Here is a 55570-nt window from a genome sequence, read left to right as displayed (position 1 = left end):
CACGGCCAGCACCGCCGTGCCGAAGACCATCCGGCCGAGCGTGACCTGGAGGGGCGCGAACGCCTCGTTGCCCACCTTCATGAACAGGAAGCTGAAGCCCCAGACCAGGCCGAGCGCGGCGAAGCGGATCCGCCAGTCGACGGTCCTGCGCGGTATGCGGCGCGAGGTCCGGCCGGAGCGGGGCGAAGAGGAGGCGGGTGTCGGGGAGACGGGAGCGGAAGCGGCTGTCCTGGGCTCGGCGGGTGCGGTCATGCGACTACGATGGCGCGTTCGACCTCGTAGAACAAGCGAGAATTTGTACACGGACGACGTAGGATTACTAACATGTTGAGTCTGGAGCGCCTGCGCGTCCTGCACGCCATCGACACCTACGGCTCGGTGTCCGCCGCGGCGGACGTGCTGAGTGTGACGACCTCGGCCGTGTCGCAGCAGATGGCGAAGCTGGAGCGGGAGACCGGCCAGTCCCTGCTCACGAAGAACGGCCGCGGGGTACGGCTGACCGACGCGGGACGGCTGCTGTCCGGGCACGCCGACCGGATACTGTCCCTGGTCGAGCTGGCGCACGCCGACCTGGAGGCGCACCGGGGCGCCGCCGTCGGCGAACTGCGGGCCGGCGCCTTCCCCACCGCCGTCCGGGGCCTGTTCCCCGACGCCCTCAACGCGCTGCGGCGCGAGCACCCGCAGCTCAGGACCGTCGTGCACGAGCTGGAGCCGCAGGAGTCGCTGGCCCGGCTGGCCCGCGGCGACATCGACCTCGCGGTCGTCCTCGACTGGTACAACAAGCCGCTGTCGCTGCCCGGCGGCCTCGCCAAGGCGCCCCTCGTCGACGACATCGCCGACATCGCGCTGCCCGTGGGGCACCGGCTGGAGGGCTGCGACCAGATCGAGCTGGACGAACTGATCGACGAGGACTGGATCGCCTGGCCCGACGGCGGCTTCTGCAACGAATGGCTGCTGTTCACCCTGCGCGGCAAGGGCATCGAACCGCGGATCGCGCACCACGCCGAGGAACACGCCACCGTGCTCGCGCTCGTCGCCGCCGGTCTCGGCGTCGCCGTCATGCCCCGCCTCGGCCGCGACCCGATGCCGGGGGGCGTCCGCATCGCCCCCGTCCAGCACACCATGCGCCGCCATGTCTACGCCGTCTGGCGCGAGGACGCGGACCGCCGCCCCGCGATTCGCGTGGCGGTCGAGGCCCTGCGCCGCTCGGCGGGACGCGTGGGCGACTGACCCCGGCGAAGCGGTACGGAGCCCGGCCCGCAGCGGCCTCCGGAATCCGGTCCGACGGCGAGGCTCGCGCCGGCCGGCGGATTCAGGGGCGCCCCGGCTCCGGCCTGGCCGCCGCGGCGGCCATCTTCGTGAAGTCCCACGAGACGACCCGCTCCGGTGTCAGCCGCAGCCACGCGTGCCGTCCGTCGTGCGGCATCGCGGGCAGGCCGAAATTCCGCTCGGAGAAAAGGCGTTCCGGTGTGTCGAGTTCGGGGTGCGGCACGCCGGTACGGGGGGCCTCGCCGACGAAGTCGACCGAGCCGGACAGCTCGACGCCGCGCAGCTCGCCGTAGTCCTCGCCGTCGTCCACGACCACGGCGATCCGCGGGTCGCGCCGCAGGTCGGCCCAACGGCGGCTGCGGACCAGGGAGTAGAGCCAGAGCGAGGTGCCGTCCCAGGCGAACCACAGGGCGCCCGCGTGCGGACGGCCGTCCGGCGAGACGGTCGCGACCCGGCAGGTGCGGTGTCCGGCGAGGAAGACGTCGATCTCCGCCGCGCTCATCATGATCCTGCGGCCCCGACGCTGGGTGGCGGTCATGGCACCTCCGTGCGCATCGCCCATGGCTGACGAGGAGCTGATCCCATGTCAGGTCCTCCGCCGGAATCATCCGGCACCGGACCGCGAGGGTCCAGCCCCCGATCCCTTCCGATCTGACGGACCGTCAATTATGGTGCGCGCCATGACCTCCGCCGACCGCCTCGCCGCGCTGCTGCGGCCCGCGACCACCGCGCTGCTGACCGTCGAGTGCCAGCGCGGTGTGGTCGGGAGCGACAGCGCGCTGCCCGAACTGGCCGCCGCGGCACGCGACTCGGGCGTGCTGGACCGCGTCGGCCGCCTGGTCGCGGGCGCGCACGCCGCGGGCGCCGCCGTCCTGCACGCCGTCGCGATCCGCCGCCCGGACGGGCGCGGCGCCAACCGCAACGCCCGGCTGTTCCGCGCCGCCGACCGGCTGCCGGTCAAGCAGCTCGACGGCACCGACGCCGTACGGCTCACCGAGGAGATCCCGGTCGCCGACACCGATCTGACGGTCACCCGGCTGCACGGCCTCTCGCCGATCGCGGGCACCGACGTCGACGCGCTGCTGCGCAACCTCGGCTGCCGGACCCTGATCGTCACCGGGGTCTCGCTCAACATCGCGGTCCCCAACGCGGTCTTCGACGCCGTCAATCTCGGCTACGACGTGGTGCTGCCCGCCGACGCCGTCGCCGGAGTCCCCGCCGACTACGCGGCGGCCGTCGTCCGGCACAGCCTGTCGCTGGTGGCCACGGTGACGACGACCGACGACATCCTGGCCGCCTGGAAGCGGTGACGCGAGCGCCACAACACCGTTGTCCCGAAGCGCTGTTGGCCGTCTCGGATTCCGGTCGCCGCCCGGCGCCGGACGCGGCACCCACCCGCCGCGCCCGGCACCGCCGCCGACGACGTAAGCCCGTAAGCCCGTAGACCCGTGAGCCCGTGAGCCCGTAAGTCATAGGTCCGGACCGATCAGCTACCGAGCATCACCTGGTCACCCGACACCGTCACGTTCTCCGAAGGCAGCGGCCTCGTCGCCGGGCCGCTGGCGACGCTGCCGTCGGCCACGTGGAACTTGCTGCCGTGGCAAGGGCAGTTGATCGTGCCGTCGGACACGCTGCCGACCTGGCAGCCCGAGTGGGTGCAGGTCGAGGAGAACGCCTTGTACTGCCCGGCGGTCGGCTGGGTGACGACCACCTTCTGGTCGGCGTAGATCTTCCCGCCGCCGACCGGGACGTCCGAGGTCTTGCCGAGCGCGGTGCCGCCGCCACCGGAGGCCGCCGACGAGGTGGGCGCCGTGCCCGCGTCCGACGTGGTGGGGTCCGCGCCCGCCGAGGTCGTCGGCGCCCCGGCGTCCGACGGCGACGCGGAGTCGGAGGCGGCGTTCGACGAGTCGTCCGAGCTGCCGCAGGCGGCCAAGGCCGCGGCGAGTCCCACGCCGCCCGCCGCCGCTACGAAGCCGCGACGCGTGGGAGGCACGGAGAATCGGGGGGTCTCTGCCATGAGGTGCGTCCTGTCCGTTCGTGGGGCCGGGCGGCGGAGGGACACCGCCCGGCAGCGTGGTGTCACGCGTGCCGTCTCATACGGGCGTCCGCTCCGGAACGTTCAACGCCGCACGCAAGAAGTTCACCTGGTGCCTCAGGAGTCCCTCCACCACCGTCTCGTCCGTCGGCGAGTGCGTGACGTTCGACAGCGGCAGCACCTGGTGCGGGCGGTGCGCCGCGAGCAGGGCCGCCGACATCCGCAGCGTGTGCGCCACCACCACGTTGTCGTCCGCCATGCCGTGCACCAGCAGCAGCGGGCGCCGCAGGTCCGCGGCCTCGCCGATCGGCGACGAGCGGTCGTACGCGGCGGGCTCCTCGTCCGGGTGGCCGAGGAAACGCTCCCGCCAGTGCGTGTCGTACAGCCGCTGGTCGCTCGGCGCCGCGCCGCTGACCGCCGCGTGGAAGACCTCGGGCCGGCGGATCACCGCCGCGGTGGCCAGCGTGCCGCCGTACGACCAGCCGCGGATCCCGACCCGCCCGAGGTCGAGGTCGGGGCAGTGCTCGGCCGCCGCGCGCAGCGCCGTGACCTGGTCCTCGATCGGCGCGCTGAGCGAGTCACCGCGCACGGTCTTCTCCCAGGCCGGGCCGCGCGCCGGTGTGCCGCGCCCGTCCGCGACGACCACCGCGAAGCCCTCCTCGGCGAACCACTGCGCCTCGTACATCGACCAGCCCCCGCCGCGCGTCACCAGCCGCATCGCGGGCCCGCCGTAGGAGGCGACCAGCACCGGCAGCGGCCCGCCGCCCGGCTCGTACCAGGACGGCAGCAGCAGCGCCGTACGGATCTCCCGCTCACCGGCCCGCAGCCAGGTCACGCGCGGGGTCAGGACGGGCTCCGCTGCCAGGCAGCCGACCGCGGTCTGCTGACCGCCGTCGCGCAGCAGCGTCGTGCGGTGGCCGCGCTCGGTGCGGGAGTCGAGCAGCAGCGTGCCGCCCGCGCGCAGGCCGGTGTGCACGCCGGGACCGGAGCTGAGCCGTACGGGGCCGCGCTCGCGGTCGTACGACCACAGGTGTTCCTCGGTCGGCTCGTCGCAGGCGGTGAAGAGCACCGACTCGCCCGCCGCGCCGAGGACTTCGCGGACGTGCAGACCGTCCGGCGTCACCGGCTCGCCGCCGACCGTCAGCCGCCGGGACCCGCCGGTGTCCGCGGTGTGCACCAGCGCGCCGGACGCGGTCCTGGCGGGCGTGCCGGGGATCAGTTGCACCCACGCCGGGTCGCGCTGTTCGTGCAGCAGCCGTGTCCCGCCGCTGCCGGGGTCGGCGGCGAGCACCCGTACCGTCCGCTGGTCCCGGCTCTGGACCGCCAGCAGCGGGCCGTGCGCGTCCCAGTCCGCGCTCGTCAGATATTCGTACGCCGCGCGGTCCCAGCGGACCTCGGTGCGCCTCCCGTCCAGGCCCAGCACGTGCAGCGAGACGTCGGCGTTGGCCGTGCCCGCCGTCGGGTAGGGCACCGCGCGCGGCGGCTTGGCGGGATCGGCCGGGTCGGAGATCCACCAGCGTCGGACGCGGGCGGTGTCGACGCGGGCGGTCAGGACCGCGCCGCCGTCGGGTGACCACCAGTGGCCGCGGTACCGGTGCATCTCCTCCGCCGCCACGTGCTCGGCGAGCCCGTACGTCACGTCCGCGGTCTCCGGCGCGGCGAGCAGCAGATCGGCGCCGCCGTCGAGGTCCGCCACCCGCAGCGCGCCCTCCGTCACATACGCCACGCGCCGCCCGGCCGGGTCCGGCCGCGGGTCGACCACGGGCCCGGCGGTGGCGACCGGGCGCGCCGCGCCGCCGTCGGTCCGCACCGTCCACAAGGCGCCGTCCAGCGCGAAGACGACGGTGCGCGCGGCGGCGTCGGTGGCGTACGCGACGATGCCGCCGCTGCGTTCCCTGGTCCGCTCGCGCCTGACCAGCTCCGCCTCCGGCACCTCGCCCGGCGCGGCGCCGAGCGCGTCCGGATCGGCCAGCAGCCGCTCCTCGCCGTCCGCGAGCAGCCACAGACAGCTCGTACGGTCCTCGCCGCCGCGGGTGCGCAGGAAGAGCAGCCTCCCGCCGTCGGGGGAGAGGGTGAAGGAGCGGGGCACGCCGAGCGAGAAGCGCTGGGTGCGGGCGAGTTGGCGGGGCAGGCCGCCGGAAGGGGTACGGAGCGGGGGGCGCGCCGGGTCACGCGCGAGGTCAGGTGCCGGGTTATCGGTGTCCATGAGGGGACTCTGGCCCATTAGCCTGGAGCGATGTTGAGAGAAGTGACGGGCATCCGCTATGTGACGCCGCTGCGCGAGGGCGGCTCGGTGCCCGGTGTCGTCGAGGCCGACGATCTCGGTACGTACGTCGTGAAGTTCACCGGCGCGGCCCAGGGCCGCAAGGCGCTGATCGCCGAGGTGATCGCGGGCGAGCTGGCCAGGCGGCTGGGGCTGCGGGTGCCGGAGCTGGTGCGCTTCCACTTCGATCCGGCCATCGCGCCCGGCGAGCCCGACCAGGAGATCCAGGATCTGCTGAAGGCGAGCGGCGGGCTCAATCTCGGAATGGACTTCCTGCCCGGATCCCTCGGCTTCGATCCACTGGTCTTCCCCGTGGACACCGCGGAGGCGAGCCGCATCGTCTGGTTCGACGCGCTCATCGGCAACGTCGACAGATCGTGGCGGAATCCTAACATGCTGGTCTGGCACCGGGACTTGTGGCTCATCGACCACGGCGCCTCACTGATCTGGCACCACAACTGGCGTACGGCGCGCGCCGCTTCCGACAAGCCGTACAACGCCGCCGACCACGCGCTGTCCCGCTTCTCGCCCGATCCGGCCGCCGCGGCGGCCGAGTTGGGGCCACTCGTCACCGACGCGCTGCTCGCCGAGGTGACCGCGCTGGTCCCCGACGAGTGGCTGACCGACGAGCCGGGGTTCGACTCGCCCGACGACGTACGCCGCGCCTACCGCGAGCTGCTGCTGGCCCGCGCCGGGGACGTACACCTGCGGACCACGCTCGCGCCTCGGCAGGAGGAGAAACAGCCGCCGCCGGAGTGGCTGCGGACCTGGGTCGAGGGGAAGAACGCCCAGTGACCGGCCGGGACGTCTTCGAGTACGCGCTGGTGCGCGTGGTGCCGCGGATCGAGCGCGGCGAGATGATCAACGCGGGCGTGCTGGTGTACTGCCGCGCGCAGGGCTTCGTCGGGGCCCGTGTGCACCTGGACGAGGCCAGGCTGCGCTGCCTGGACGCGGAGGTGGACGTGCTCGGCGTGCGGGTGGCGCTGCGCGGCTACGAGGACATCTGCGAGGGCGGCGAGCGGGCGGGACAGGCGGCGGGAGACGACCCCGGACGCCGTTTCCGCTGGCTCACCGCGCCGCGCAGCACCATCGTGCAGCCGGGCCCGATCCACACCGGTCTCACCGCGGACGCGGGCCGGGAGGCGGACCGGCTGCTGGAGCTGTTGGTGCGCTGAGCCATCTCGCACAGCCGTGCCCTGAGCCACATCGGCCGTGGTGGCGTTGACACAGGGTCACGGCGCTCCTACGGTTTCGGCAACGGGACCTACTAAGCGGTCGCTCATGTGCCAGGCGCGGGCCGGGCACGGACGGCGCCGCACCACAGGGCTGAGGAGATCAGATGTCCACCACCGAGCAGCGCGTCGCGATCGTCACCGGTGCCGCGCGCGGAATCGGCGCCGCCACCGCGGTGCGTCTGGCCGCCGAGGGCCGCGCCGTCGCCGTACTCGACCTCGACGAGAGCGCCTGCAAGGACACCGTCGAGACGATCACCGCGGCGGGCGGCAGGGCCATCGCGGTCGGCGCCGACGTGTCCGACGAGGCGCAGGTCGAGGCGGCCGTCGCCAAGGTGGTCCAGGGGCTGGGCGCGCCGACGATCCTGGTGAACAACGCGGGCGTGCTCCGCGACAATCTGCTGTTCAAGATGAGCGCGTCCGACTGGGACACGGTCATGAACGTGCACCTGCGCGGCGCCTTCCTGATGACCCGCGCCGTCCAGAAGCACATGGTGGACGCCGCGTTCGGCCGCGTCGTCAACCTCTCCTCGTCCTCCGCGCTCGGCAACCGCGGCCAGGTCAACTACTCGGCCGCCAAGGCCGGTCTCCAGGGCTTCACCAAGACCCTCGCCTTCGAACTCGGCAAGTTCGGCGTCACCGCCAACGCCGTCGCGCCCGGCTTCATCGCCACCGACATGACCGCCGCCACCGCCGCGCGCGTCGGCATGGGCTTCGACGACTTCAAGGCCGCCGCCGCCACCCAGATCCCGGTCCAGCGGGTCGGCGTCCCCGACGACGTCGCGAACGCCATCGCCTTCTTCACCGGCGAGCAGGCCGGCTTCGTGTCCGGCCAGGTCCTGTACGTGGCCGGTGGCCCGCTCGACTGACGCGCGCCGCGCCGACCGAGTGACACCCCCACAACCGACAGGCCGGAGGCCCCAGACCATGACCCAGCCCCCCGACAGCGGGCGTGTCGCCCTCGTCACCGGCGCCAGCCGGGGCATCGGCTACGGCATCGCCGAAGCCCTCGTCGCCCGCGGCGACCGGGTGTGCATCACCGGGCGCAACGAGGACGCGCTCAAGGAAGCCGTCGAGAAGCTCGGCGCCGACCGCGCCATCGGCGTCGCGGGCAAGGCCCACGACGAGGCGCACCAGGCCGTCGCCGTGGAACGCACCATGGAGGCGTTCGGCCGCGTCGACTACCTCGCCAACAACGCGGGCACCAACCCGGTCTACGGGCTGCTCGCCGACCTCGACCTCGGCGTCGCCCGCAAGGTGTACGAGACCAACGTCATCTCCGCGCTCGGCTTCGCCCAGCAGACGTGGAAGGCGTGGCAGAAGGAGAACGGCGGCGCGATCGTCAACGTCGCCTCCGTCGCGGGCCTCGCCCCCTCGCCGCTCATCGGCGCCTACGGCATCAGCAAGGCCGCGATGATCAACCTCACGGTGCAGCTCGCCGCGGAGATGGCGCCCGGCGTCCGGGTCAACTCGGTCGCGCCCGCCGTGGTGAAGACGAAATTCGCCGCCGCGCTGTACGAGGGCCGGGAGGCGGAGGTCGCGGCCGCGTACCCGCTCAAGCGGCTCGGTCTGCCCGAGGACATCGGCGGCGCCGCCGCCTTCCTGCTCTCCGACCAGGCGAGCTGGATCACCGGGCAGAATCTCGTCCTCGACGGCGGGCTGTTCCTCCAGGCGGGGGTCGCGTAGCGGCGGCCGTCCGAGGGGTCCGCGAGCCGGCCCGTACGAACGCGGCCCGGACGCGCGTGCTTGCCTTCGTCCGTACTCCAACGTGCACAGTCCTCGTGTGGGTGACCGCGACGGTCGCCCGCCGAGGACTTCCCACGTTACGGATTACGGAGACCGCACATGCGTTACCGCACACTCGCAGGAGGCGCGGGGCCCGAGGTCAGCGCCCTGTGCCTGGGCATCCTGCCGTTCGGCACGACCGTGGACGAAGCCACGTCCTTCGCGATCCTGGACCGCTTCGCCGAGGCGGGCGGCACCTACGTCGACACCGCCAACAACTACTCGGTCTGGGCCCCCGGCGGCACCGGCGACGAGAGCGAACTGCTGCTCGGCCGCTGGCTGCACAGCCGCGGCGCCCGGGACCGTACCGTCGTCGCCACCAAGGTCGGGGCCCGGCCGCCCGTCGGATCGACCGCCGTCTGGCCCGACGCCTGGGAAGGGCTGTCGGCCAAGGCGATCGAGGCCGGGATCGAGGGCAGCCTGCGGCGGCTGGGCACCGACCACGTCGACGTGTACTACGCGCACGTCGAGGACCGCGACGTGCCGATGGCCGAGACCGTCCAGGCATTCGCGGACGTCGTGCGCGGCGGCAGCACCCGCGTCCTGGGATGCAGCAACCACGCCGCCTGGCGCGTCGGCGCGGCCCGGCAGTACGCCGCCGACCACGGGCTGCCCGGCTACACGTGCGTGCAGCAGCGCTACACCTACCTGTGGCCCGTGCCGGGCGGCGAGTGGGGCGCGCAGTGGTACGCCCGCGACGACATGCAGGACCTGGTCGCCTCGAACGACGACATGACGCTGATGGCGTACGGGCCGTTGATGAGCGGCGCCTACACCCGCGCCGACAAGGAACTGCTCGCGCAGTACGACCACCCTCTGTCGCACCGCAGGCTCGAAGTACTGCGGGAGGTCGCGGCCGAGGCGGGCGCGACGCCCAACCAGGTCGTCCTGGCCTGGCAGATGGGCGGCGCGCTGCCGGTGGTTCCCGTGGTCGGGGTGAGCAGCCTCGCGCAGCTCGAAGAGGCACTGGGCGCCGTGGAGTTGGACCTCGACCCGGAGCTGCGGGCCCGGCTGGACGCCGTCTGAGCGCGGCGGGCGGGTGAGGCCGCCGACGCCGATCGGCGAGCTGATCGGCGAGCCGGCCGGTGAGTTGGCCGGGGGTGCGGGGATGTCAGTGGGTGGCGGTACGTTCTGGGGCAGTAGCAAACGGATCGATTGCCGGAGGTTCCTGACGTGCCCAGCATGCTGCCCGACTCCTGGGAGACCGTTCTCGGCGAGGAGTTGGACAAGCCGTACTTCCAGCAACTCACCGAATTCGTCGAGGCCGAGCGGGAGGAGCACCGGATCTTCCCGCCGCGCGACGAGGTCTTCGCGGCGCTGGAGGCGACGCCGTTCGACCGCGTCAAGGTGCTGATCCTCGGTCAGGACCCGTACCACGGCGCGGGACAGGGGCACGGGTTGTGCTTCTCGGTGCGGCCCGGCGTGAAGACGCCGCCCTCGCTGCGGAACATCTTCAAGGAGATGAAGGAGGAGCTGGGCCACCCCATTCCGGACAACGGCTATCTGATGCCGTGGGCCGATCAGGGTGTCCTGCTGCTCAACGCGGTGCTGACGGTCCGCGAGGGCGAGGCCAACTCGCACAAGGGCAAGGGCTGGGAGAAGTTCACCGACGCGGTCATCAAGGCCGTGGCGGCCCGCCCCGACCCGGCCGTCTTCGTCCTGTGGGGGAACTACGCGAAGAAGAAGCTGCCGCTGATCGACACCGAGCGGCACGCCGTCGTCCAGGGCGCGCACCCCTCGCCGCTGTCGGCGAAGCTCTTCATGGGCAGCCGCCCCTTCACCCAGATCGACAAGGCCGTCGCCGACCAGGGGCACACCCCGATCGACTGGCGCATCCCCGATCTCGGGGCGTCCGCGAGTTAGCTTCGTGGGTGAGGCGAGGAGGCTCGGGTGGAGCGACGGGACGAGCCGGTTGGACCGGACGCGATCATGACCAGGATCGGACAGGTCGTGATGCTGCTGCACGCCGGGGACCGGGAGGAGGCCAGAACCCGGTTCGGCGCGCTGTGGGACGAGATCGGGGAGCGGGGCGACCCCCTGCACCGCTGCACGCTGGCGCACTACATGGCCGACACGCAGGACGACCCCGAGGACGAACTGGCCTGGGACCTGCGGGCGTTGCGGGCCGCCGACGCCGTCACGGCGCGCGGCGGCACCGAGCCCCGCGGGGGCCCCGACAGCCCCGGCGGCCCTGACAGCCCCGGTCGCTCCACCGGCGCCGCGCAGATCCGCGGCTTCTACCCCTCGCTCCACCTCAATCTCGCCGCCTCCTACGCGAAGGTGGACGAGGACCGGCTGGCCCGCAGCCACCTCGGCCTGGCCCGCAAGGCGTGCGACGCGCTCGCCGACGACGCGTACGGGGACGGGGTGCGGGCCGCCGTGGCCCGGATGGAGTTGCGGCTGCTGGGCTCCGACCAGCTTCCGTAGCCGTGAGCCGTGAGCCGTGAGCCGTGAGCCGTGAGCCGTGAGCCGTGAGCCGTGAGCCGTCAGGGGGCAGGGGTCAGCGGTCCCCCGTCACCCTTCGGCCGTCAGCCGTCAGCCGTCAGCCGACGCGAGCCGTGCCGCCCGTCCGGTCCGGCTCACCGGCCGTAGGACTGACGGCAGATCCGGGCCGCGTCCCCGTCCTTCGCCCAGCCGCCGTAGGTCTCGCCCAGCGCGCAGACGTCGGCGGCGCCGTGCAGCGCCGCTGCCGGTCCGCGCGGGAGGGACGTCGGCGGCGGCACCGAGCGGGAGCGCGGCACCGGCCGGTGCCGCGGCTCAGGGCCAGGCCGCGGCCCTGAACCCGCGGAGTACGGGCCCGCGCCCGGTCGGCCGCCCGGCCCAACGGCACCGCGCTCCGGCTCGGGCGAGGGCGTCCTGGAAGGGGCCGGATCCGGCTCGGCCGTCTCCAGCAGCACATGGTCGGGCCGCGGCACCAGCGGCCCGCCGTCCGGCGCCGCCACCCGCGGCGCGGCCCTGCCGGGCACGGGAGCGGGGACGGGGACGGGGGCCGGGGGAGCGGAGACGGTGGTGCACCCGGCCGCGGCGGAGGCCGCCACCAGGAACACGACCACGGGTAGGCGGCGCATTCCGACAACTGTGCCGAAACATGGCGGAGCCGGGTATGCCCCGCAGGGGTGAGCGGCCGGGCGGGGCGTACCGCGCGCTCACCCGTCCGGGGCCGGTCCGCCGCGGGGCCGCGCCGTACGCCCGCTGCCCGAAGGCCCCGGAAGCGTTCCCGAACCGTCCCCGTATGCTGCGGGGACACCGCGAGAAGGAACGACAGGAGCAGCGCATGGCATCCGGCAGCGCCCCACGGAAGATCGGCGTGATCGGGCTCGGTGACATCGCGCAGAAGGCGTATCTGCCGGTCCTCGCCTCGCAGCCGGACCTCGAACTGCACCTCCAGACCCGCACCCCGGCGACCCTCGACCGGATCGGCGACGCCTACCGGCTGCCGCACCGCCACACCTCACTGGACACGCTGCTCGACCAGGGCCTCGACGCCGCCTTCGTGCACGCGCCCACCGACCTCCACGTCGAGATCGCCGGACGGCTGATCGAAGCGGGCGTCCCCGTCTACGTCGACAAGCCGCTCGCCCGCGATCTGGACGGCGCACGGCAACTGGTGGCCCTCGCCGAGGAGCGCGGCGTCCCGCTCATGGCGGGCTTCAACCGCCGTTACGCGCCCGCCTACGCGCAGTGTCTCGACCACCCGCGCGACCTGATCCTCATGCAGAAGAACCGCGTCGGCCTCCCCGAAGAGGCCCGCGGGATGATCTTCGACGACTTCATCCACGTCGTCGACACCTTGCGCTTCCTGGCCCCCGGCACCGTCCGGGACGTCCACGTCTCCGCCAAGGTCCGTGCCGGCCTCGTCCACCACATCGTGCTGCACCTGTCGGGTGACGGTTTCACCGCGATCGGCTCCATGAACCGGATGAGCGGGTCCACCGAGGAGAGCCTGGACGTCAGCGGTGACGACACCCGCCGTCAGGTGCTGAATCTCGCCGAGGTCATCGACCACAAGGGCCAGCCGACGGTACGCCGCCGGGGCGACTGGGTGCCGGTGGCCCGGCAGCGCGGCATCGAGCAGATCACCCTGGCCTTCCTCGACGCCGTCCGCGCGGGCAAGCACCTCGACGCCCAGGACGCGCTGCGCACCCACGAGCTGTGCGAGCGGGTCGTCACCGAGGTCCGGGAGCTGACCGCCTGACCAGCACCACGCGCCGGATCTCGTAGGCGGCGGCCAGCACGACCAGCAGCAGCGCCAGACGCGGCACCCAGTCGCCGAACCGGTCGTACGGGCTGCGGCCGGTGGCCAGCGGCACCGCGTAGACCCGCGCCGTACTGCTGCTCTCGCTGATCCGCTGCCCGACCGGGTGGCCGTTCGCGTCGTAGACGGCGCTGATCCCGGTCAGGGTCGCGTGCACCATCGGCCGCCAGCTCTCCGCTGCCCGCAGTGCCGCGAGCGAGGCGTGCTGCGCGGGCGCCCACGACCCCTGGAACGACGACGTGGACGACTGCGCCACCAGCACCTGGGCGCCCTTGTCCGCGAGATTGCGGCTCATGTCGGCGAAGGCGGACTCGAAGCAGATCAGCGGCCCGATCCGTACCGTTCCGGTGTCCATCACGACCTGGTGGTCGCCGCGCTGCCGGTCCTCACCCGCGGCCTTGCCGACCGAGGTGGCCCAGCCGAGCAGCGACCGGAAGGGGATGTACTCGCCGAACGGCACCAGCCGCATCTTGTCGTACGTGGGTCCGGTGACGCCGTCCGGGCCGATCAGCACCGACGTCTTGGAGATGCCGGTGCCGTCCGCGCGCTCCGCGTCCACATTGACCAGGATGTCGGCGCCGACCTGCTGGGAGAGGGCCGCCAGCTCCTCCGCCAGCTGGGGCCGGGAGGTGAGGTCGAAGCCGACGCTGCTCTCGCCCCAGACCACGAGATCCGGGTGGCTGCCCACCAGGCCGCGGGTGAGCGCCACCTGCCGGTCGATCCGGGCCTCGGGGCCCACGACGATGCCCGGCTGGACGACCGCGACCCGCACGGCGCCGGACTGCTGCGGGTGCGGCGCCCACAGCCACACCATGCCGGTCAGCACGGCGGCCGTGGCCAGCGCGGTCGCCGCGGGCCTGCGGACGGCGGGCACCGCGACGAGCGCGGTCAGCGCGGTGTTGACGAGCACCACCAGGAGGCTGACCAGCCACACCCCGCCGACGGAGGCCAGCCGCAGCGCGGGCCGCACCTGCCACTGGCTGGCGCCCAGCAGTCCCCAGGGGCCGCCGAGATACTGCCAGGAGCGCACCAGCTCCACCATCAGCCAGCCGCACGGCACCAGCACCATCGCCGCCGCGGCCCGCCGCGACCCGGTGCCCTCGCCGAGCAGCCTGCGCACCAGCCAGCCCCACGGCGCCCACAGCGCGCCCAGCAGCAGGGCGAGCACGACGATGAACACGTTCAGACTCGCGAAGAGCCAGTGGTGCACCGCCAGCATGAAGCCCGCGCCGCCCAGCCAGCCGTCCAGCGCCGCCCGCCGCGCACTGCCCGCGGAGCGCACCAGCAGCATCCACGGCACTAGCGCCACGTACGCCAGCCACCACAGCGACGGCGCGGGGAAGGCGAGCGCCGGGAGCGCCCCGGCGGCGGCGGCGCCCAGCCCGCGCGCCCACGGCGAGGACAGCCGTGACCGCTGCTCCTGGGCCGTCACCGTCATGCGTGCTCCCTCGCCGCCGTTCACTGTCGCTCTGTTCCGCCCTGTTCCGTCCGCACGCCGCCATCCGCGCCGAATCCGCTCCGGCGTTCCTGGCTCCGGCCTACCCTGCGCGGATGGCGGCATGCGGACGACGGCGTGTCGTCCGCATGCCGCCATCCCCGTGCCGCCGTGTCCCTGCCGTCGCCCGCGCGTCGCCGCGCACCCGCCGGTGGCCGCCGCGCGTGCCGCTGCCCCGGTCGGTACGGCGTTCCCCGCACCGGTCCGCGGGCGGCTCAGCCGTCCTGGTCCTCCAGCACGGCGAGATCCTCGGGCGCGGGACCGTTGCCGACGGCGCGGCGGCGTACGACCGTGAAAGCGGCGGCTGCCGAGCCGGTGAAGGCGGCGGCCACCACCCACGGGCGGTTCAGGACATGGCCGGTCAGATGGTCCAGAGAGTAGCGGCCGGGCCCCGTGACACCCAAAGCGGCGGCGCAGAAGCCGAGGAAGGCGGGGTACTCGTAGCCGCCGGACGTGTTGAAGAAACCGGCGGGGGCGTGGACGGAGACCGCGCCCGCCATGGCGCCGGCCGCCGCCGCGCCCGCGGCCGGGGTGGCGATCCCCAGGGCCAGCAGCAGCCCGCCGCCCGCCTCGCCGAGCCCGGCCGCGACGGCGCTCGCCCGCTCCGGCTTGAAGCCCATCTGCTCCATGGCCGCCGAGGTGCCGTCGATCCCGCCGCCGCCGAACCAGCCGAAGAGCTTCTGCGCGCCGTGCGCGAAGAGCACCCCGCCGGTCCCCGCGCGCAACGCCAGCAGTCCGATGTCCTTGCGGTGCGCGAGTGCCATGACCGGGTCCTCTCCTGGTGCCGGGCCCCGGTCCCGGTCCGACTCCGGACCGCCGGGCTGCTCCCAGTCTTCGCGGACCCCACCGGATGCCGCCGCTCCTGGCGGTCCGTCCGGGCTACACGGCTGACACGGGGTACACGGCTGACACCGGCCTCGCGGCTCGTCTGGACACCACCGCTCGTCCGGACGCCATCGCTCGGACGCACACCGGCGCCCGTACAGAGACCACTGCTCGTCCGGAGGCCACCGCCGTCGCAGACGTCACCGCCCGCTCAGGGCAGCCGGTTCCACGCGGTCAGCACATGGCGGCCGTGTTCCAGGCCGAGTCGGCTGACGGTGCCGGTGGCGAGCTGGAACAGGGCGCCGTCGGCCGGGGGCAGCCCCAGTCTGCGGGCGGTCAGCACCCGCAGGAAGTGGGCGTGCGCGACCAGCACCACATCGCCGCCGTCGCTGTTGGTGAACGCCGCGTCGGCGAGGGCCAGCACCCGGTCGGCCCGCTCGCCGACCTGTTCCGCCGTTTCCCCCGGATGGCCCTCGGGGCCCTCGGGGACCCCGTCGGTCCACAGATCCCAGGTGGGACGGGTGCGGTGGATGTCACGGGTGGTGACGCCCTCGTAGCCGCCGTAGTCCCACTCGCACAGGTGGGCGTCGACCCGTGTGCGCTCGAGCCCGGCCAGCTTCGCGGTGTCCCGCGCGCGACGCATCGGGCTGGTGATCACGGTGGAGATGTGCCTGCTGGCCAGCATCGGAGCCAGCGTTCTGGCCTGCTCCTCGCCGTTCGGGGTGAGGGGCAGATCGGTGTAGCTGGTGTGCTGGCCGGTCAGCGTCCACTCGGTCTCGCCGTGACGGATCAGTACCAGTTCGCCCATCGGTACACCTCCCGCGGCGCCCCTCGGCGCCCCGAAGTGATCATACGTCCGCCCGGTCCCGTCAGTAGGATGACGGCCTGGCCACCCCTCTCCGCGCGCGACCCGGATGTGTGAACACCGACATGTGAGTACAGATGTGTGTGCACAGACGTGTGCACACCACCGCGTGATTCAGACAGCAGCCCAGGAGCCGGTATGAACGACGCTGCCCGTACCTACGACGTGATCGTCATCGGAGCCGGACCGGTCGGTGAGAATCTCGCCGACCGCACGCAGGCCGCAGGGCTCAGCACGGTCGTTGTGGAGAGCGAGCTGGTCGGCGGCGAGTGCTCCTACTGGGCGTGCATGCCGAGCAAGGCACTGCTGCGCCCGGTGGTCGCCCGCGCCGACGCGAGCCGGCTGCCGGGGCTGGCCCGCGCGGTCGCGGGACCGCTGGACGCCGCTGACGTCCTCGCCCGCCGCGACGAGTTCACCTCGCACTGGAAGGACGACGGCCAGGTGGGCTGGCTGGAGTCGGTCGGCGTCGATCTCGTACGCGGCCAGGGCCGCCTGGACGGTCCCAAGCAGGTCGCGGTGCTGACGCCGGAGGGCGAGACCGTACGGCTGACCGCGCGGCACGCCGTCGCCGTCTGCACCGGCACCTCCGCCGCGCTGCCCAAGCTGCCGGGCATCGCCGACATCAACCCGTGGACCAGCCGTGAGGCGACCAGCGCCAAGGAGGTCCCCGGCCGCCTGGTCGTGGTCGGCGGCGGTGTGGTGGCCGTCGAGATGGCCACCGCCTGGCAGGCGCTCGGCTCGCGGGTGACCATGCTCGTGCGCGGCGACCGCCTGCTGGAGCGCATGGAGCCCTTCGTCGGCGAACTGGTCACCGAGGGCCTGCGCGAGGCGGGCGTGGAGGTGCACTTCGGTACGAACGTGCCGATTGTCGAGCGCGACGGCGCGGACGGCGAGGTACGGGTCGGCCTGGAGGGCGGCCAGCGGGTCGTCGCCGACGAGATCCTCTTCGCCACCGGCCGCTCGCCGCGCACCGGCGACCTCGGGCTGGAGACGGTCGGCCTGCGCCCCGGGGACTGGCTTGGCGTGGACGTCACCTGCCGGGTCACCGGTGTGCCGGACGGCTGGCTCTACGCGGCGGGCGACGTCAACCACCGCGCGCTCCTCACCCACCAGGGCAAGTACCAGGCCAGGATCGCCGGGGCCGTGATCGCCGCCCGCGCCAAGGGCGAGCCGGTCGACGACGCGCCCTGGGGCCCGCACGCCGCCACCGCCGACGACGCCGCCGTGCCGCAGGTGGTCTTCACCGACCCCGAGGCGGCCTCCGTGGGCCTCACGGCGAGCGAGGCGGAGCGCGCCGGACACCGGACCGAGGTCGTGGACTACGACCTCGGCCAGGTCGCGGGCGCCTCCCTCTACGCCGACGGCTACCGCGGCAAGGCCCGCATGGTCGTGGACCTCGACCGGGGCATCTTGCTCGGCGTCACCTTCGTCGGCCCCGGCGTCGGCGAACTCCTGCACTCCGCGACGGTCGCCGTCGCGGGCGAGGTGCCCATCGAGCGGCTGTGGCACGCGGTCCCGGCGTACCCGACGATCAGTGAGGTGTGGCTGCGCCTGCTGGAGGAGTACCGGGGCTGACCGCGGTCATGGCCGCGGCGCGCCGCGGCGATATTCGCCGGGGCCACCGCGCTGGCGGGCGCGGCCGTCTTCGGTGTGGCGTCGCCCGCGTCCGCCGCGGGCTACTCCTGCTCGCACGACGGTCACGCCATATGGTGTGCCACCGTGACGGCCGTCGACCCCGGCTCGTATCTGGCCTCGCGCTACGGGCCGAGCTACGGTACCGGTCAGACCGGGCGGCGCTACTACAACGGCGAGGAGAGGGAACTCGCCTGCTGGACGACCGGCGACGGCGACGCCGACGGGCACGGCGACCACTACTGGTTCATGCTCGACTTCGACGGCGACAGCGGCTACGTCAACGACTGGTATCTGACGACCGGTTCCGCCGCCCAGTGGCAGCCGCACGTCCCGCACTGCTGACTGACGCATCCTCAGAAGCGTTCAGCGTTCAGCGTTCAGCGCGCGGCGAGTTCGGCGTAGAGAGCCGAAGGGTCGGCGGCGAGGCCGGCCTTGACCTGACGGCTGGTGTCGTCGGCCAGCACCTCGTACAGCCCGGCCTCGACGCCGTCGAGCGCGATGCGGGCGATCTTGGCGGGGTCCGACTTGGGGGCGTCGACGCCCGCGGCCATGTCGGTGTCCATGTAGCCGACGTGCAGGCCGGTGACGAGGGTGCCCTGGCCGTGCAGCGCCAGCCGGGTGGCGTTGGTCAGGGACCACTCGGCGGACTTGGCGGCCGAGTAGACGGCGCTGCCCGGCGTGGTGAACCAGGACAGGGCCGACAGCACGTTGAGCACCGCGCCGCCGCCGTTGCGGGCCAGGATCGGCGCGAAGGCGCGGCTGACGGCGAGCGTGCCGAAGACGTGGGTCTCGAACTCGTTCCGGACGACGTCCATCTCGCTGGTGAGCAGGTCCACCCCGTTCGACGCGCCCGCGTTGTTGATCAGCAGGGTGACGTCACCGGCCGCCTCGGCCACCGCCCGTACCGACTCGGGGTCGGTGATGTCCAGCGCGAGCGGTACGGCGCCCGGCACGGTGACCGATGCCGGATTGCGGGCGGCGGCGTAGACCTTGGCCGCGCCCCCGTCGAGCAGGGCCTGGACGAACTTCTCGCCGAGGCCGCGGTTGCCTCCGGTGACGAGGGCGACAGCGCCGTTGATCTGCATGGGAGTGCCTTTCGGGAGGAGAGCGGTCCGTGGCCGGTACGCGCGCGGCCCGGGGGGTCGCGTGCGGTCCGCACGGATGCGGCCGGCCATGGAAACCGATCGGTTTCCACCACCGTATACCGATCGGTTTCCGATGCCAAGCGGGAGCGGTAACCTCGGGGTATGACCACGACACAGAAGTCCGGCGCTACGGAGAAGTCCGGCACGCGCGACCGCCTGCTCGACGCCGCGGCCGGGCTCTTCTACCGGGAAGGCGTCGGCACCGGCATCGACGCGCTGTGCAAGGCCGCCGGGGTGTCCAAGCGCTCGATGTACCAGCTCTTCGCGAGCAAGGACGAGGTGCTGGCCGCCGCGCTCGACCGGCAGGGGCCGCCCGCCGAGGCCCGGCTGCTGCCGCCGCCCGGCGCGCCCGCGGCGCCGCGCGACCGCGTCCTGTACGTCTTCGAGCGGCTGGAGGAGACCGCCGCCTCGGCCGACTACCGCGGCTGCCCCTTCCTCGCCACGCAGGTCGAGCTGAAGGACCCGGAGCACCCGGCGAGCGTCGTGGCCCGCCGCAACAAGCAGGTGCTCACCGACTTCTTCCGCGCGGAGGCCGCGCGCGGCGGAGCCGCCGACCCCGCACTGCTGGCCCGCCAGCTCACCCTGGTCTTCGACGGCGCCAGCGCCCGCGCCGGAATCAAGGCGGAGGTCCTGGACGGCCTGGCGCTGAGCACAGCCGTCGCCGTCCTGGACGCGGCGGGCCTGACGGCTCCGCGGGCCTGACGGCTCCTCGGGCCTGACGGTGCGGAGGGTCTGACAGCGCGGCGGATCACGAACGGCCCCTTCGGCAGCTGGCACGCACGGCCGCCGCGTTGCCGGGATGCCCGAGTAGCTCTGCTATCAGGGCATCCCGGTGCGTTGCGCTCACCGGGTCCCCCCGGACGGAGTCCGGGGGGCCACCGGGCACCGCCTGGACCGCCCATGATCCGCCGGACAGGCCCTAGTCGGGCAGTGCCACCTCCGCGAGCCTGCCGCTCGCCACGTCGAACACGAAGCCGCGCACCGCGTCGGTGTGCGGGATGAACGGGCTGTTCCTGATCCGGGCCGCGGACTGGCGGACGTCGGTCTCCAGATCGGTGAACGCCTCGGCCGCCCACGGCGGTTTGATGCCCGTCTCCTCGCGGATCGACTCGCGGAAGGCGTCGTCGCCGAAGGTGAGCATGCCGCAGTCGGTGTGGTGGATCAGCACGATCTCCCGTGTGCCCAGCAGCCGCTGACTGATCGCCAGCGAACGGATCGCGTCGTCGGTGGCCACCCCGCCCGCGTTGCGGATCACATGCGAGTCGCCCTCGGCGAGACCGAGCGCCCCGTACACATTGAGCCGGGCGTCCATGCACGCCAGAACCGCCGTGTGCCGGGCGGGCGGCAGCGGCAGCGGACCCTCGAAGGCCGCCGCGTACGCCGTGTTGTTCTCCAGATAGCCGTCGGTGGCGGTGGGGTGGTCGGTCATGGGAGCCTCCTGGTCGCGCTGAGCTGTGACGTCATGCGTGACGTCATACGGGTGAGGTCATGCGGTCCGCCGCCAGGCGTCCGCCAGCAACTCGTGGGAACGGACCCGGTCCCGGTGGTCGTGGGTGATGGTGGTGACCAGCAACTCATCGGCGCCCGTGGCCTGTTGGAGCACCCGCAGCCGGTCCGCGACACTTTCGGGTGTGCCGGTGAACTGGGTGCGCACCCGGTCCTCGACCAGCGCCCGCTCGTCCGCCGTCCACGAGTGGACCGCGGCCTCCTCCGGACTCGGGAAGGGGATCGCGCCCTGACCCGAGCGGATGCTGTGCACCCACAGCGCGTACGGCGACGCCAAGTGCCGCGCGTTGGCGTCGTCCTCGGCGACCACGACATCGGCCGAGACCAGCACATGCGGCTCGTCGAGCGTGGCGGAGGGCACGAACGCCTTGCGGTACGCGTCCACCGCTTCGAGGACGGCGGCCGGACTCACGTGGTAATTCGCCGCGAAGGGCAGGCCGAGCGCGCCCGCCGCCTGCGCGCTCGCCCCGCCGCTGCTGCCCAGCACCCACACCTGGAGATCGGCGCCCTCGCCGGGCACCGCGTGCGCGTCGAGTCCTTCCGGGGTCCGGTAGTCCCCGCGCAGCAGCCCGAGGATCTGGTCGAGCTGGTCGCGGTACTCGGGCAGTTCGGCCCCCGGGTACTGCACGAGCTGCGTGTAGCGCGTCAGCAGCGGAGAGCCGATCAGCCGGCTGAAGTCGTACGGCGCGGGGATCAGCAGCCCCTCCGGTGTGTACCGGGCCTCGGTGCGGCGCGGCGCCGGGGGAGCGGCGGGCGCGCCGCCGGACGCGGACGGCTTACGGAATCCGGTACGGCCGAGGCCCAGGTCGATCCGGCCCGGGTACAGCGCGTCGAGCAGCCCGAACTCCTCGACCACCGACAGCGGTGTGCGGTGCCCGAGCTGCACCGCGCCCGCGCCCACCCGGATTCGTGCGGTCGCCGCCGCCACGAGCTGGATCACCAGCGCGGGCGACACCCCGGCGACCCCGGTCGTCAGATGGTGCTCGGCCAGCCAGTAGCGCGCGTATCCGGCGGCCTCCGCGCGCTGTGCCAGGTCCACGGTGTTGCGCAGCGCCTGCGCGGCGGTGGAGCCCGAACTGATCGGCGACAGGTCGAGAATCGACAGCGGCACCGACGCCGAGTTCGAAGAAGCCGAAGAGGCGGAAGGGTCCGGGGAACTCGAAGGGTCCGACGGACGTGAGGGGTTCGATGAGCCGGAAGCTGCGGGAACGCTCATGCGGCGTCGCCCTCCTTTGCGATGGTGCCTGCGCCGACGGTGTCCTTACGCGGAGAGGCCGTGTTCACCGGCCCCCAGTCCCACGGCGGATCGGGTATCTCCGCGCGGAGCACGGGCGCGACCTCGGACTGGAAACGCTCCAGCGACGTACGGTGCTCGGCCTCGCCGAGCCCGCTCGCGTCCGCGTGCAGATGCAGCACGGTGTGCCCGAACTCCTCGTGATAGCGGTGCACTTTCTCGATCACCTGCTGCGGGCTGCCGATCAGCGCCGAACTGCGCTCCACGAAGTCCTCCAGCGTCCCGAAGACCACCGGCAGGCCCACCTCCTTCTGGAACGCCAGATTGCTCTCGAAGATCGGCCGGTAGACCTCCAGCGCCTCCTGCGAGGTGCGGGCCACGTACAGCCCCGCGGAACCCGCGCCCACCGCGATGTCCGCCGGATCGTGCCCGTAGTGCTCCCAGCGCTCCCGGTAGTAGCGGATCAACTCGGCATACGGCTCGATGGGGTTGGTGACATTCGCCGAGAACAGCGGATCGCCGTAGCGGGCGGCGAGGTCCACGGACTCCTTGCTGGTCGCGCTGCCGTGCCAGACCCGGATCGGCCGCTGGTACGGCCGCGGCCAGACCTCCGCGTCCTTCAGCTCGGGGCGGAAGCGGGTCCGCGCGGTCACCTTGTCCTGCCGCCAGATCTGCCGGAACACCTCGTAGCTCTCGGCGTTGCGGTCCCACTGGTCCTCGGGTGTGACGTGGAACAGCTCGCGCTGCGCCGTGCCGTTGCCCTTGCCGATGATCAGGTCCAGGCGGCCCTCGGAGAGATGGTCGAGCGTCGCGTAGTCCTCGTACGCCCTGACCGGGTCCAGCAGGCTCAGCGTGGTGACCGCGGTGAAGAGCCGGATGCGCCGGGTGATCGCCGCGACATGGCTGAGCACCACCGTCGGCGAGGAGGAGATGAACGGCCGCTCGTGCCGCTCTCCCACCCCGAACCCGTCGAAGCCCAACTCCTCGGCGAGCACCGCGTTGTCGAGGACTTCCCTGAAGCGCTCATGAGTGGACTTCAGGATGCCGGTGACCGGGTCGGGCCGGTGCACGATCAGCGTGATGGCGAGGAACTTCATGCCACCGACTCCCGTACGTCCGCGGCGTCGCCCCCGGCGTCCGGGTGGGCCAGGCCGAGGTGGTCCCGCAGCGTGCCGCCCTCGTACTCGGTACGGAACACACCGCGTTCCTGGAGCAGTGGCACGACGGTGTCGGCGAAGACGTCGAGACCGCCGGGGGTGATGTGCGGGACGAGGATGAAACCGTCGCTCGCGTCGGCCTGCACAAAGGAGTTGATGGTCTCCGCGACCGTCGTGGGGGAGCCGACGAACGACTGGCGGTTGCCGGTCTCGATGACCAGGTCGCGGATGGACCACTTGTTGGCCGCCGCCAGCTCCCGCCACTCGCGGGCGGTCGCCAACGGGTCGCGGTACATCCGGACTTGAGCCCGGCCGCGGGCGATGGTGTGCTCGCCGAGATCCGGGTCGATCTCGGGCAGCGGGCCCTCCGGGTCGTACCCGGACAGGTCGCGGTTCCAGACGAATTCCAGGTGCTTGATCGCGGTGGCACCGCTGACCTGCGCGCGGCGCACCTCGCGGGACAGCTCCTCCGCCTCGGCGTCGGTGTCGCCGAGCACGAAGGTGGCGGCGGGCAGGATCAGCAACTGGTCCGCCCTGCGGCCGTGCCGGGCCAGGCGCCCCTTGACGTCCGTGTAGAACGCCCGCCCCTCCTTGAGAGTGCTGTACCGGCTGAAGATCGCGTCCGCGCTCGACGCGGCGAATTCGCGTCCCTCTTCCGAGTCCCCCGCCTGGAAGATCACCGGGCGGCCCTGCGGGCTGCGCGGGACGTTGAACTGCCCCTGGATGTCGAAGTGCTGGCCCTTGTGGACGAACGCCCCGGCCCGCGCGTCCCGCAGGAACGTCCCGGTTTCGCGGTCGGCGACGATCTCGTCGCCGTGCCAGGAGTCGAACAGCTCATTGGCGGTGGCCAGGAACTCCCGCGCCCTGGAGTACCGCTCGTCCTGCGGAAGGAAGCCGCCGCGCCGGAAGTTCTCCCCCGTGAAGGCGTCCCAGGAGGTGACGACGTTCCACGCGGCGCGGCCCGCGGACAGGTGGTCGAGGCTGGCGAACTGCCGGGCCACCTCGTACGGCTCGTTGAACGTCGAGTTGATCGTGCCGGTCAGGCCGATCCGCTCGGTCACCGCGGCCAGCGCGGCGAGCACGGTGAAGGTGTCCGGGCGGCCGACGACGTCCAAGTCGTAGATATGGCCGCCCTGTTCGCGCAGCCGCAGGCCCTCGGCGAGGAAGAGGAAGTCGAACTTGGCCCGCTCCGCGGTGCGCGCGAAGTGGGCGAAGGAGCTGAACTCGATGTGGCTGCCCGCGGCCGGGTCGCTCCACACGGTGGTGTTGTTGACGCCGGGGAAGTGGGCCGCGAGATGGATCTGCTTCAGGGGCTTGCTCATGACGGTCGGATCCTCCGGCTCAGGCGCTGGTGGTGGCGTAACGGTTCGCGGGGCGCGCGAGCCCCAGCAGGCCGCGGAGTGTGCCGGCCTCGTACGCGCGTCGGAAGGCGCCGCGCGCCTGCAACTCGGGCACCAGGCCGCGGGTGATCGCGGGCAGGTCGTGGCCGAGCGCCGCCGGCCGCAGCCGGTAACCGGTCAGCCCGGCGTCCTGCCACTCCAGCAGCAGGTCGGCCAGTTCGGCGGGCGTCCCGGCGAAGACGGTCGCGTCGCTGGTGTACGGCTGGTCGAGCAGCGCGTCCAGCCGGTCCCTGCGGGCCTCGGCCGCAGCGCGGTCGGTGTCGAGGAAGACCACCAGATCGCCGAAGACATGGACCGGTTCGGCCTCCCGGCCCGCGGCCCGCTGCTCGGCGCGGATCTCCGCGACGATCGCCGCCGCCTGCCCCGCGTCGTGCGGGGTCACATAGCCGATGTCCGCGGCGCGCCCCACCAGCCGGTACGGCACGGTCGCGTGCGCGAGCGCGGTCACCGGCGGCTGGCCCTGCGGGGGGCGCGGTGTGATCGAGGGGCCCTTGACGCCGAAGTGGCGGCCCTGGAAGTCGATGTAATGGAGCTTGTCGCGGTCCACGAAGCGGCCGGTGGCCACGTCCCGGATCTCCGCGTCGTCCTCCCAGCTATCCCACAGCCGCCGCAGCACCTCGACGTAGTCCGCGGCCTCGTCGAAGAGGTCGGTGACCAGGTCCTGGACGTGCGGCTGGTTGTACTCCTCGATGCGGAACGGCGGGAATTCGCGGCGGCCGAAGTGCGCGGCCTCGTGCTGTCGGGCGGAGATCTGGATGCGCAGCCCGGCCCGGCCGCCGCTCACGTAGTCCAGGGTGGCGATGGCCTTGGACAGGTGGAACGGCTCGGTGTGCGTGGCGATCAGGGTCGGCACCAGACCGATGTGGCTGGTCAGCGGGGCGACCCTGGACGCGATGAGCACGGCGTCCAGCCGGCCGCGCACCTGGTCGGTGCGCTCGTCGGGGTCGCCGTACCCGGTCGACTGGAGCCCGAGGGAGTCCTCGATGGTGACGAAGTCCAGCAGGCCGCGCTCGGCCTCGGTCACGGCGTCCGCCCAGTAGGCGGCGTCGAACAGTTCGCCGGGTCGCGCGTCCGGCTCCCGCCACGCGGCCGGGTGCCAGCCCGCGCCGTCCAGGGCGACCGCGAGGTGCAGCGGCGGACGGGCGGCGGACGCCGACGGCGCGGACGAAGGTGATGAAGCGGGCTCGGGGGAGGCGGAGGAGGACAGGGATGACGGGTGTGCGGACACGGCGAAGTGCCTTCCTGATCGACCGGAGGAGGACACGGCCGCCCCATGGCGGTCGCGTCGGCGGGGTCAGATCAGGCGCAACAGAGCGCGCCGGCGACGCGCTGGAGATCGATGTGCTGGCGCCCGTACAGATGCACGACGGGTCCGCGCGGGACGAGGGTGCGCACGTCGGCGCGGTCGAAGTCCGCTCGCACTGTCGTCACCCCCGTCCGGGCGGTACGGCCGGGGGCCGTACCGGAGTCGCGCTTGCGGGTCCGGTCGGGACCCGCCTGGTTGTCACCTGGAGCACCCCGCCGCGAGGGAGGGTTGCCGGTCAGCCAGCCAGGGCTTGTCGCTGACACTCATCACCTGAATTCGACGCTATCTCGCGGATACCGTCCCGCGCAATGGCGTCCGTCACCGGTGTCCGTCACCGGCGTTCATTCGCCCGCGCCGCCGGTGCCTTCCGCGTCGCCGTCGCCGCCCGGCACCCGTACGCCCCGGAAGTGCGTGGTGCGGCGCAGCGCGAAGCCGATCGACTCGTAGAGCCGGATGGCGTTGACGTTGCTGCCCGCCGCGTGCAGGAACGGGCGGTCGCCCCGGCCGCGGATCCCGGCCGCCGTGTGCCGCACCAGCCGGGACGCCAGGCCCTGGCCGCGGAACGCGTCGTCGGTGCACACGGCGCTGATCTCGGTCCAGCCGTCGAGCCGCAGCCGCTCACCGGCCATGGCCACGAGCTTTCCGTCGCGGCGGATGCCGTAGTAGGCGCCCAGTTCGATGGTGCGCTGCCTGAACGGACCCGGCTTGGTCCGCTCGACCAGGTCCAGCATCTCCGGTACGTCCGCAGGGCCGAGCGGGCGCGCCTCCGGATCGGCCTCGTCCAGCAGCGCGTCGGTCCCGACGAGCTGCACGCCCTCGGCTCCCCACTCGCTGCGCCACCCGTCGGGCGTGGCCGGGACGCCGGCCAGCGCGAAGGTCGCGCCGGGACCCATGAGGGCGGCGAGGTCCGCCCACGCGGCCGGATCGGCGGGGTCGGCGAGCGCCACGAAGGGCGAGACGTCCTCCGGGTAGCGCGCGGCGGAGCCGACGATCTGCGCGAGATGGCGGTGCGCCCCGGTCAGCGCGGCCCAGGCGGGGTTGTCCAGAGGGTGCGGCGACGCCGGAAAGACCTGGTCGCCGGTCGGTCCGGGGTTCTGGGGCTGCTGCTGCGGGTGCTGAAGGCTGGTCGACATGGTCGCCGTGACTCTCCGTTCTGCTGTCGTACGGCGCGTCGCCGTCACTGCGCTGTCGCCGGGCGGTACGGACGGCCGATCGCGAACCGTCCTGACCCCGGACGGCCGTCCACGAGGTCGGCGGCGATTTCGCCGACCACTGATGCGAACTTGAATCCGTGCCCGGAAAATCCCGCGAGGACGGTGAAAGGTCCCACACGGTCGATCACGAAGTCATGATCGGGGGTCGTGGTGTACAAGCAGGTCACCGGGGTGGGCCGGGTGTGATCGACACCGGGCAGCCACCGGGCGGCATACTCCTGGAGCCTGCCGAGGACCACGGGATCGGGCGTGCGGTCCCGGTCGTCCGGGTCCACGACCGGGCCGATCCCGTGGAATCCGGCCTTCACCCCGTCGGCGCTGCCGAGGCCGTACACGCCCGCGGCCTCGTCGATACCGGCCCCGCCGTGGTGGATGAAGGCGGGCCAGTCCGGCGCGTCGGGGGCGGGGAAGTGCACCGGCTGCTCCTGGGTGACGCGCAGCGGCGGCGGGCCCTCGGTGACCTGGCCGAGCGTGCGGGCCGCCCAGCCGCCGACGGCCACGACCACGGCGTCCGCGGCGATCACCTCGTCCCGCGCCGTGACCACCTCGGCGCCCGAGCCGCGCCGCCGCAGCGCGCCGACCTTGACGCCGTGCCGTACGGTCGCGCCCTTGGCCCGCGCGGCCTGCTGGAAGGCGGCCACCGCGTCGTCGGCGTGCAGCCGCCCGGCCTCGGGGTGGAACAGCGCGGTGGTGTCCGCGACGAGCCCCGGCCAGCGCTCGGCGGCGGCCCGCGCGGTCAGCTCCTGGCTGGGCCGCCCGGCCCCGCGCAGCGCGTCCCGCAGCGCCGCGACGGCCCGCGCGGGCCCGTGGTCGACGGCCCCGGTCAGGGTCAGTACGGTGCTGCCCGTCTCGTCCTGGAGCCGCCGCCACAGCGGCAGCGCCCGTACGGCGAGGCCGACGTAGAACGGATCGGCGTACGCGAGCCGGAAGATCCGGGAGCTGCCGTGCGAGCTGCCCCGGTCGTGGCCGGGCGCGAACTGTTCGAGCAGCGTGACCTCGGCGCCGCGCGAGGCGAGGTGCCAGGCCGCGGACGAGCCCATGGCCCCGCCTCCGACGACGACGACTTTCCTGCGTGTCATGGCGGTCGACTTCCTTTCGGTCGGTGCGGGGCCGTGCCGCGGCCGGTATGGGGTCAGGAGTTGGTCAGCGGCAGCCCCGGCGGGTTGACCAGCGAGGCGGGCACCGCTTCGTTGGCCAGATTCCACGCGGCGAGCCACTGCGCGTACTGACCATTCTTGATCAGGTGGTTGATCGCGTCGGCCAGGGGCTTGGCCAGGCCGCTGTCCTTCTTCGCCGTGGCGCAGATCAGCCCTTGCAGGGACGCCCCGGCGCCGGAGAACTTGCCCGCGCTGCGGGTGGCGTTCGGCGAGCCCGCGGTCTGCGTGCCGTGGTAGGCGATGCTCGGGTTGGGCGCGAAGTAGGCGTCGATCCGGCCGGAGTTGAGCGCCAGATAGGTGCTGTTGGAGTCCTGGAAGTACTTGATCGTGAGCTTCTTGCCGTCGGCCTTCAGCTCGCTCTGCCACTTCAGCAGGATCTTCTCCTGGTTGGTGCCCGCGCCGACCGCGACGGTCTTGCCCGCCAGGCTGCGGTAGGTGCCGTCGAAGTTCCAGGTGTCGCTCTTCTTCACCTCGAAGCCGAGGTTGTCCTGCCGGTAGCTGGCGAAGTCGTACTTCTCCTTGCGCTGCTCGGTGTCGGTGATGTTGGAGAAGCCGACATCGGTCTTGCCGCTGTCGATGCCGACGAAGAGGTTGTCCCAGGTGGCGTTGGACAGCACGGGCTTGAGGCCGAAGACGGCGGCGATCAGCCGGCCGAGGTCGGGCTCGGAGCCGGTGATGGTCTTCTGGTCCGCGCCGACGTAGCCGATCGGCGGCGAGCCGGCGGGCAGGAAGCCCAGGCCGATGACGAGTTGCTTGCTGTCGAGCACGGACTTGGGCAGCTCGGCGCGGATGGCGGCGACCTCAGGGACGGTGAGCGTGATCTCCTTGGCGGCGCCGTTGGACTGCGCGCCGACCACGACGGTGCCCTTGGCGTCCGCGGCGGCCGGTGCCGCGGCGTCCGAGCCGCTGTCGCTGCCGCAGGCGGCGAGGCCGAAGGTGAGGGCGGCGACGGCGATGCCCGCGGCGACGCGTCTGGTGGCGGTGGTACGGATGTCGGGCATGGTGAACCTCGCTGATGGTGAGCGGATGTGCGGGGGGTGACGTATCGGGCGCCCGCGGGCAGGCGGCCGTCGCTGTGGAAGGCGCCTGTGTCCGCGCCTTGGCCCGCGGCGTACGGGGGTTCGGAGGAGGGTTCAGAGGACCTTGCTGAGGAATTCGCGGGTCCTGGGGTGCCGGGGGTTGTCCAACACCTGGTCGGGCGGGCCCTGTTCGACGATCCGGCCGCCGTCCAGGAAGACGACGGTGTCGGCGACCTCGCGGGCGAAGCCGATCTCGTGCGTGACGACGATCAGCGTCGTACCGCTGGTGGCGAGATCACGGATGACTGCCAGTACCTCGCCGACGAGTTCGGGGTCGAGCGCCGAGGTCGGCTCGTCGAAGAGGATGACGCCGGGTTCGAGGGCCAGCGCGCGGGCGATGGCCACCCGCTGCTGCTGGCCGCCGGAGAGCTGCCGGGGATAGGCGTCGACCTTGTCGGCGAGCCCGACCCGGCCGAGCAGCGCGCGGGCCAGTTCCTCCGCCTCGGCCCTGGTCTTCTGCCGGGCCGCGACCGGCGCTGCGGCCACGTTGTCCAGCACGCTGAGGTGCGGGAAGAGGTTGAAGCCCTGGAAGACGAAGCCGATCCGGCGGCGCTGGGCGAGGATCGCCCGCTCGCTGATCTCCTTGAGCCGGCCGCGGTGGTGCCGTACGCCGATCGGCTCGCCGTTGAGGCTGACGTAGCCGATGTCCAGCTTCTCCAGGTGGTTGATCGCCCGCAGCAGCGTCGACTTGCCGGAGCCCGACGGGCCGAGGATCACCGTCACCTGTCCGGGCTGCACGGTCAGATCGACACCGGAGAGCACCTGGTGCGTGCCGTACCACTTGTGCGCGTCGTGGACGGTCACGGCGGCGGGGCGCCCGGTCACCGCGGTGACCAACGTGTCGGCGGGGACGCGGTCGGCGCTCATGCGATCGATCCGATCTCGGCGCGCGCCCGCAGATCGCGCACTGCCGTACGCAGCCGTTGCAACGGCGTCGGCGGTACGGTCCGCAGCGCGCCGCGTGAGAAGTACCGCTCGACGTAGAACTGGACCACCGAGACGACGCTGGTCAGGATCACGTACCAGACGGTCGCCACCAGCAGCAGCGGGACGACGTCACCCGGATACGTACTGCCCATGCTCTCCACCTTGCCGAAGAGGTCGAGCAGGGAGACGTAGAAGACCAGCGAGGTGCTCTTGATCAGCCCGATCAACTGGTTGACGTACGAGGGCACGATCGCCCGCAGCGCCTGCGGGAAGACGATCCGGGTGAACTGGTAGCCGCGCGGCAGGCCGAGCGCGGCGGCGGCCTCGTGCTGTCCCTGGTCCACCGAGAGCACTCCGGCGCGCACCACTTCGGCGGCGTAGGCGGCCTCGTTGAGGCTGATGCCGACCACGGCCACCACCATGTCGGTGGCCAGCCGCGACTCGTCGAAGTGCACGAAGCCGGGACCGAAGGGCACGCCCAGACTCAATGTGGCGTACAGCGAGGAGAAGTTGAACAGGAACAGGAGGATGACGATCAGCGGCACCGAGCGGAACAGCCAGATGTAGATCCAGCTCACCGAGCGCAGCACCGGGCTCCTGGACAGTCGGCACAGGGCGAGCAGGATGCCGCCGAGCAGCCCGAACAGGGCGCTCCAGGCGGCGACTTGGAGCGTGACCAGCAGCCCGTCCAGGATCACCGGCCGCAGGAACCAGTAGCGGAAGCGGTCCCACTGGAAGAAGGGGTTGGTGACCAGGCCGTGCGTGATCTGCGCGACGAGCACCAGGGCGACGGCGGTCAGCGCCCAGCGCCAGGGGTGCCGCAGCGGGACGACGCGCTGCGCCGACCGGCCGACGCGTCTGTCGTCGGCGGGCGGGGTGCGCGGCGGCGGTGGAGCAGGGGTGGTGACGGTGTCGGTCGTGCCTTCCGGCACGGCGGTGTCGGTCGCGCCCGCGGGCACGGCGGGGCGGGGTGGCTCGCTCATCGGAGAACTCCAGCGCGAAGGGAGACGTCGGCAGCCGCCCCATGAGAAGGGGCGGTGGAGTGCGCGGGGGCCCGATGTGACAACGCGTCAGAAGCGTGCGGCGGGCCCGGGATTCAGCGTCGACACAGAGCGCTGCTGACACGCAGCAGGTCGATGTGCCGGTTGCGGTACGCGTCGTCCCGGAGATGACGGCGCCAGGCGGCGGCCGTCCTCGTAGCTGCGTACACCCTGGTCACCTCCCCTTGTGCCGGCCCGTAGGGGCCTCGCGTCGTGAGTCCGGGCCGGACAGCGGTCCGGCCTGGGCGTAAGTCAGCCAGGTGGCGCGTGCCACGTCAATGAACGCGTTGTGAATTCCGCCAGGTGGGACGCGCGGTCCGGCGACCGCCACGCACAAATCCCCGCGTCCCCCGGCGGTCGGCCGGGACGGGACACGGGGATCGGCGGGGAGGGGGTCTTCCGCGGGATCGGAGGGGGACGCGGTCTTCTACGCGATCAGCGGGGACGGGCCGGGGCTCGTGGGATCAGCGCGCGGGCGCGCCGGTCATTCGGCGGTCAGCCAGACGCAGGTGTCGGAGGGCAGCAGGCCGTCCTCCAGCGGGCCGCTGGCCAGCAGCACCCGGAGCCCGGCGGGGAGCGCGACCGGCTCGGCGGACAGGTTGACCAGGCACTGGAAGCCGCCGTCCCGGCGGAAGGCCACCGTGCCGGGACCCGCGTCCACCCACTCCAGCGTCTCCGGCAGCCACCGGAGGTACTCCCCGCGCAGCGCGAGACCGGCCCGGTACAGGGCGAGCACGGAGTGCGGATCGCCCTGCTGGGCCGCGACGGACCGCCCCGACCATTCGGCGGGCTGCGGCAGCCACGGACCGGCGCTCGCGCCGTCCGGCGAGAAGCCCAGCGAGACCGGCTCCGCCGACCACGGCAGCGGCACCCGGCAGCCGTCCCGGCCACGGTCGCGGCCCCCGGAGCGGGCATACGTCGGGTCCTGGATCAGGTGGTCGGGTATGTCCTCGACCTCGGCGAGGCCCAGTTCGTCGCCCTGGTAGACGTACACACCGCCCGGCAGGGCCAGCGTGAGCAGCGCCGCGGCGCGGGCCCTGCGGCGTCCGAGGACGGTGTCGCTCGGCGAGCCGAGCCGCTTGTCGCCCATGTCGAAGGACGTGTCCTCGCGGCCGTACCGCGTCACGTGCCGGATCGTGTCGTGGTTGGACAGCACCCAGGTGGGCGGCGCGCCCACCAGCCGGTGCGAGGCGAGCGTGGCGTCGACGACCTCGCGCAGCCCGGCCGCGTCCCAAGCGCAGCACAGGAACTCGAAGTTGAAGGCGGAGTGCAGCTCGTCGGGGCGCAGATAGCGGGCGAACTGCTCGGGCGTGGGCAGCCACACCTCGCCGACGAACACCCGCTCGCCGGGCGCCCCGCCGGGCCGGGGGCTGCGCGCGTAACCGTCGGCGATCTTCCGCCAGTCGCGGTAGATCTCGTGCACCGCGTCGCAGTCCTGGTAGGGAAGGTCGGTGACGTCCGGGTCCCGGCCGACGTCGGGCAGCCCCGGCTTCTTGGCCAGGCCGTGCGCCACGTCGATCCGGAAGCCGTCCACGCCGCGCTCCAGCCAGAACCGCAGGATGCTCTCGAACTCCGCCCGCACCTGCGGGTGTTCCCAGTTCAGATCGGGCTGCTCGGGCGCGAACATGTGCAGGTACCAGGGGCCGGGCGTGCCGTCCGCCTCGGTGATCCGGGTCCAGGCGGCGCCGCCGAAGTACGACTGCCAGTCGTTGGGCGGGAGTTCGCCGTCCGCGCCCCGGCCCGGCAGGAACCAGAAGCGCTCCCGCTCGGCCGCGTCCGGACCCGCCGCCAACGCGGCCCGGAACCAGGGGTGCTGGTCGGACGCGTGGTTGGGCACCAGATCCACGATGACCCGCAGGTCCTGCTCGTGCGCCTCGACGATGAGCCGCTCCGCCTCGGCGAGCGTCCCGAACATCGGGTCGATGTCACGGTAGTCGGCGACGTCGTAGCCGCCGTCGGCCATCGGGGAGACGTACCAGGGGTTGAACCAGAGCGCGTCGACGCCGAGATCCCGCAGGTAGGGGAGGCGCTCGCGGACCCCGGCGAGGTCTCCCATGCCGTCACCGTTGCCGTCGGCGAAGCTGCGCAGATAGATCTGGTAGATCGCGGCGTGCCGCCACCAGGCGGGTGCGGTGGGGGAGGCGGGCAGTGTCACGGGAGTCTCCTTGACGGTCGTGGAGAGCCAGGGCCCGGAGGGCCGCAGGGCATGCGCGGGGGCCGGTCCGCCCCGTCAGGGGTGCGGGGCGGACCGGGGTGTGCGGGGGCGTTACCAGCCGGTGTTGCCGGAGCCCCGGTTGATGGTGAAGGTCCCGGTGGTGCTGAGCCCGCCGGAGGCCGCGCCACTGACCGTGACGCCGCCGAAGGTGCCGGAGCCCTTCGAGTCGATCTCCAGGCCGTACGCGCCGGCCGTCTGGATCTTGACGTTGTTCAACGTCAGCCCGGTGACGGTCTTCTGATACGAGATCAGGACCGCGCTGTAGGTGCTGTCGGTGATGTCGAGGTCCTTGACCACGACGGGCGCCGTGATGTCGGAGCCGTCGGCGTAGATCCACAGCGCGCCGAGCTTGCTCTGCCAGTTCGGCTCGTAGCCGCCGGTGCGCAGCAGGGTGTTGCGCGCGACGGTGGTGGTGCCGCTGAACGGGACCGGCGCGGGATTGAAGTTGCGGGTGCTGACCGCGATGCCGGAGGCCCCGGTCACCGTGTCGGCGACGACGCTGTCCACGATCCGGTTGCCGTTGCCGCCGTAGATCGCGGCGGCGTTCGCCAGCAGCGGCATCTGCACGGTGTCGAAGCGGAAGGCGCAGTTGGTGACCGCGCTCGCCTCGGAGTACATCGCGAGACCGTCGTCCCCAGTGTTGCGAACGCTGGTGTTCCACACCTCGGTGTTCGCGGTGCCCTTGTGCAGATTGACGCCGTCGGCGGCGGTGTCGCGGATTCGCAGGCCGCCCACGTACAGGCCGTTGGTCGGCGCGTCGATCCACAGGCCGACCTTGGTGTGCTCGATCCACACGTCCTGGATGGTCGAGCCGTTGCCGAAGTCGCCCTCGATCGCGGCGTCGAAATTCGCGTCGTCGCGGTACGACACGTCACCGGAGATCGTCAGGTCCTGGACGGTGTTGGTGCCGCCCTGCCCGAAGAGCCCGCCCTTGCCGTTGAGGCCCTGGAGCACGGTGGCCCACTCGCCCGCGCCGCGCAGCGCGACCCCGGTCAGATTGACGTGCCCGGAGATGTTGTACGTGCCCGCGGGCAGCCACAGGCCCTTGCCCTGCGACGTGGCCGTCACCACCGCGCTGTTGAGCGCCGAGGTGTCGTCGCTCCCGTCGTTCGGGGTGACGCCGAGCGTCGTCGCGGAGACGAAGCCGGTCGCGGGCATGGCCTGGTCCGCGGCGACCTGCTCGGTCTCCATCAGGTCCAGGGTGTACGAGGCGGCGGTGCTGCCCGCGTCCTTCTGGAGCTTGAGCACCGTCCCGGCCGGGAAGTCCCCGATCTTGAACCGTGACTCGTCGAAGAAGTGGTGCGCCGAGCCCTGCGAGGGGTCGTTGTTGTACGGGTAACCGCCGTACACCCAGGCGTACTTCGACGACAGGTCCAGATCGCGGACCTTGCTGCCGTTGGCGTAGAGGCTGAGCTGCGCCGAGGTGCCGGTGCCCGCCGCGTTGTCCGGGATCGAGTAGCGCAGCGTCATCGCGTTGGCGGGCTTGGTCAGGGTGAACTGCACATACTGGCCGGTGCTGTTGAGCACCACCGCCTTGCGTCCCGACGCCTCGGACGCCACCGTCAGATAGGTGCGGTCGGGGCCGATCGTGCTCGCGTTGGTGGTGCCGCTCTCCGCCTCGTAGGACGTGTACGGCACCGTGGCGCCGCGCGTGGCGTTGGCGACCGAGCCGGTCACCGCGACGCCGTCGATGTCGGGCGCGCCCGAGTCACCGGATTCGGTGCGCAGCGTCAGCGTGTTGAGCCCGGCCCGCAGCGGCGCGCTGACCGTGGCCGTCGACCACGCCCCGCCCGTACCCGGCAGCGCGACCTGCGCCACCTTCAGCCCGTTGGCCGTCAGCGTGATCGACGCGCCGGAACCGCTCCCGGTCCGGTACGCGACCGCCACCGGATAGCTCGCCGCGCCGGGCGCGCTGACGGCGAAGACCACCCGCGCGCCCTGCGCGCCGAAGCCCGTCAGATACCCGCTGCCGCTGAACCCCGAGGCGGTCGTGACCACGCTCGGCCCGCCCGAGAAGTACGCGTCCTCCGCCTGGTGCGTGAGCGAACCGGCCGGGGGTGTGGTGGGCGGCGTCGTGGGAGGTGTGGTCGGCGGCGTCGTACTCGTCGTCGGTGTCGTCACCACGACGTTGTCCAGGTTCACGTTGCCGCTGTCGGCGGTGGTGAAGGTGAGCGCGATGGTGTTGGTGCCCGCTGTGTAGGTGATGGCCTGGTCGGTGGTGGTCCAGGTGTCCCAGTTGGCGGTGGCGGGGAGGCTGATCTGGCGGATCTTGGCGCCGTTGACGTAGAGGCTGAGTGTCATGGTGGCGGTGGTGCCGTTGGCGTAACGGATGGTGACGCTTCCGGCGCCCGCGACGGCCGAGCTGACCGTGAAGCCGGTCGAGGCCGTGCCCTTGTTGGCGTCGGTGTAGCCGCTGACGAATCCGCTGCCCATGTAGCCGGTGTGGTCACTGCTGACGACGGCCCCGCCGCTCAACGACGCCGACTCCGCCTCCAGTTGACCGGTCGCGGCGGGCGGTGTGGTGCTGCCGCTGGGCGTCGTCGCGGTGATGTTGTCGACGTTCACGTTGCCGCTGTCGGCGGTGGTGAAGGTGAGCGCGATCGTGTTGGTGCCCGCCGTGTAGGTGACGGCCTGGTCGGTGGTGGTCCAGGTGTCCCAGTTGGCGGTGGCGGGGAGGCTGATCTGGCGGATCTTGGCGCCGTTGACGTAGAGGCTGAGTGTCATGGTGGCGCTGGTGCCGTTGGCGTAACGGATGGTGACGCTTCCGGCGCCCGCCGAGGTGGCGGTGACCCGGAAGGCGGTGGACGCGGTGCCCTTGTTGGCGTCGGTGTAGCCGCCGACGAAACCGCTGCCCGTATAGCCGGTGTGGTCGGTGGCGACGACCGCGCCGCCGGACAGCGTCGCGGACTCCGCCTCGACGACCGTGGTCGCGGCGTGCGCCGACGGCGACGCCTGCCAGACCAGCAGTGCGATCAGCACCGCGAGCACCGCGGGCAGCACCGCCGCGAGCGTTCTGGCGCGGTGGGTTGGGGCGCTTGGAGACATGGGTGATCCTTCCCTGAGCACCGCACGACGTCGTGCGGCGGGGGTTGCCATGCGTGGGGGGTGAGCGCGGGCCCGCGCCCGGTCAGCCCTTGAGGCTGCCCGCGGTGAGGCCGTTGATGATGCTGCGCTGGAAGATGAGGAAGAGGACGAGCAGCGGAATGCTCGCCATCACCATTCCGGCCAGCAACTGGTTGGCGGGCATGTCGTCCGCCAGCCGGTTCAGGGCGACCGTGATCGGCTGCTTCGCGGGATCGGGCAGCACGAGCATCGGCCAGAGGAAGTCCTTCCAGACACCGACCACCGCGAAGATCGACACGACCGCGAGCACCGGCCGGGACAGCGGCAGCACCAGCGACACGAGGATCCGTACCGTGCCCGCGCCGTCGATCCGGGCGGAGTCCAGCAGTTCGGTGGGGATCTGGTCGAAGAACCGCTTGAGGATGAAGATGTTGAAGGCGTTGGCGCAGGCCGGCAGCCAGACGGCCATCGGCGTGTTGATGAGATTGACGTGGATCAACGGCACGTCCACGACGGTCAGATACGTCGGCACCAGCAGCGCCGACACCGGCAGCATCAGCGTGGCCAGCATCATGGCGAGCACCACATTGCCCAGCACCGGCCGCAGCTTGGACAGCGAGTACGCGGCGGCCACGTCGACCACGAGCTGACAGGCCCACGCCCCGGCCGCCAGCAGCAGCGTGTTGAGGAAGTAGTGGCCGAGCCCGACCGACGACCAGGCTTCGGAGTACGCCTCCGGATGCCAGGAGTGCGGCACCATCGTCGGCCTCGGCTGGGCCAGTTCCGACGACGACTTGAGCGCGCCCGAGGCCATCCAGTACAGCGGGAAGAGAAAGGCGGCGGTGAAGCCGAGCAGCGTCGCGCCCAGCACGAACCGGTAGAGGAACCTTCCCGTGCGGCGGTTCATCTCGGTCGGCGCGATCAGCGTGCGGACAGCGGTCTGTGCGGCCATGGTCGTTCCCCTCTCAGCCCTTGCTGCGGGTCAGCCGCAGGTACACCCCGGCGAAGATCCCCAGCACCACGAAGAGCACCGTGCTCATCGCGCTGGCCAGGCCGAAGTCGTTGTAGACGAACGCGTAGCGGTACAGCAGGAGCAGTACGGTCACGGTCGCGTCGTCGGGTCCGCCGCCGGTCAGCACGAACGGCTCGATGAACACCTGCATGGTGCCGATCACCTGGAGCAGCAGCGTGATCATCAGGATGAACCGCATCTGAGGGATCGTCACATGCCACAGCCGCTGCCGTACCGTCGCGCCGTCCAGCTCGGCGGCCTCGTACAGCTCGCCCGGCACGCCGCCGAGCGCCGCGAGGTAGATCAGCGTGGTGGTGCCCATGTTGGCCCAGGTGGAGACCAGGACCAGCGAGATCATCGACAGATTCTGCGACTCCAGCCACGACTGCGCGGGCAGGTGCGCGATCCGCAGCACGTTATTGAACAGGCCGGGCCCCGGATCGTAGAACCAGCGCCACAGCAGCATCGTGACGATCGGCGGCAGCATCACCGGCAGATAGACCGTCATCCGCAAGTACGCCTTGCCGTGCCGCAGTTCGTTGAGCACGATCGCGGTCACGAACGGCGCCGCGAAGCCGAAGACCAGGGCCAGCAGGCTGAAGTACGCGGTGTTGCGCCACGCGGTGACGAACAGCGGGTCGGCGAACAGGCGGTGGAAGTTGTCCAGGCCCACCCACCGCGCCGGTTCCGCGTAGTTGACCTGCTGGAAGCTGAGCAGCACACCGCGGACGATCGGGTACCAGGAGAACACCGCGAAGGCGGCGACGCCCGCGACCAGGAAGAGATACGCCACCAGGTTGTCGACGACGGCCCGGCGCAGCCGGTCCCGCGAGGGGCGGGACCGGCCGGACCGCCCCGCCCCGGCAGGCGCCTTCGGCGTCCGCGCGGTGGCGGCGCGGGCCGACGTCAGCGGTTCGGCTGTCACTTGACCGTGGCCAGGATGGTGTTGACCTTCTTCTCGGCGTCGCTGAGAAGCTGGTCGATGTTCGCGTCCTTCTTGGTGAGCACCGCCTGCATGACACCGTCGAGCACGGTGTAGATCTGCTGGGCGTTCGGCGGCTCGACCTTCACCGCGACCTCGCCGCTGCGGTCCACGAACGGCTGGTAGTTCTTCTGCGGCACGTTCGCGTACTTCTTGTGCGCCGCGTCGACCTTCGCCTGGCCGGCCCCGCTCCACAGGTTCGGCTGCGGCAGGCCGATCGGTATGTCGGTGCCCGCCGACTTCTTGGTGATCTCCTCCTCGCGGTCCGGGTCGAGGTACTTCCACTGGATCCAGGTGAGACCGGCCTTGATCTTCGCCGGGCTGTCCTTCGGGTTGAACATGAAGCCGTCACCGCCGCCGAGCGTCGCGGTGCCGGGCAGCGCGGCCAGCCCGTAGTCGTCGTACTTCCGCTCGAACTGCTTGACGATCGTGGGGATGTTGTCCGGGCCCGCCATGTACATCCCGAGCTTGCCCGCGCCCATCATCTTCTGCACGTCGGGGATCTCCAGGAGCTGCCTGGTGCCCATCGACCGGTCGGTCCAGCGCATGTCGTGCAGCGTCTGGAGCGCCTTGCGGCCCGCGTCGCTGTTGAACGCGGCCTTCCAGGCGCCGCCGTCCTTCACCGCGACGTCGCCGCCCTCGGAGTAGATCCACGAGGTGAGGTGCCAGCCGCCCTGGTTGTTCTTGCTGAACTCGGCGTAGCCGGTGGTGCCGTCGCCGAGCGCGCTGATCTTCTTGGCGTCGGCGCGGACCTCGTCCCAGGTGGTCGGCGGCTTGTCCGGGTCGAGCCCGGCCTTGGTGAACAGCGCCCGGTTGTAGACCAGTCCGAGCGAGTAGTTGCCGGTGGGCAGGCCGTAGACCTTGCCGCCCGCGTCCATGAAGACGCTCTGCAATTCCGGCCGCACGTCGTTCAGGGCGGGGAAGTCCTTGAGCTGCGCGGTGATGTCGGCGGCCTGGTGGCGCTGGATGAGCCCCGCGGGATCGGTGAAGTAGACGTAGTAGACGTCCTCCAACTGCCCGCCCGCGAGCTTCGCGGCGAAGGTCTTCGGGTCCATCAGACCCTCACGGGCGTCGATCCTGATCTTCGGGTGGCTCGCTTCGAAGGCTTTGATGTCGTCCTCGAAGTTCTTCCGGTCGACGGTCTGGGTGGCCGGAGGCAGCCCGTTCACGCTGATCGTGACCACGCCGTCCTTGTCCGCCCCGGAGGAGTGGGACGAGCCGCCGCCACATGCGGTGACGCCGAGGACCAGCGAGATGGCGATGGCGGTGACGCCGAGGGCGGGGCGGGTTCTGGAGCCGTCCATGGGGATCGGACCTTCCTGGGAAACGGCAGCGGACGTACCCGTCCCGAGGGGCGAGTGCGCTTGCGTCCGCTTGCGTAACGGCGGGGTTACCAGGACGTCCGGCCGCCTGGCGTTGGCGCCGACAGTAGGATCGGGTCACGCAAGATGTCAATCAATCTGTGCAAGAAAGTAATCCAGAGGATTTGCGCCCGTAACGCAGTGTCATCGACACGCGGGCCGGCCGGGGTGTCCGGACGGGCGGCGGTACGCGTCCGCCCGGCGCCGGACGCGGGCCGGGGCGGGACCGGCAGAGGGCGCGAGCGCATACGCGGAGGGCGGGGCTCCGGGACCGTGAACCGGTCCTGGCGCCCCGCCCTCGCGCGGAGTCGGAAAGCCGTCGCCCTACGGACGACGGTGCAGGTCAGCCGCTTTTCACGACCTTGCGCATCCGGGTGGAGCCGCGCACGATCAGCTCCGGTTCGAAGAGCATCACCTCGTCGGTGACCGCGTGGCCGTCGATCTGTGTGACGAGCGACGCGATGGCCGCGGCGGCCATCGCCTGCACCGGCTGGCGCGAGGTGGTCAGCGGCGGGTCGGTCGCCACCATGTACAGCGAGTCGTCGAAACCGATCACCGACAGATCGTCCGGGACTTTCATCCCGTGCCGCCGGGCCGCCCGGATCGCGCCGAGCGCGAGCGCGTCACTCGCGCACACCACCGCGGTGACCCCCTCCGCGAACAGCCGGGGCATCGCCGTCGCCCCGCCCTCCATCGAGAACATCGCGTGCGCCACCAGGGGCCGCCAGTCCGCGGGCGACAGCCCCCGCTGCTCCCAGAAAGCCGCGTAACCTGCGAGTTTGCGGGCCGAGGGGACATGCCCCACCGGTCCGAGCACCAGGCCGATCCGCTCGTGGCCCAGCCCCGTCAGATGCGTCAGCGCCTGCTCGGAGGCCGCCGCGTCGTCCACCGAGACCTGGGATATCTGCCGGTTCTCGTCCGCCGCGTTGATCAGCACGATCGGCACCTGGCGCTCGCGCAGGTCCCGCCCGTGCTCCGGGCCTGCGTCCGCGTAGCTCGCGCCGACGAAGATGATCCCCTCGATGTTCTGCTCCAGCAGCATCTGGATGTAGTGCGCCTCCGAGACGCCGTCCGCGGTCCTGGTGCACAGCACCGGGATCAGCCCCCGCTTGTTCAGCGCCCCCGCCAGCGCCTCGGTGAACGCCGGGAAGATGGGATTTTGCAGGTCAGGGACGACAAGGCCGACCAGCGGCGCCCGCGCGCTGCGCATCCGCGCGGGCCGCTCGAACCCGAAGACGTCCAGTGCGGTGAGCACGGAGTCCCGCGTCGACTGCGCCACGTCAGGGCTGCCGTTCAGCACACGGCTGACCGTCGCCTCGCTGACACCCGCGAACCTGGCCACTTGGGAGAGTCGTTTCGTCACAGAGGCAATCTACAGGATGGTGCGCAAAAACAAAGATCAGTAACGCAAGAAAATGACGCGACTTGCGCAGAGGAAGATCATGCGGGGAGAGGCGCGGGGCCGCGCGGGCTCGCGCGGGAGGCCGGGTCCGGGCGCGCCTCGCGGACGGACGGGCGGATCAGGGGCCGACCGGGGACGGGGTTCGCGTCCCGGCGGCGGATCAGCCCGCCTTCCGCCGCGAAGCGGCCGTCTTCTTCGCGGCGGCGGTCTTCTTCGTGGCCGCGGTCTTCCGCGCGCCCGCCTTCGAGGTGCCGCCCTTCGCGGCGGCCGTCTTCGACGCCGTCGACTTCGTCCCCGCCGACTTGGCGCTCGCGGACTTCGCCCCGGCCGACCGCGTACCGCTCGACCCCGTGCCACTCGACCCCGTGCCGCCCGATCGCGTACCGCTCGACTTCGAGGCGGTCGCCTTCTTCCCGGCCGCCGTCTTCTTCGCGCCGGACCTGCGGGACGACTTCAGTTCGGTGACGCTGGCGTGCCCGGTGCGGTCGTCGCCGTCCGCCGCCTCGTCCGTAGCGGAATCGCCGGAAGCACCGGAAGCACCGGAAGCACCGGACGCACCGGAGGCACCCGAGGTGCCCGACCCCGCGCCCTCGCCGCGCCCGCCCTTCGCCTGTTCCACCGACGCGCGCAGCGCGGCCATCAGGTCGACCACCTTGCCCGGTCCGGCCTGTTCGGCCGCCGGAAGCTCGGAACCCTCCAGCTTCGCGGTGACCAGCGCCTCCACGGCCTGCGCGTACTCGTCGTGATAGCTCGTCAGATCCGCCTCGCCGAGCGCCGAGATGAGGGTGTCGGCGAGCTTCAGTTCCGAATCGCTGATGCTGACACTGCCCTTGGGGGCGGCCTCCGCGGGGGAGTTCAACTCGTCGGGCCAGCGCAGGGTCTGGAGCAGCAGGACGTCGTCGTGGGCGCGGATCAGCGCCAGATGCTCGGAGTTGCGCATGGCGAATTTGCCGACCGCGGCCTTGCCCGCGCGCGCCAGCGCCTCCCGCATCAGCACATACGGCTTGTTCGCGGCGGGGGAGGCGGGGGCCAGGAAGTACGGGGTGTCGAGCTGCATCGCGTCGACGGAGGCCGCGTCGAGGAAACCGCTCACCTCGATGGTCTTCGCGGTCGGCAGCGGCAGCGCCCTGAGATCGGCGTCGGTGATCTCGACCAGCTGCTCGTCCGGCGTCTCGTACGCGCGGCCGATGTCGGCGGCGGTCAGGACCTCCTCGTCCAGCTCACAGGTCTTCTGGTACCGCACCCGGCCCTGGTCGGTGAGGTGGACCTGCCGGAAGCTGATCTTGTGGCTGGACACGGCGGAACCGAGCTTCACGGGTATGGAAACCAGCCCGAAGGCCAGATTCCCCGACCAGACACTGCGCATAGCGAGTCCTTTTTGTCAGGCTATGGGACCTTTATGATATGCCGATCACGGAAGTCGAGGGTCGTCGGATCAAGGTCAGCCACCTCGAACGGGTGCTCTGGCCGGAGACCGGCACCACCAAGGGCGAGCTGCTGCACTACTACGCGAGCGTCGCCACCGGCCTGCTGCCGTACGTCAGCGGCCGTCCCGTCAGCTTCGTCCGCACCCCGGACGGTGTGGACGGCAAGCGTTTCTTCCAGAAACGGCCGCCCGCCGGTACGCCCGACTGGGTGACCGTCTCGCAGTCCGTCAGGCGCAGCGGCGAATTCATGGAGCAGGTCCAGGTCAACGACCTGCCGACGCTGATGTGGGCGGCCAATCTGGCCTGCGTCGAACTGCACACCCCGCAGTGGCGCGCCGACGAGCCCGGCGTCGCCGACCGGCTGGTCCTCGACCTCGACCCCGGCGACGGCTGCACGGTCGTGGACTGCTGCCGGGTGGCACTGTTGCTCAGGGAACGGCTGGCGGAGGACGGCATCGAGATCTGGGCCAAGACCAGCGGTTCCAAGGGCCTGCACCTGCTCGCCGCGCTGCGGGACGCGACCCCGGCGACGGCGACCGCCTACGCCAAACGGGTCGCGCAGGAACTGGAGGCCCGGCACCCGGACCGGGTGATCTCCCGGATGACGAAGGCCGCGCGCTCCGGCCGGGTCTTCATCGACTGGTCGCAGAATTCGGGGAACAAGACCACCGCGGCCCCGTACACCGTCCGCGCCCGCCCGACGCCGACCGTCTCCGCGCCGCTGTCCTGGCCGGAGATCGCCGCCGCGCACACCCCGGACGACCTCACCTTCACCCTGGCCGACCTGCCCGCGCGGCTCAGCGTCGAGGGCGACCTGCTCGCGCCGCTCCTCGACCCCGCCCGCGCGGCCCCGCTGCCGCCGCACTGAACGGAGGCGGGGCCGCGCGGGGCGGTGTCACTTCTGCTGGGCGCCCGCCAGGTGCTCCGACAGCTCCTCCTCGTCCTCGTCCGAGAGCGAGGTCTTGAGCAGCGTGCCGCCGTAGGCCTGCATGGCGTCGGCGAACTTGTCCTCGGTGATCTTCGAGGCCATGATCACGACCGCGGTCGTGCCCGGCGTGAGCAGTGCCTGCACCTGGCCGCGGAACTGGTCGTCGATCCCGGACTTGCCCAGCTTGCCGAGCAGCCCGCCCATCGCGGCGCCCATGAGCAGGCCCAGGCCGGGGACGAGGAAGAGGATGCCGAAGACCATGCCCCACAGCGCGCCCGACGCGGCGGACACGCCGACGATCTTGCTCGGGGTGTCGACGTGCGTCTTGCCCTCCTCGTCCACCGAGACGATGGCCAGACCGGTCAGATTGACCACGTAGTCGTTCTGGAGATTCTGCACGGCGGTGTAGGCGTCTTTGGCGACGGTCGGGTCCTCGTAACCGATCACGATGAGTTCGGACATCACGGGCCTCCTAGTGGCGTGGGGCGACAGGATGCACGATATGTCTGTTTCGGGGTTCGGGCAGGGGGAGAGGCGCCGCCGGGTACGGGGCGGCGGGTTACGGCCGGGGCGCGCCGTACCAGCGCCAGGACGTGACGCGCGGGTGGTCCGGGAGGTCGATCCGGCCGGTGGCCCACAGCAGGGTGGACCAGGGGTCCGCGGTCAGCGGGACGTGCGGGAACAGCCGGGCCAGCGCCCTCGCGCACACATCGGCGGGCGGATTCCAGGCGAGGTCGAGCCCGGCCGCCAGGTCGTAGGTGTGGACCAGGGTCTCCACGATGCCCATCGCGGCGAAGCCCTCGGGGTCGGAGACGCCGTAGCTGTGGTGGGCGCGGACCTCGGGCGACGCCGTACGCGCCATGGCCACCAGCAGCGCGCCGGTCGCCTCCAGCACCTGCAACAGGCCCTCCGGGCCCGCCTTCCGGTCCGCGTGGATGGCGTTGGGCGGGCCGCCCGGCCGGCGCGGCGACCAGGAGAAGGGCACGTCCGTGCTCAACGGGGGCTGCCTCGGGCCCAGTTGGGCCGCGTACGCGAACAGGTCGTCGGCCAGGTGCTCCACCGTCTCCCAGCAGTCCCACTCCAGCGACCCGGCCTTGCGGTCCTCCCACGCCGACGCGGGCGCCTCGCGCAGCGCGGCGACGGCGAGCTGGACGGAGCGGTCGAGGTCGTCGGCCGTGACGGGCCCGGTCGTGTGGTCAGCGGTTTCCGGCATGCCAGGCACCGTACCGCGCGGACCCGGCCGCCCCGCGAGGGATTTTCCGCGCGCCGGATACGTGTCGTGGGCGGCTCGCGGAGACGCGGTCCCGCCCGGCGTCGAGGCGCTGGCGCACCGAGCACCGAGGCGCTCACGCGCAGGCGGCGTCCTTGTCCTTGCCCGCCGCGCCCCGCGCGAGCTCCAGGGAGAGCGCGAGCCCCGTACCGTCGGTGCGCGCGCCGGTCAGCCGTACGCCGTCGGGCAGTTCGGGGAGGGCCACGGTGCGCGGGCCAAGCCGCCCGGCCAGATCGCCGCCGCCGGGCAGCGACGCCAGATCGGCGACGGCGACGTCCCGGCCGAGCACGCGGACGGTGGTCGGGGTGACCGTGAGACCGCCCTTCCCGGTCGTGACCCGGGTGTGCACGGTGATCGGCAGGCGCAGACCGCCGATGCTGCCGGTGAGTACGAGCCCGCCGCCGTCGCCGCCCACGGCCAGCCCCGCGACCTTGCCGTCCCGCGCGGCCAGCCGCTTCTGCAACTCGGCGTAGGCGATGGTCGCGGTCGCCGTGCCGCCGCTGGTCGTGCCGTCGGTCGACACGTCGTGCAGGTCGACCGCCACATTCACCTCGGTGTCGCCCCTGCGCACACCGTCGGCGGCGATGTGCGCGCTGCCGAGATTCCCCGTGAGCACCCGGAGCCCGGCGAAGGCGCTGGTCAGCTCGGCGGTCACCGGCCCCGTGGGCTTCAGGCGGCAGGCCACCGCCTCGGCGATACGGCCGCGCGCGGTGTGCTCGACGGCCAGGTCGACGGCGGTCGCGGCGCCGGTGAGCAGCGCGGCCACGACGGCCGTGACGACGAGCCGCCTGCGGCGCGGCGCCGACCGCCGGTCGGCACCGGATTCCCCGCCGGGCTCCGCGCCGGACGCGCCGTCCGCCGCCGTACGTCCGGGCGGACGTGCCGACGCGCGGTCGGGCGTGGCGGTACGACGTGCCGGGCGGGGCTTCACGATGCGCGGTGTCCGATCCGATGGTGCGGGTGCGGGTGCGGGTGCGGGTGCGGGTGCGGCGGGTGCGGGGCGGGCGGCGGCCGGGCCGGACCCGTGGCCGATCCACCGTGCCGCGCCTGCCGGTCGGCGGCTCCGCCGGACTCAGCCTACGGGCCCGCCCGAATCGTCGGCGCCGCCTGCCGGGCCGTCCCGAGCGCGCCCGCGGTCATGACCCGCCGCCGTACCCGTCCCGCGCCCCGCCGCGCCCGGGACACGCCTCATTCCTCCTCCCGGCCCGCGCTCACCCGGCGCCGCACCTGCAATAGGTAGTCCTTGCGGTTCAGCGGGTCGAGGTCGGTCCGGGGCCGCTCCGGCACCGCGCCGACCACCGGCTCGTAGTGGTCGAAGGCCGACTCCAGGACGCCCTCGCCGTGCGTGAGCGTCGGCAGCGACTGCTCCAGTTCATGCACCCGCGCGGCCGGGACGACGCCTTCCAGGACGTACGAGTCACCCTGCGGCTCGGGTGCGCGCGGTACGGCGCGCAGCCGGGACAGGACGGGCAGCAGCGCGCCGAAGGTGTCGGCGGGGACGTCGAGCCGGAAGAGGTGCATCGGCTCGTGCACCCTGGTCCCGGCCCCGCGCAGTGCGTCCATCAGCACCAGCGGCGTCAGATTGCGGAAGTCGCCCGACGTACTGGACATGCTCTTGTCGAACACGGCGTGCGCGTGGCTCTGCCGGGGCGAGTAGCCGGAGTGCGTCATCGTCACGACGCAGTCGATCACCTCCCAGCCGTGGACGCCCTGGCGCAGCGTCTCGCGCACGGTCTCCTCGACGGCCTTGAAGAACGAATAGGGCATGGAGCCGAGTTCGACCCCGAGGCGGAACGCCACCCCTGACCCCGGCGGCGCGGGCTCGACGCGCAGCCCGACCGTCGCGAGGAACGGATTGGCGTCCTTCTTGTTGAACTCGACGGCCTCGCCGGAGCCCACCACGCGCTCGACGCAGATCGTCGTGGTCTCGCGGAAGGTGACATCGACCCCGAACTCGTCGGCCAGCGTGGCCTGGACGACCTCCTTCTGCACCTCGCCGTAGAGCGAGACCGAGATCTCCTGCCGCACTCCGTCCAGCCGCAGATTGATCAGCGGGTCCTGCTCGGCGAGTTGGGCGAGCGCCCCATGCAGCGTCCCCCTGTCGGCCGCGCGGGTGGGGACGACCACCGTCTCCAGCGTCGGCGGCGAGAAGTGCCGGCCGTCCGGGGGAGCGGCGCCCGGATCGCCGACCGTGTCACCGATCCTGATGTCGGCCAGGCCCTTGAGCAGCGCGATCCGCCCGGCCGAGACGGACGCGGCGGGCACGGCGGCGCCCCGCTCGAAGACGCTGATGCCGGTGACCTTGGCCTCGCCGGCCGACGCGGCCCCGTCGGCCCCGTCGGCACCGTTGTCCCCGTGCCCCTTCTCGCTGCCCACCGCGGAGTCCGGGCCGAACGGCAGCCGGTCCCGTGTGCGTACCGTCCCGGAGAACAGCCGTACGTACGCGGTCCGTTCACCGGTCGGGCCGCGCTCGATCTTGAACACCCGCCCCGAGACCGGGCCGTGGGCGTCACCGGCCGCCGCGGGCAGCAGTTCGGTGAGACCGGCCGTCAGCGCGGCGACGCCCGCGCCGGTGATCGCGGAACCGAAGAAGACCGGATGCACCTGTCCGCGCGCGGTCTGCGCCGCCAACTCGGCGCGCACCCGGCCGTACGAGACCGCGGACTCGTCGGCCACGTAGTCGGCGAGGAACGCGTCGTCGTGCTCGGCGAGCAGGCCGGCCAGACCGGCGACGAAGTCCGGGTCGGCGGCGGTGAACGGGACGCTGCGCGCGCCCCGCGTGCCGGATTCCTCAACCCGGCCCATCGGGAAGGCCGTTGGCGCGAGCTTGCCCCGGACGCTCCGCATCACCTCGTCGCAGCGGGCGCCGCGGCGGTCGGTCTTGTTGACGAAGATCAGGACGGGGATGCGCAGTCGCCGCAGCGTCCGCATCAGGACGCGGGTCTGCGCCTGCACGCCCTCGACCGCGGAGATCACCAGCACCGCGCCGTCGAGCACGCTCAGCACGCGCTCCACCTCGGCGATGAAGTCCGGGTGGCCGGGGGTGTCGATGAGATTGACGGTCACGTCGTCGACCTCGAAGGAGACGACGGCCGATTTGATGGTGATGCCGCGTCGGCGCTCCAGCGCCAGGGTGTCGGTCCGCGTGCTGCCGTCGTCGACGCTGCCGACCTCGTCGATGACTCCGGCGGCGAACAGCAGCCGCTCGGTCAGGCTGGTCTTACCGGCGTCGACGTGCGCCAGGATGCCCAGGTTCAACGTACGCAAGAAGCTTCAAGTCCTCTAGATCGGTGGGAGTTGCCGTCTGGGTGGGGACTGAAGTTCCGCGCATGATCATCTCCTGGGTACGGTCGGCCGGTCCGGTCGTACGGGGGCCGTTGGACTGTCGTCGGGAGTACAGCAGAGCCGTACGCGACGGACAACCGGTTTTGTCCGCGTACGAGGGCGTCCGTGCCTCGTCCTCCGCCGTTTCTTCACGTACTGGTGGGGCTCAGGAGTCTCGATCACACCTCCGTTGTCAGTATCATCAGCGGGACGACTTTGGATGCAATTGCATCTGGAATTGCATCCGCAGTTGCGGTCGCGGGCATGCTTGTGACTGCGAGCGATCGAGTACAACTCACAGAGGAGTGGTGCCGGATGAAGCAGTTCGACAACGGAGTGCGGGCGGACGAGATCCCGGGTGTCGAGTGGGTCAAGAGCGGGCGGAGCAATCAGAGCGGCAACTGCGTCGAGGCGGCCAAACTGCCTGATGGCGGCGTTGCGTTCCGCAACTCCCGTGACCCGCACGGTCCCGCGCTCGTCTACACGCACGACGAGATGGTCGCCTTCATCGGTGGCGCCAAGGACGGGGACTTCGACTTCCTCACCGCGTGAGGCGGTTACGCTCAGGCGCGTCCGTCTGAGTGAATGACGACAAGAACAGTTGACGGCTGAGCGCGACGGCGTGAAGTCGGGAATTCGTGACTCCGGTAGGGGCGCGACAGCGCGCCTCGCAGTGCAATACTGGCGTGCGTCCAGTTTCTACCGGGAGCCCGCATGTCCGCTCAGCCGCAACTCGTATCACCGCTGCAACTGCTGGAGCGCCGCCCGGACATGGGCGCCAAGGCGTTGGCACGTGTGCTCGGCAACTATCTGCGTGCCCTGCGCGAGGCCGCCGGGGTCAGCCCGGCACAGGCCGGAGAGCGTATCCGTGGCCACGCCTCGAAGATCAGCCGCATGGAGACGGCGCACGTCTCCCTCAAGTTAAGGGACGTCGACGATCTCCTCGCGCTCTACGGCGTCGCGGAGCAGGAGCGGGCGGAAATCGCCTTCCTGGTCCAGCGCTCGGCCAAGCCCGAATGGTGGCAGCCGTACGGCGAGGTCGTTCCCGACTGGCTCCAGGGCCTGATCGGTCTGGAGCGCGACGCCCACGTGATCCGTACCTACGAGACGCAGTTCGTGCCCGGCCTGCTCCAGACGCCCTCGTACGCGCAGGCGGTCGTGCGCAGCGGCCACCGGCTCGCCTCGCCCGAAGAGGTCGAGCGGCGCGTGGAGTTGCGGCTGGAACGCCAGCGCAGGATGGCGGAGCCCGGCGCTCCCGTGCTGTGGGCCCTGATCGACGAGGGCGTGCTGCACCGCCCGGTCGGCGGTCCCGCGGTGATGCGCGAGCAGTTGGAGTATCTGCTGGTGGTGCTGCGCCAGCCCGGTGTGCGGCTCCAGATCGCCTCCTGGTCGGCGAGCGCGGCGGCGACGCCCGGCTCCGCGGTCACGTATCTGCGGTTCGCCCAGGGCTTCCTGCCCGACGTGGTCTATCTGGAGCACATGACGAGCGCGATGTACCTGGACCGGCTGGAAGAGCTGGACAAGTACCGTGCCGCGCTCGATGAGTTGAGCGCGCTGGCGGCGACGCCGGTGGAGAGCCGCGTGCTGCTGGAAGAGGCGCTGAAGCGCTACAAGTAGAGCGGCCCCCGAGAACGACGCCGGCCCGCATCCCCCTCGCCGGGGGTGCGGGCCGAAGCTCTGCCGTGGGCGTTGCTACACGCGGGCCACGCCGCCGTACTCGATCCATTCCTTGCTGGGCTGCTTGAGGCCGAGGTCGCTGTCGGGGCGCCAGGTGGAGACCTCCACCAGGCCCGGCTCGATGATCTCGTAGCCTTCGAGGAAACCGGCGAGGTCGCTGGGCTTGCGCACCTCACCCCAGTGGCCGCCGGTGGACTGGTCCATGAACTCGGTGACGAAGCGGCGGGTCTCGGGGTCGTCGCTGACGAGCTGACAGACCACCAGGAAGCTTCCCTTGGGCAGCTTTTCGGCGACGCGCCGGACGACGCCCGCGGGGTCGTCGGTGTCGCGGATGCAGTGCAGCACCGACACGAAGAGCGCGGCGACCGGCTCGTTGAGGTCTATCAGCCGCGTCAGTTCTTCGTGCTGCCAGATGCTCTCGGTGTCGCGGAAGTCCGCCTGGATCACCGAGGTGTTCTCGTTCTGCTGGAGCAGCGCGCGGCCGTGGGCGAGCACGATCGGGTCGTTGTCGACGTACACCACGCGGGCGTCGGGGTTGATGCGCTGCACGATCTCGTGCACATTGTCCTGCGTCGGCAGACCGGAGCCGTGGTCCACGAACTGCTTGATGCCGTAGTCCTCCGCGAGCCTGCGCACCACCCGGCGCAGGAACTGACGGTTGTTCAGGGCCAGGATCTTCATGCTGGGGACCTGGAGGAGTAATTGCTCCGTGGCCTCGCGGTCGGCCGGGTAGTTGTCCTTCCCATCCAGCAAGTAGTCGTACATGCGTGCCACAGCGGGCACCGTCACATCTATCTTGTCGGAAAGCGGTGCGTCCCGGTGCTCCATCGGGCCCCTCACGGTGGTTCGTTGATCGAAAGCTGCGGTGACGACTTCCATCCTAGGGAGACGTGATCGTCCGGTCGAGAGCGCAGACCAGGAGGTTGTGCCGGACGCGCGGCCCGGCTCCGGTTCGGCCCTCTTCGGGCGCGGCCCGGTTCCGGGGTCGGCCGGTCCTAGCCCGCGGTCTCGGTGTCCTCGGCGTCCACGGTGTTCCCGGTGGGCAGCGGCGGCTCGGCCTCCATCCGCTCGACCTCCTCGTCCGTCATCAGCCGGGAGCGCAGGAGGAAGCGGACGCCCTCGGGGGCCTCAAGCGAGAAGCCGCTGCCGCGGCCGGGCACGACGTCCACGGTGAGGTGGGTGTGGCTCCAGTACGCGTACTGGCTCGCGCTCATCCAGAACGGGGTGTCCCCGGCGACCCGGCCGAGCAGGACGTCCGCGCCGCCCACCCGGAACTCACCGCGCGGGTAGCACATCGGTGAGCTGCCGTCGCAGCAGCCGCCGGACTGATGGAACATCAGGGGGCCGTGCCGCCGGGCCAGTTGGTCGACCATCGCTTCGGCGGCCGGGGTCATTTCGACGCGCCCCACGGGACGTCCGGGCGAGGCGGGGCCGGGCAAGGCCGTGTCGGACCGTGCGGTATCGGACCTGGTGGCGTCCATCACGGGGCTCCCATCCGCCGATCGCCGGATGCGTCGGCGTTCTCGTACCAGCCTCCCGCCCGCGACGGCTTTCGTCCAGGGACGGGACCGCGCCCGGCGCCGGGCGTCAGACGGGCTGGTGGTGGGCGAGGAGCGCGTGCGGGTCCCCGGCGCCGTGGACGTGGGCGTGGGCACCGGCCGGGGCGTGGTCGATGTGGACGGTCGCGGCCCGCAGCCGCGGCACGGCGTGCAGCAGCGCGTGCTCGGCCCGCACGGCGACGGCGTGCGCCGCGACGACGCTGATGCCGGGGTCGACCACGACCGCGGCCTCGGCCCGCAGCGCGTGCCCGATCCACCGCATCCTGACCGGCCCGACCCCCTCCACCCCCGGCACCGCGCCGAGCGCCCGCTCGGCCCGGTCGACCAGCTCGGGGTCGACGGCGTCCATCAGCCGCCGGAACACCCCGCGCGCCGCGTCCCGCAGCACCGCCAGGATCGCCACGGTGATCAGCAGCCCCACGACCGGGTCCGCGAGACGCCACCCCAGGGCCGTACCGGCGGCGCCCAGCAGGACCGCGAGGGAGGCGAAGCCGTCGGTACGGGCGTGCAGGCCGTCGGCGACCAGGGCCGCGGAGCCGATGTCGCGCCCGACGCGGATCCGGTATCCGGCCACCCACTCGTTGCCCACGCATCCGGCCAGCGCCGCACCGGACACCGCCCACAGGTGGGTGACCGTACGCGGATCGAGCAGCCGGTCCACCGCCGTCCAGGCCGCGAAGGCGCTCGACGCGGCGATGGCTAGCAGGACGGCGACCCCGGCCAGATCCTCGGCCCGCCCGTAGCCGTACGTATAGCGGCGGTTGGCGGCCCGGCGTCCGAGGACGAAGGCGATGCCCAGCGGCGCCGCCGTCAGCGCGTCCGCCGCATTGTGCACGGTGTCGCCCAGCAGCGCCACCGACCCGGACACCGCGACGATCAGCGCCTGGACGAGCGCGGTCGCGCCCAGCACCGCGAGCGACACCCACAGCGCCCGCATCCCGCGCGCCGACGACTCCAGCGCCGCGTCCACGCTGTCCGCCGCCTCGTGCGAATGGGGCCGCAGGAGATGCCCGAGCCGGTGCCGCAGCCGCGATCCGGGGTGCGTACGACCGCCCGTCGCGTGTGCGTGGCCGTGCGCCCGGCGATGGCCGTGGCCGTGGTCGTCGGCATGGTCGTGGTCGTGTGGGTGACCGGCGCCGTGCGCCTCGCCGTGGGTGTGCTCAGTCCCCGCCATGTCGGACACCGTGGCACACGGAACCCCTTGCGGCCACTCCCGAAATACCATCTGTGACCAGCTGCGATGCCCTCGCAACAGCTCCGGCTGGGCGACAGGGGCCGCTCACAGGCTCAGCCGGTACGGAATCGTGCACACCACGACGTCGGTACGGGCTCTGAGCGCGGAGGCCAGCAGCAGGCCCCGCTGATTCTGGAGGATCTGGTAGCGCCGGTGGCGCGGCACCACCTCGGGGATGAGGACGGAGACGTGCTGCCCCTTGGCCACCTCGCGCTCGACGTAGGAGACGATCGGCTGCACCAGCGAACGGTGCGGGCTCTCCACGATGTCCAGCCGTACGCCCGGATTCCAGCGGTCCCAACTCTCCCGCAGGGCGCGGGCCTTGTCGGGGTCGCCCTGTACGGCGACGGCGACGACGGCGGTGCCGAGGTTGAGGGCCGCCGTCAGCGCCTGCTGGGTGAGCCTGCTGACCTCGCCGACCGGCACGATCACCAGGGACACGGTGCGCCGGACCGGCGGCGGGACCTCACCGAGCCCCAACTCCTTCCCGACCTCGGTGTAGTAGCGCTGGATACGGGCGAACAGCAGCATCAGCAGCGGCACGGTGACCACCACCACCCAGGCCCCGGCGAGGAATTTGTCGGCGAGCAGCACGACGGCGGCGATCGCCGTCAGCACCGCGCCGAAGCCGTTGAGCGTCGCGCGCTGGCGCCAGCCGCGGGGACGCTCCCCGCGCCAGTGCCGAACGAGGCCGATCTGGCTGATGGTGAAGCCGATGAACACGCCGATCGCGAACAGCGGCAGCATGCGGTGGGTGTCGGCGTCCACGGCGATCAGCAGCAGCGCGGCGAGCAGCGCGAGGGCGCCCACGCCCCAGCGGTACACCGGGCGCTCCGTGCGCAGACCGAACAGGTGGGGCAGCCGGTGGTCGCGGGCCAGCAGGCTCATCAGGACCGGCAGCCCGCCGAAGCTGGTGTTGGCGGCCAGCGCCAGTGCCAGGGTGACGACGAGATTCGTCGCGTCGTACGGCCAGCCGGTCCCGAAGGAGCCCGCGGTGAGCTGCGCCAGGACGGTCACGTCGCCGCGCGGCGCCACATGGTCGCGGCGGATCAGCACCGCGAGCCCGACCAGCATCAGCGCGAGCAGGCCGCCCAGCATCAGCTCGGTGCGCTGCGCCCGCCTGACCCGCGGGTCGCGGAAGGCGGGCACCCCGTTGGCGATGGCCTCCACGCCGGTCAGCGAGGAGCAGCCGGCCGAGAACGCCTTCAGGAGCAGCAGCAGCCCCAACGACTCGGTGATGTGCACGGGTTGGGGAGTGCCGACGACGGCCACGGGGTGCGAGCGCACCAGGCCGAAGACGATGATCCCGAGGACGCTCGCGATGAACAGCGCCGTCGGCAGCATCAGCACCCGGGCGCTCTCGGCCACGCCCCGCAGATTCACGGCCGTGAGCACGGCGAGCCCGAGCAGACACACCGGCAGCAGATGCGGCGCGAGGGAGGGGTAGGAGGAGGCGAGGCTCGCGGCGCCCGCGGCGAGGCTGACGGCGACGGTGAGCACGTAGTCGACGACGAGGCTCGCGGCGGCGAGCAGACTGATGCCCTGCCCCAGGTCCTTCTTCGCCACCGCGTACGCGCCACCGCCGTCCGGGTGCACGGCGATGACCTGCCCGTACGAGACCACCAGCACCGCGAGCAGCCCGGCGATCACCAGCGTCACCGGCAGTGTCGCGCTGAGCGCCCCGGAACCGGCGGCGATCAGGACCAGCACGATCGCCTCGGGGCCGTACGCGACCGAGCTGAGCGCGTCCAGCGACAGTGCCGCCAGCCCTTCGATGCTGGTCAGGTGCTGCTTGTCCCCCTCGCCCGGCCGCAGGGGGACTCTCGGCCGCAGTTCGCGACGGGCCAGACCGAAGGTCATCGGTACCTCGGGGTGCAGGGGACGACACGCGGGGACGCGTCATGCCCAGTCTGACGGACCGTCAACGGAGGACGGCTGAGGCGCGGCCGTGGACCCCCGCCCGGCCGTGGACCCCAGCGCGGCCGTCGCACCCCGGCCGGGTGTCGCCTCCCCGGCCGGGTGTCGCTCGCTCCCGTGCGGCCCGTCAGTCGTGCGGCGGGGGTCAGCGCTCCATCATGCGCATCTGGGCCTCGTTGTGGGTGTCTCCCGCGGCCGGGGGGAGGCTGCTGAGCCTGTCGAGCTGTTCCGCGCTGAGCCGGACGGCGTCGGCGGCGGAATTCTCCTCGACGCGGGTGACGCGCCGGGTGCCGGGGATGGGAGCGATGTCGTCGCCCTGGGCCAGCAGCCAGGCCAGCGCGACCTGCGCCGGGGTGGCGTCGATCTCGGCGCCGACGGCGGCGACCTCGTCGGCCAGCCGCAGATTGTGCTGGAAGTTCTCCTTCGTGAACCGGGGGTTGTCAGCCCGGAAGTCGTCGGCGTCGAACTGGTCGGTGGAGCGGATCGCGCCGGTCAGGAAGCCGCGCCCGAGGGGTGAGAAGGGCACGAAGCCGATGTTCAGCTCGCGCAGCACCGGCAGCACGCGCGCCTCGGGGCCGCGGGTGAACAGGGAGTACTCCGACTGGACGGCCGTGACCGGGTGGACGGCGTGGGCGCGGCGGATGGTCTCCGGGCCGGCCTCGGACAGGCCGATGTGCCGGATCTTGCCCTCGGCGACCAGTTCGGCGAGCGCCCCGACGGTGTCCTCGATCGGGGTGCCGGGGTCGACCCGGTGCTGGTAGTACAGGTCGATGCGGTCGGTGCCCAGCCGGGTCAGCGAGCCCTCGACGGCGGCGCGGATGTTCGCGGGAGTGCTGTCCGCGCCCTGGCGGCCGGTGTGCGAGATCAGCCCGAACTTCGTGGCCAGCACGACCTCGTCGCGGCGGCCCCTCAGCGCGCGGCCGACGAGCGTTTCGTTGGTGTAGGGGCCGTAGACCTCGGCGGTGTCGATGAACGTGACGCCCAGTTCCAGGGCGCGGTGCAGTGTACGGACCGACTCCGTGTCGTCGGTTCCCGCGCCGGTGTAGGCGTGGGACATGCCCATCGCGCCCAGGCCGATCCGGGCAACGTCCAGGTCACGCAGGGTGATGTGCTTCATCGCTTCTTCTCTCCTGGCGGACGGCGGCGATCTTGTCCTGTCCGGCCAAGCCTGCCTCTTCCCGCCCGCCGACGACAGGCCGGGACAGGCGGAGGGCCGACAGCGGGGGTGTGACAGGGCCCCTGTCCGTCGTCCGGCCATCGCGGCGGCCGGGCGGCGGAGAGGGGCCGAGGTTCGGGTCAGGGCCGTTTGAAGGCTTCGGGGCCGCCCGCGCCGCAGGGGGCCAGACGGACGCCGCTGCCGTTGTCGACCTCGCTC

At 72.0% G+C, this 55570-nt stretch carries 53 protein-coding genes and 1 riboswitch (2 of these 54 running past the window's edge); of the genes, 16 read left to right on the top strand and 37 right to left on the bottom strand.

Annotated features, from left to right (window positions below):
- Positions 1-252, bottom strand: partial view of a DMT family transporter gene (locus tag ABZX65_RS06925; RefSeq protein WP_355335672.1) — the start only. Its footprint begins 888 nt before the window's first position; 252 of the gene's 1140 nt are visible here — the first part of the coding sequence; it begins with the start codon at positions 250-252; its stop codon lies beyond the left edge, outside the window.
- 72 nt (positions 253-324) lie between these two features.
- Between ABZX65_RS06925 and ABZX65_RS06920 the strand changes: the two genes are divergently transcribed.
- Positions 325-1230, top strand: coding sequence for a LysR family transcriptional regulator (locus ABZX65_RS06920; RefSeq protein WP_355335669.1), 906 nt, complete (start codon positions 325-327; stop codon positions 1228-1230).
- 82 nt (positions 1231-1312) lie between these two features.
- On the opposite strand, the gene ABZX65_RS06915 is transcribed toward ABZX65_RS06920, so the two are convergent.
- On the bottom strand, positions 1313-1807 hold the full coding sequence (locus ABZX65_RS06915; protein ID WP_355335666.1) for a pyridoxamine 5'-phosphate oxidase family protein: 495 nt from the start codon (positions 1805-1807) through the stop codon (positions 1313-1315).
- Positions 1808-1949: 142 nt separating this feature from the next.
- On the opposite strand from ABZX65_RS06915, the gene ABZX65_RS06910 reads away from it, so the two are divergent.
- A complete protein-coding gene (locus ABZX65_RS06910; RefSeq protein WP_355335663.1) occupies positions 1950-2579 on the top strand; it encodes an isochorismatase family protein in 630 nt (209 codons plus the stop codon).
- 176 nt (positions 2580-2755) lie between these two features.
- Here the strand turns inward: ABZX65_RS06910 and ABZX65_RS06905 are convergent, their stop codons facing one another.
- Positions 2756-3286 carry a Rieske (2Fe-2S) protein gene (locus ABZX65_RS06905; RefSeq protein WP_355335660.1) on the bottom strand — a complete coding sequence of 177 codons (531 nt, stop codon included), beginning with the start codon at positions 3284-3286 and terminating at the stop codon, positions 2756-2758.
- Positions 3287-3362: 76 nt separating this feature from the next.
- Positions 3363-5510, bottom strand: coding sequence for a prolyl oligopeptidase family serine peptidase (locus tag ABZX65_RS06900; RefSeq protein WP_355335657.1), 2148 nt, complete (start codon positions 5508-5510; stop codon positions 3363-3365).
- 30 nt (positions 5511-5540) lie between these two features.
- On the opposite strand from ABZX65_RS06900, the gene ABZX65_RS06895 reads away from it, so the two are divergent.
- The 7 genes from ABZX65_RS06895 to ABZX65_RS06865 all read left to right on the top strand — a co-directional run bounded on the left by ABZX65_RS06895 (position 5541) and on the right by ABZX65_RS06865 (position 11011).
- Complete coding sequence (locus ABZX65_RS06895) at positions 5541-6362, top strand: HipA family kinase (RefSeq protein ID WP_355335654.1); 822 nt, start codon at positions 5541-5543, stop codon at positions 6360-6362.
- A complete protein-coding gene (locus tag ABZX65_RS06890; protein ID WP_355335651.1) occupies positions 6359-6742 on the top strand; it encodes a DUF3037 domain-containing protein in 384 nt (127 codons plus the stop codon). The genes ABZX65_RS06895 and ABZX65_RS06890 overlap by 4 nt, the downstream gene beginning before the upstream one ends.
- 164 nt (positions 6743-6906) lie before the next feature.
- A complete protein-coding gene (fabG, locus tag ABZX65_RS06885) occupies positions 6907-7668 on the top strand; it encodes a 3-oxoacyl-ACP reductase FabG (RefSeq protein ID WP_355335648.1) in 762 nt (253 codons plus the stop codon).
- 58 nt (positions 7669-7726) lie between these two features.
- Complete coding sequence (locus ABZX65_RS06880) at positions 7727-8485, top strand: SDR family oxidoreductase (RefSeq protein ID WP_355335646.1); 759 nt, start codon at positions 7727-7729, stop codon at positions 8483-8485.
- Between the two features lie 159 nt (positions 8486-8644).
- Entirely contained in the window at positions 8645-9610 is a 966-nt protein-coding gene (locus tag ABZX65_RS06875) for an aldo/keto reductase (RefSeq protein ID WP_355335643.1), read from the top strand.
- A gap of 156 nt (positions 9611-9766) precedes the next feature.
- The gene (gene ung, locus ABZX65_RS06870) at positions 9767-10447 is read left to right on the top strand and encodes a uracil-DNA glycosylase (protein ID WP_355335794.1); all 681 of its coding nucleotides are present in this window, start codon (positions 9767-9769) and stop codon (positions 10445-10447) included.
- Between the two features lie 66 nt (positions 10448-10513).
- On the top strand, positions 10514-11011 hold the full coding sequence (locus ABZX65_RS06865; RefSeq protein ID WP_355335640.1) for a hypothetical protein: 498 nt from the start codon (positions 10514-10516) through the stop codon (positions 11009-11011).
- A 152-nt stretch (positions 11012-11163) separates the two neighbouring features.
- Here the strand turns inward: ABZX65_RS06865 and ABZX65_RS06860 are convergent, their stop codons facing one another.
- The gene (locus ABZX65_RS06860) at positions 11164-11652 is read right to left on the bottom strand and encodes a hypothetical protein (protein ID WP_355335637.1); all 489 of its coding nucleotides are present in this window, start codon (positions 11650-11652) and stop codon (positions 11164-11166) included.
- Positions 11653-11858: 206 nt separating this feature from the next.
- Here ABZX65_RS06860 and ABZX65_RS06855 point away from each other — a divergent pair, with 206 nt between their 5' ends.
- Entirely contained in the window at positions 11859-12779 is a 921-nt protein-coding gene (locus tag ABZX65_RS06855; RefSeq protein ID WP_355335634.1) for a Gfo/Idh/MocA family oxidoreductase, read from the top strand.
- Here ABZX65_RS06855 and lnt read toward each other — a convergent pair.
- From lnt to ABZX65_RS06840, 3 genes are all read right to left on the bottom strand, one after another.
- Positions 12751-14277: an apolipoprotein N-acyltransferase gene (lnt, locus tag ABZX65_RS06850; RefSeq protein WP_355335632.1), complete on the bottom strand. Its 1527-nt coding sequence runs from the start codon at positions 14275-14277 to the stop codon at positions 12751-12753. The genes ABZX65_RS06855 and lnt overlap by 29 nt on opposite strands.
- Before the next feature lie 272 nt (positions 14278-14549).
- Positions 14550-15098, bottom strand: coding sequence for a DoxX family protein (locus ABZX65_RS06845; protein WP_355335630.1), 549 nt, complete (start codon positions 15096-15098; stop codon positions 14550-14552).
- A 272-nt stretch (positions 15099-15370) separates the two neighbouring features.
- Positions 15371-15967, bottom strand: a complete 597-nt coding sequence (locus ABZX65_RS06840; RefSeq protein ID WP_355335627.1) for a histidine phosphatase family protein — start codon at positions 15965-15967, stop codon at positions 15371-15373.
- A gap of 195 nt (positions 15968-16162) precedes the next feature.
- Between ABZX65_RS06840 and ABZX65_RS06835 the strand changes: the two genes are divergently transcribed.
- Both ABZX65_RS06835 and ABZX65_RS06830 read left to right on the top strand, forming a co-directional pair.
- Positions 16163-17599, top strand: coding sequence for an NAD(P)/FAD-dependent oxidoreductase (locus tag ABZX65_RS06835; protein ID WP_355335625.1), 1437 nt, complete (start codon positions 16163-16165; stop codon positions 17597-17599).
- Between the two features lie 144 nt (positions 17600-17743).
- The gene (locus ABZX65_RS06830) at positions 17744-18001 is read left to right on the top strand and encodes a hypothetical protein (protein WP_355335622.1); all 258 of its coding nucleotides are present in this window, start codon (positions 17744-17746) and stop codon (positions 17999-18001) included.
- Between the two features lie 35 nt (positions 18002-18036).
- Here the strand turns inward: ABZX65_RS06830 and ABZX65_RS06825 are convergent, their stop codons facing one another.
- Positions 18037-18744 (bottom strand): SDR family oxidoreductase, encoded by a 708-nt coding sequence (locus tag ABZX65_RS06825; protein ID WP_355335620.1) that lies wholly within the window; start codon positions 18742-18744, stop codon positions 18037-18039.
- A 162-nt stretch (positions 18745-18906) separates the two neighbouring features.
- Between ABZX65_RS06825 and ABZX65_RS06820 the strand changes: the two genes are divergently transcribed.
- Positions 18907-19506, top strand: a complete 600-nt coding sequence (locus tag ABZX65_RS06820; RefSeq protein ID WP_355335618.1) for a TetR/AcrR family transcriptional regulator — start codon at positions 18907-18909, stop codon at positions 19504-19506.
- Between the two features lie 217 nt (positions 19507-19723).
- Here ABZX65_RS06820 and ABZX65_RS06815 read toward each other — a convergent pair whose 3' ends face one another.
- From ABZX65_RS06815 to ABZX65_RS06730, 18 genes are all read right to left on the bottom strand, one after another.
- The gene (locus tag ABZX65_RS06815; RefSeq protein ID WP_355335616.1) at positions 19724-20233 is read right to left on the bottom strand and encodes a carbonic anhydrase; all 510 of its coding nucleotides are present in this window, start codon (positions 20231-20233) and stop codon (positions 19724-19726) included.
- A 57-nt stretch (positions 20234-20290) separates the two neighbouring features.
- Positions 20291-21421, bottom strand: a complete 1131-nt coding sequence (locus ABZX65_RS06810) for an LLM class flavin-dependent oxidoreductase (RefSeq protein ID WP_355335613.1) — start codon at positions 21419-21421, stop codon at positions 20291-20293.
- A 101-nt stretch (positions 21422-21522) separates the two neighbouring features.
- Complete coding sequence (locus ABZX65_RS06805) at positions 21523-22641, bottom strand: LLM class flavin-dependent oxidoreductase (RefSeq protein ID WP_355335611.1); 1119 nt, start codon at positions 22639-22641, stop codon at positions 21523-21525.
- On the bottom strand, positions 22638-24023 hold the full coding sequence (locus ABZX65_RS06800) for an NtaA/DmoA family FMN-dependent monooxygenase (protein WP_355335608.1): 1386 nt from the start codon (positions 24021-24023) through the stop codon (positions 22638-22640). The genes ABZX65_RS06805 and ABZX65_RS06800 overlap by 4 nt, the downstream gene beginning before the upstream one ends.
- Before the next feature lie 19 nt (positions 24024-24042).
- Positions 24043-25233: an LLM class flavin-dependent oxidoreductase gene (locus ABZX65_RS06795; protein ID WP_355335792.1), complete on the bottom strand. Its 1191-nt coding sequence runs from the start codon at positions 25231-25233 to the stop codon at positions 24043-24045.
- 167 nt (positions 25234-25400) lie between these two features.
- Positions 25401-25532: a putative leader peptide gene (locus tag ABZX65_RS06790; protein WP_355335606.1), complete on the bottom strand. Its 132-nt coding sequence runs from the start codon at positions 25530-25532 to the stop codon at positions 25401-25403.
- Between the two features lie 34 nt (positions 25533-25566).
- Positions 25567-25678, bottom strand: a riboswitch (SAM riboswitch).
- A gap of 70 nt (positions 25679-25748) precedes the next feature.
- The gene (locus ABZX65_RS06785; RefSeq protein ID WP_355335604.1) at positions 25749-26540 is read right to left on the bottom strand and encodes a GNAT family N-acetyltransferase; all 792 of its coding nucleotides are present in this window, start codon (positions 26538-26540) and stop codon (positions 25749-25751) included.
- Positions 26541-26584: 44 nt separating this feature from the next.
- On the bottom strand, positions 26585-27700 hold the full coding sequence (locus ABZX65_RS06780; RefSeq protein ID WP_355335602.1) for an FAD-dependent oxidoreductase: 1116 nt from the start codon (positions 27698-27700) through the stop codon (positions 26585-26587).
- Positions 27701-27753: 53 nt separating this feature from the next.
- Positions 27754-28779 carry a transporter substrate-binding domain-containing protein gene (locus ABZX65_RS06775; RefSeq protein WP_355335599.1) on the bottom strand — a complete coding sequence of 342 codons (1026 nt, stop codon included), beginning with the start codon at positions 28777-28779 and terminating at the stop codon, positions 27754-27756.
- Between the two features lie 132 nt (positions 28780-28911).
- Positions 28912-29724, bottom strand: coding sequence for an amino acid ABC transporter ATP-binding protein (locus tag ABZX65_RS06770; protein WP_355335597.1), 813 nt, complete (start codon positions 29722-29724; stop codon positions 28912-28914).
- Positions 29721-30767, bottom strand: coding sequence for an amino acid ABC transporter permease (locus ABZX65_RS06765; RefSeq protein WP_355335595.1), 1047 nt, complete (start codon positions 30765-30767; stop codon positions 29721-29723). Before ABZX65_RS06765 ends, ABZX65_RS06770 begins: the two co-directional genes overlap by 4 nt.
- A 541-nt stretch (positions 30768-31308) precedes the next feature.
- Positions 31309-32979, bottom strand: coding sequence for an alpha-amylase family glycosyl hydrolase (locus ABZX65_RS06760; protein WP_355335592.1), 1671 nt, complete (start codon positions 32977-32979; stop codon positions 31309-31311).
- Between the two features lie 111 nt (positions 32980-33090).
- The gene (locus ABZX65_RS06755) at positions 33091-36084 is read right to left on the bottom strand and encodes a carbohydrate-binding protein (protein ID WP_355335590.1); all 2994 of its coding nucleotides are present in this window, start codon (positions 36082-36084) and stop codon (positions 33091-33093) included.
- 82 nt (positions 36085-36166) lie between these two features.
- Positions 36167-37054 (bottom strand): carbohydrate ABC transporter permease, encoded by an 888-nt coding sequence (locus ABZX65_RS06750; RefSeq protein ID WP_355335587.1) that lies wholly within the window; start codon positions 37052-37054, stop codon positions 36167-36169.
- 13 nt (positions 37055-37067) lie between these two features.
- Positions 37068-37934, bottom strand: coding sequence for a sugar ABC transporter permease (locus ABZX65_RS06745; RefSeq protein WP_355335789.1), 867 nt, complete (start codon positions 37932-37934; stop codon positions 37068-37070).
- A 101-nt stretch (positions 37935-38035) separates the two neighbouring features.
- Complete coding sequence (locus ABZX65_RS06740; RefSeq protein ID WP_355335584.1) at positions 38036-39400, bottom strand: extracellular solute-binding protein; 1365 nt, start codon at positions 39398-39400, stop codon at positions 38036-38038.
- A gap of 400 nt (positions 39401-39800) precedes the next feature.
- Positions 39801-40820, bottom strand: coding sequence for a LacI family DNA-binding transcriptional regulator (locus ABZX65_RS06735; RefSeq protein WP_355335582.1), 1020 nt, complete (start codon positions 40818-40820; stop codon positions 39801-39803).
- A 199-nt stretch (positions 40821-41019) separates the two neighbouring features.
- Positions 41020-42225: a Ku protein gene (locus tag ABZX65_RS06730; RefSeq protein WP_355335580.1), complete on the bottom strand. Its 1206-nt coding sequence runs from the start codon at positions 42223-42225 to the stop codon at positions 41020-41022.
- Between the two features lie 38 nt (positions 42226-42263).
- Between ABZX65_RS06730 and ligD the strand changes: the two genes are divergently transcribed.
- Positions 42264-43154, top strand: coding sequence for a non-homologous end-joining DNA ligase (ligD, locus tag ABZX65_RS06725; RefSeq protein ID WP_355335577.1), 891 nt, complete (start codon positions 42264-42266; stop codon positions 43152-43154).
- 27 nt (positions 43155-43181) lie between these two features.
- Here ligD and ABZX65_RS06720 read toward each other — a convergent pair whose 3' ends face one another.
- From ABZX65_RS06720 to ABZX65_RS06705, 4 genes are all read right to left on the bottom strand, one after another.
- A complete protein-coding gene (locus ABZX65_RS06720) occupies positions 43182-43676 on the bottom strand; it encodes a DUF1269 domain-containing protein (protein WP_355335575.1) in 495 nt (164 codons plus the stop codon).
- A gap of 97 nt (positions 43677-43773) precedes the next feature.
- Positions 43774-44427: a hypothetical protein gene (locus ABZX65_RS06715; RefSeq protein WP_355335572.1), complete on the bottom strand. Its 654-nt coding sequence runs from the start codon at positions 44425-44427 to the stop codon at positions 43774-43776.
- Between the two features lie 133 nt (positions 44428-44560).
- Entirely contained in the window at positions 44561-45415 is an 855-nt protein-coding gene (locus ABZX65_RS06710) for an LmeA family phospholipid-binding protein (protein WP_355335570.1), read from the bottom strand.
- 257 nt (positions 45416-45672) lie between these two features.
- Complete coding sequence (locus tag ABZX65_RS06705) at positions 45673-47751, bottom strand: translation factor GTPase family protein (protein WP_355335568.1); 2079 nt, start codon at positions 47749-47751, stop codon at positions 45673-45675.
- Positions 47752-48123: 372 nt separating this feature from the next.
- Between ABZX65_RS06705 and ABZX65_RS06700 the strand changes: the two genes are divergently transcribed.
- Together ABZX65_RS06700 and ABZX65_RS06695 are read left to right on the top strand one after the other, a co-directional pair.
- Positions 48124-48360 (top strand): DUF397 domain-containing protein, encoded by a 237-nt coding sequence (locus tag ABZX65_RS06700; protein WP_355335565.1) that lies wholly within the window; start codon positions 48124-48126, stop codon positions 48358-48360.
- Between the two features lie 162 nt (positions 48361-48522).
- Positions 48523-49425, top strand: coding sequence for a helix-turn-helix transcriptional regulator (locus ABZX65_RS06695; RefSeq protein WP_355335562.1), 903 nt, complete (start codon positions 48523-48525; stop codon positions 49423-49425).
- A 75-nt stretch (positions 49426-49500) separates the two neighbouring features.
- Here ABZX65_RS06695 and ABZX65_RS06690 read toward each other — a convergent pair whose 3' ends face one another.
- From ABZX65_RS06690 to ABZX65_RS06665, 6 genes are all read right to left on the bottom strand, one after another.
- Positions 49501-50313: an SAM-dependent methyltransferase gene (locus ABZX65_RS06690; RefSeq protein ID WP_355335559.1), complete on the bottom strand. Its 813-nt coding sequence runs from the start codon at positions 50311-50313 to the stop codon at positions 49501-49503.
- A gap of 167 nt (positions 50314-50480) precedes the next feature.
- A complete protein-coding gene (locus ABZX65_RS06685; RefSeq protein WP_355335786.1) occupies positions 50481-50879 on the bottom strand; it encodes a DUF779 domain-containing protein in 399 nt (132 codons plus the stop codon).
- 193 nt (positions 50880-51072) lie between these two features.
- On the bottom strand, positions 51073-52218 hold the full coding sequence (locus tag ABZX65_RS06680) for a cation diffusion facilitator family transporter (RefSeq protein WP_355335557.1): 1146 nt from the start codon (positions 52216-52218) through the stop codon (positions 51073-51075).
- Positions 52219-52323: 105 nt separating this feature from the next.
- Entirely contained in the window at positions 52324-54138 is a 1815-nt protein-coding gene (locus ABZX65_RS06675; protein WP_355335555.1) for an APC family permease, read from the bottom strand.
- A 202-nt stretch (positions 54139-54340) separates the two neighbouring features.
- Positions 54341-55312, bottom strand: a complete 972-nt coding sequence (locus ABZX65_RS06670) for an aldo/keto reductase (RefSeq protein ID WP_355335553.1) — start codon at positions 55310-55312, stop codon at positions 54341-54343.
- A gap of 179 nt (positions 55313-55491) precedes the next feature.
- Positions 55492-55570, bottom strand: the 3' end of a protein-coding gene (locus ABZX65_RS06665; protein WP_355335549.1) for an RICIN domain-containing protein. It continues 1358 nt past the right edge of the window; the window shows 79 of its 1437 coding nt (coding positions 1359-1437); the start codon falls outside the window, past its right edge; its stop codon occupies positions 55492-55494.

This window comes from Streptomyces sp. NPDC003300 (genome assembly GCF_040610915.1).
Lineage (GTDB): Bacteria > Actinomycetota > Actinomycetes > Streptomycetales > Streptomycetaceae > Actinacidiphila.
Note: the sequence above shows the minus strand (reverse complement) of the source record. Positions and strands in the feature narration are given on the sequence as shown.

Excerpts from the sequence above, each read along its gene's own strand:
- ABZX65_RS06775 (WP_355335599.1), bottom strand. The coding sequence starts at position 28,779 with ATGCCCGACATCCGTACCACCGCCACCAGACGCGTCGCCGCGGGCATC.
- lnt (WP_355335632.1), bottom strand. The coding sequence starts at position 14,277 with ATGACGGTGACGGCCCAGGAGCAGCGGTCACGGCTGTCCTCGCCGTGG.
- ABZX65_RS06690 (WP_355335559.1), bottom strand. The coding sequence starts at position 50,313 with ATGGAGCACCGGGACGCACCGCTTTCCGACAAGATAGATGTGACGGTG.
- ABZX65_RS06860 (WP_355335637.1), bottom strand. The coding sequence starts at position 11,652 with ATGCGCCGCCTACCCGTGGTCGTGTTCCTGGTGGCGGCCTCCGCCGCG.
- ABZX65_RS06755 (WP_355335590.1), bottom strand. The coding sequence starts at position 36,084 with ATGTCTCCAAGCGCCCCAACCCACCGCGCCAGAACGCTCGCGGCGGTG.
- ABZX65_RS06750 (WP_355335587.1), bottom strand. The coding sequence starts at position 37,054 with ATGGCCGCACAGACCGCTGTCCGCACGCTGATCGCGCCGACCGAGATG.
- ligD (WP_355335577.1), top strand. The coding sequence starts at position 42,264 with ATGCCGATCACGGAAGTCGAGGGTCGTCGGATCAAGGTCAGCCACCTC.
- ABZX65_RS06835 (WP_355335625.1), top strand. The coding sequence starts at position 16,163 with ATGAACGACGCTGCCCGTACCTACGACGTGATCGTCATCGGAGCCGGA.
- ABZX65_RS06855 (WP_355335634.1), top strand. The coding sequence starts at position 11,859 with ATGGCATCCGGCAGCGCCCCACGGAAGATCGGCGTGATCGGGCTCGGT.
- ABZX65_RS06740 (WP_355335584.1), bottom strand. The coding sequence starts at position 39,400 with ATGGACGGCTCCAGAACCCGCCCCGCCCTCGGCGTCACCGCCATCGCC.
- ABZX65_RS06695 (WP_355335562.1), top strand. The coding sequence starts at position 48,523 with ATGTCCGCTCAGCCGCAACTCGTATCACCGCTGCAACTGCTGGAGCGC.
- ABZX65_RS06905 (WP_355335660.1), bottom strand. The coding sequence starts at position 3,286 with ATGGCAGAGACCCCCCGATTCTCCGTGCCTCCCACGCGTCGCGGCTTC.
- ABZX65_RS06815 (WP_355335616.1), bottom strand. The coding sequence starts at position 20,233 with ATGACCGACCACCCCACCGCCACCGACGGCTATCTGGAGAACAACACG.
- ABZX65_RS06670 (WP_355335553.1), bottom strand. The coding sequence starts at position 55,312 with ATGAAGCACATCACCCTGCGTGACCTGGACGTTGCCCGGATCGGCCTG.
- ABZX65_RS06730 (WP_355335580.1), bottom strand. The coding sequence starts at position 42,225 with ATGCGCAGTGTCTGGTCGGGGAATCTGGCCTTCGGGCTGGTTTCCATA.
- ABZX65_RS06785 (WP_355335604.1), bottom strand. The coding sequence starts at position 26,540 with ATGTCGACCAGCCTTCAGCACCCGCAGCAGCAGCCCCAGAACCCCGGA.
- ABZX65_RS06920 (WP_355335669.1), top strand. The coding sequence starts at position 325 with ATGTTGAGTCTGGAGCGCCTGCGCGTCCTGCACGCCATCGACACCTAC.
- ABZX65_RS06680 (WP_355335557.1), bottom strand. The coding sequence starts at position 52,218 with ATGGCGGGGACTGAGCACACCCACGGCGAGGCGCACGGCGCCGGTCAC.
- ABZX65_RS06825 (WP_355335620.1), bottom strand. The coding sequence starts at position 18,744 with ATGCAGATCAACGGCGCTGTCGCCCTCGTCACCGGAGGCAACCGCGGC.
- ABZX65_RS06900 (WP_355335657.1), bottom strand. The coding sequence starts at position 5,510 with ATGGACACCGATAACCCGGCACCTGACCTCGCGCGTGACCCGGCGCGC.
- ABZX65_RS06765 (WP_355335595.1), bottom strand. The coding sequence starts at position 30,767 with ATGAGCGAGCCACCCCGCCCCGCCGTGCCCGCGGGCGCGACCGACACC.
- fabG (WP_355335648.1), top strand. The coding sequence starts at position 6,907 with ATGTCCACCACCGAGCAGCGCGTCGCGATCGTCACCGGTGCCGCGCGC.
- ABZX65_RS06700 (WP_355335565.1), top strand. The coding sequence starts at position 48,124 with ATGAAGCAGTTCGACAACGGAGTGCGGGCGGACGAGATCCCGGGTGTC.
- ABZX65_RS06780 (WP_355335602.1), bottom strand. The coding sequence starts at position 27,700 with ATGACACGCAGGAAAGTCGTCGTCGTCGGAGGCGGGGCCATGGGCTCG.
- ABZX65_RS06675 (WP_355335555.1), bottom strand. The coding sequence starts at position 54,138 with ATGACCTTCGGTCTGGCCCGTCGCGAACTGCGGCCGAGAGTCCCCCTG.
- ung (WP_355335794.1), top strand. The coding sequence starts at position 9,767 with ATGCTGCCCGACTCCTGGGAGACCGTTCTCGGCGAGGAGTTGGACAAG.
- ABZX65_RS06895 (WP_355335654.1), top strand. The coding sequence starts at position 5,541 with ATGTTGAGAGAAGTGACGGGCATCCGCTATGTGACGCCGCTGCGCGAG.
- ABZX65_RS06805 (WP_355335611.1), bottom strand. The coding sequence starts at position 22,641 with ATGAAGTTCCTCGCCATCACGCTGATCGTGCACCGGCCCGACCCGGTC.
- ABZX65_RS06770 (WP_355335597.1), bottom strand. The coding sequence starts at position 29,724 with ATGAGCGCCGACCGCGTCCCCGCCGACACGTTGGTCACCGCGGTGACC.
- ABZX65_RS06715 (WP_355335572.1), bottom strand. The coding sequence starts at position 44,427 with ATGCCGGAAACCGCTGACCACACGACCGGGCCCGTCACGGCCGACGAC.
- ABZX65_RS06800 (WP_355335608.1), bottom strand. The coding sequence starts at position 24,023 with ATGAGCAAGCCCCTGAAGCAGATCCATCTCGCGGCCCACTTCCCCGGC.
- ABZX65_RS06910 (WP_355335663.1), top strand. The coding sequence starts at position 1,950 with ATGACCTCCGCCGACCGCCTCGCCGCGCTGCTGCGGCCCGCGACCACC.
- ABZX65_RS06875 (WP_355335643.1), top strand. The coding sequence starts at position 8,645 with ATGCGTTACCGCACACTCGCAGGAGGCGCGGGGCCCGAGGTCAGCGCC.
- ABZX65_RS06880 (WP_355335646.1), top strand. The coding sequence starts at position 7,727 with ATGACCCAGCCCCCCGACAGCGGGCGTGTCGCCCTCGTCACCGGCGCC.
- ABZX65_RS06865 (WP_355335640.1), top strand. The coding sequence starts at position 10,514 with ATGACCAGGATCGGACAGGTCGTGATGCTGCTGCACGCCGGGGACCGG.
- ABZX65_RS06915 (WP_355335666.1), bottom strand. The coding sequence starts at position 1,807 with ATGACCGCCACCCAGCGTCGGGGCCGCAGGATCATGATGAGCGCGGCG.
- ABZX65_RS06845 (WP_355335630.1), bottom strand. The coding sequence starts at position 15,098 with ATGGCACTCGCGCACCGCAAGGACATCGGACTGCTGGCGTTGCGCGCG.
- ABZX65_RS06840 (WP_355335627.1), bottom strand. The coding sequence starts at position 15,967 with ATGGGCGAACTGGTACTGATCCGTCACGGCGAGACCGAGTGGACGCTG.
- ABZX65_RS06720 (WP_355335575.1), bottom strand. The coding sequence starts at position 43,676 with ATGTCCGAACTCATCGTGATCGGTTACGAGGACCCGACCGTCGCCAAA.
- ABZX65_RS06820 (WP_355335618.1), top strand. The coding sequence starts at position 18,907 with ATGACCACGACACAGAAGTCCGGCGCTACGGAGAAGTCCGGCACGCGC.
- ABZX65_RS06685 (WP_355335786.1), bottom strand. The coding sequence starts at position 50,879 with ATGACCCCGGCCGCCGAAGCGATGGTCGACCAACTGGCCCGGCGGCAC.